This window comes from Cryobacterium glaciale (genome assembly GCF_004402535.1).
Lineage (GTDB): Bacteria > Actinomycetota > Actinomycetes > Actinomycetales > Microbacteriaceae > Cryobacterium > Cryobacterium glaciale.
Map to the genome: position 1 here is coordinate 115,344 of NZ_SOEY01000030.1, position 56,472 is coordinate 171,815.

Genomic DNA, 56,472 nt, shown 5'->3' on the forward strand with positions numbered 1-56,472 from the left:
CGCCGTCTTCTCCGGTCACAAGATGCTCGGACCGACCGGCATCGGTGCGCTCTACGGCAAGGCCGAACTGCTCGCCGGCATGCCGCCGTTCCTCACCGGCGGGTCGATGATCACGACCGTCGACATGGAGAAAGCTGAGTTCCTGGCGCCGCCGCAGCGCTTCGAGGCCGGCACCCAGCGCATCTCGCAGGCCATCGCGCTGGCCGCGGCCGTTGATTACCTGAGCGAGACCGGCATGCGGAGGGTGCACGACTGGGAAGCCCAGCTCGGCCAGCGTCTGGTCTCCGGCCTCGCCGAGATCCCCGGTGTGCGCCTGCTCGGCCCCGGCCTCGGCGTTGAACGGCTGGGACTGGCCGCCTTCGACGTCGCCGGGGTGCACGCGCACGATGTCGGCCAGTTTCTCGACGATGCCGGCATCGCCGTGCGGGTCGGCCACCACTGCGCTCAGCCGTTGCATCGCCGGCTGGGCGTGACCGCGTCGACTCGAGCGAGCACCTATCTCTACAACACGACCGACGAGGTCGACCTGTTCCTGGCCACCCTCGCCGAGGTCGCACCGTTCTTTGGAGTCACGCGATGAGCGACCTGCAGCAGCTGTACCAGACGATCATTCTCGAGCACTCCAAGGCCCGGCACGGAAGCGGCGACCTGGCGCCGCTGGCCGACGCCGTCGCGCTCGGCGCCGCGAGCTGCCTGCGCGTGGCCGAATCGCACCAGATCAACACGAGCTGCGGCGATGAGGTCACCCTGCGCGTGTCGCTGGGTTCTGATGACGAAACCGTCACCGAATTGGTCTGGACCGGCGATGGCTGTTCCATCTCGCAGGCATCCGCTTCGATTCTCACCGACACCCTGCGCGGCCTCAGCGCGACCGAAGCACGTGCCCTGCTCGACAACTTTCGGGAGATGCTGCGCTCCCGCGGAAAGATCGAGCCCGACGAAGAGATTCTCGGCGACGCCGCCGCCTTCGGGGGAGTCTCGCGCTACCCGGCCCGCGTTAAATGCGCAATGCTGCCCTGGGTCGCGTTCGAGGCAGCACTCCTCGGGGCGGAGCTGATCGAGGCTGAATCGCACTAGCCTGCTGGGAGCTGGGAGCTGGGAGCTGGGCGCTGGGCGCTGAGAGCTGAGAGCTGAGAGCTGAGAGCTGAGAGCTGGGCGCCTGAGCTCGTGCCTCACTGTGACCGGGCCCGGGCCCGGAAACCGGGCCCATGATCTAGCCTGGGCCCACTTTCCGGGCCCGGGCCCGGAAAGTGGGGGAGGCCGGAACGCGCCCCGAACGAGCTAGTTGTCGCCGGTACCGAGCTCGGCGTGCAGGGGCCAGTCCTGGTCATCGAGAATGAGCTGGGCGCAGGCGCCGGTGCGGGCGTTGACGACGATGGGGGCCATCAGATTCACGGTCGTGGTGCTCTCGCCCGGGTTGACGACGACGAGCACGAGGGCGTCGTCGGGGGTTGTCAACGACAGGGCAATGGACTGCTCGCTCGAGATCGCGGGGGTGTAGTTCGGTAGAAAGATGGCCGCGTCGAGCACGAACAAGCGCGTGGTCGGCTGAGCGGATGCCTGCAGCGAGTACAGCCCAGCCGCCCCTTCGATCTCGTTGAGCACGAAATCGGTGAGCGGCGCCAGCCCGGGCGGGGGAGAGACGAAGCTGAGGGTGGGGCTGGTGAGGGTAGTGGTCATGAGAGAAAGTCCATCAGGGTTGGTTGAAGTACACGGGCGGTAACCGCGAGGGCGGCCTGGTAGGTCACTTCCTGCAGTTTCAAATCGATGATGACCTGGCCCAGGTCGGCGTCTTCGATGCCGGACCGTTGGGCATCCAGTGTTCCGGTCTTTTCGAGCAGGGTTGACTGTGCGCGTTCCATCTGCACCTGGCGGGCGCCAATCTCACTGCGCTGGCCGGTCATGATGGCCATCCGATCGTCGAGAGCACCGAGGCGGGCGCCCACATTCACTGGTGCGGTCGATCGCAGGTCGGCCACGATGTCGTCGAGCAGTTTGAACACCGTGTCGTCGCCGGTACCGAAGATGGTGCCGCCCTCCGCATCGACTCGCACGGTGCTGGTGGCGCTGATGCGCCGTTCGACGCTGCCCGCGCCCGTCGTGTCGCCGGCGAACGCATAGGTCACCGATCCGTTCTCTGTCACGGTTTTGAACGCTGTGGTGTCGTCAGAGTTGCCGGCGAAGACGCTGCGCCCGAGAAACTTCGTGTTGGCCTGGGTCAGAAGGTCGGTCTTGAGCCCCTCGATCTCAATGGCGATGGCTTCCTTGGCCGTCGCCGAGAGGGAGCCGGAGTTCGCGCCCTGCACGGTGAGGTCGCGCACCCGGTTCATGATGTCAGACACCGAACTGAGCGACGATTCGATCGTGGTCAGCCAGTCGATGCCGTTGTCGGCGTTGGCGCTGTACTGGTCGACCGCGCGCATCTCGGCGCGCACCGACATGGCAGCGGCGGCAGCGGTGGGGTCGTCGGACGAACGATTGATGGTTTTGAGCGTGCTGGCCTGCTCCTGCAACCGCGCAAGGTGCGTCATGTTCGCCTGCAGGTTGCGCTGGGCGGAGCGCATCTGCGTCTGGGTGGTCACTCTCTCGACCATGAGCTACCTCCCGACCAATCCGGTGCGATTGATCAGAGTGTCAAGCATTTCGTCGACGGCCGTCATCATGCGGGCCGCCCCCTGGTACGCGTGCTGGAACATGAGCAGGTTCACGTTTTCTTCGTCGAGGTCGACCGAGGAGTTGGCGAGCTGCTGGTTTGCAGCGCCCGACGCGGTGGAGCTGGCCAGCGCCGCCGATTGCAGCTCGGTCTGCGTGAGCACGCCGGTCTTCGTCACGAAGTCCGACCACGTGGTGCTGGGCGACACAATCGCGCTGCCGTCTGCGTTGGCCGCGAATCCGGCGCCGAGCTGGGCGATCGCATCCGCTATCGAGCCGTCGTAAGCGCCGGCGTTTTGGGCGGCAACGGCCATATCAGCGGATGCCGTCGGCACGATACTGAGACCCTGCGCGGCGGGTGCAACCAGGGACACGGCGAAGAAGGCCTTGCCGGTCTCGCCGGATTGGGTGTAGCCGGTCGAGTAGATGGCGTTGACCTTCGTGGCCAGCTCGCTCGCAAAGGCGTTATACGAAGCGGCGGCTTCGGCCAGGGCCCCGCCGGAGCCATCGTTCGCCGGGCCAAGCAAAGACAGGGCGCCGGCGATTTCGCCGCCGTCCATCGTCACCGGGGTGCTGGCGTTGTCGGACCAGACCAGCTTCATGGGCTGGCCGTCCGGCATGACGCGCGATCCCTCGATGCCGATCTGGTGAGCGATACTGCCCGAGACGAGCGCATTTCCGCCCACCAGCACGTTTACCGTTCCGTCGGCCTGCTCCGTGACGGTCGCTCCGGTGAGGGCGGCGATCGTGGTGGTGAGGGCGCTGCGGTGGTCGAGTAATTCGTTGGCGGTGCCGCCGGTGGCCAGGGTCTGGCGGATCTGCACGTTGAGTGCGGCGACCTGGGTGGCAGCACCGTTGAGTTCGGAGACCATGTTGTTCAGGTCGCTGCGCACCGCTGACCACTCGTCGGACACCGCTTGGTAGCCCTCGGAGATCTGGGTCAGCAGTTCGCCGGCCGTGCCGAGCAGCAGTGCGGCGGGCGCGGCCGTGTCGGTGCCGTTGGCGAGGGTCTGCCAGCCGGCCCAGAATTCATCGAGCTTGGCCGAGATGCCATCTTCGCCGGGTTCGTTGAGCGAGTCTTCGACCGAGGCGAGCGAGTTGGCGCGCACCGCTGTATAGCCGGCGGTCGCGGCGGTCGCCCGCACGCGGGCATCCAGTTGGGCACTGGCGAGGCGGGCAATGCCGTCCATGGCAACGCCCTCGCCGACCCGGGCGCCCTGGGAGAAGACGCCGGTCGAGGCCGTCGCACCGATTGCCGAGGTCGATATGCGCTGGCGGGTATAGCCATCCGTGTTGGCGTTGGCAATGTTCTGGCCGACCACGTTCAGGCCCTGGCGCGCAGCAACGAGGCCGGTGTACGCGGTGTTCAAGCCACCGAATGTGCTCACCGTGTTCTCCGTTCTTCTCGTTGGTCGTGCAGGCTAGAGGTTGCGGTCGAAAATGCGTGCGGCGGTCACCGGGGTTCCGGTCACCCCGCTCGCGTCGTAGGTCTTGGGGCTGGCGCTGACCGTGGTCATCGTCTCCTGGGTGGAGCGCGCTGCCGCCCGAATGAAACGTTCGTTGGTGTCGCGCAGTTCTTTGATCTGGGTGGTGAGGTCGCCCATGGCCTTGAGGTGTGCGCTGAAGATCTCGCCCCACGGTCCTTCGGGGGCGTTGGCGGCGAGTTCGCGCAGCGTTGCGTCTTCGGCGGTTCCCCACTGGGTCGCCAGCGCGGCTACCTCGACGGAACGTCCGAGTCCGGCTTCGCGCACGTGGCCCAGAACCTGTTCGACCTCGCGAGTGGCGTGTTGCAGCCAGCGGGATTTGCCGCCCTGCAACAGCAGGTGTTCCTCTTCGAGTTTGAAGACGAGCAGCTCGAGCAGCTCCCGTTCGCGCCAGAGCAGCGCGGATAGTTCGTTGGCGCCCATGACCCCTCCGTTCACCATTCTTGTCTCGGCCGATGACACACGGGTGCGCGCACTCCAGCCGATTCGAAGCCACTATCGGCATGAATAACCGCTCGGTTAGCTAATTCCGGCCGCAATGTTGCCGCGATGAGTGCGCGTGTCCCCTAAAAATAGGACCCAAATGTTGCAAATGGGTCTTGTTTTGGTACCCATTCGCCCATGTTTGGGGGTAGCTTGTTCAGCGAGGCTGTTGTGCCTCGCGCGGGGGTGAACAGCACACTCGTCGTGAACGGGGTCAGGCAAGTGTCGGGGGTCGCAGTGAATCGAGCAGATCGCAACGCCCTGGTGGTCGAGAATCTGCCCCTCGTCGGCTACCTTGTTTCGGAGGTCTGGGCCAAGGCCCGCCACCTCTCCCGCGACGACCTCGCGTCGGCTGGCGCGGTCGCCCTCATTACTTCAGCCGATGCCTTCGACCCGGCTCTCGGGGTTCCCTTCGGAGCCTTCGCCCGCCGCCGCATCATCGGCGCCTTCGCCGACGAGATGCGGTCGAGTGACTGGGCCACCCGCTCGGCTCGCCGCCGCATCAAAGAAACGCTGGCCGTGCAGGAGACTCTCTCGGCCGCCCTCGGCCGCACGCCGAGTGTCAGTGAGATCGCCGATGCCCTCGGCGTCGACCGCGAGACCGCTGCGGCCGGCCTGGCCGACGCGGCCCGCACCCTCTCGGCCCTCGACGACACGACCGCGGAGTTTCTCGTGGCCGACACCGCCATGCCCGAAGAGTCGCTGCTCTCCACCGAGCGCCTCGTCTACCTGCGTGCGGCCATTGCTGCCCTGCCTGAAAAGATGCGCGCCATCGTCGAGCAGATCTACTTCGACGACCGCCCGGTCAAAGACATTGCGGCCGAGCTCGGCACGACCCACTCCGCCGTCTCCCAGATGCGCGCCGAGGCCATTCGGCTGCTGCGCGACGGACTCAGCACGCACTACGCCGACGAAATCGAGACTGCGGCTGCCTACCAGCCGGAGTCCCGCATTGCTCCGGCTCGCCGCAGCGCCTACCTCGCCCGCCTCGCCGACCTCGCCACCGTGGGAATGACCCGCACTGCTGCGCACCTGCAGCTCGACACGGTCGAAAGCGCAGCCTCCTGAATTTGCACCTCCCTTCGCGCTGGCCCATGGATGGGCCGGCTTCATAACACCTCACGGAAGAAACCATCATGGACATGCAGATCAACACCAACACCTCGGCATCCGACGCGTACCGCAATCTGGCCGCATCGCAGACGAGCCTCGCACAGCCGACGGTTGCCATCTCGAGCGGAATCACCTCGACCGAGCCCGCAATCACTGCCGACAGCGTCAATTTCGAGGGCAAGACCCGTGCGGTCTCGGCCGAGAACACCCTGGCCGCGGCATCGCGCCTGACCAACAACGCCATGGCCGAGCAGATGGTGGACCTCACCCGGGTGAGCATCCTCACCCAGCCGGTCACCGCCGTCTCCGCCCAGGCCAACCAGTCGAACTCCGACGTACTGCAGTTGCTGCGCCCCGCGGCGTAAGGCTGCCGCACGTTCGGGCAGCGGATGCCCAACAGCCGCCCGTACTGACCGTTGCGGAATGCGTGACTCGCCGTGAACGGCAGTCGCCCATTTCTGCAGCGGTCATTTCGGTTCGGATGACTCATTTCACGAAATCAGTTCACCCAGATTTCTAACCCGCTATCGCAATCGGTCGATAGCTCATGGTGCTGGCCCATGGATGGGCCGGCGTACTTTGACCCAATCACGGAGGATTCATCATGGGCATGCAGGTAAACACCAACGTCGCGGCAAACAACGCCTACCGCAACCTGGCAGCAACACAGAACGACCTGTCGAAGTCGCTGGAGAAGCTCTCCAGTGGCCTTCGCATCAACCGTGCAGCGGATGACGCTGCCGGACTTGCCATCTCAGAGGGCCTGAAGTCGCAGGTCGGTGGCCTCACGGTCGCCAGCCGCAACGCCCAGGACGCCATCAGCGTCATCCAGACCGCTGAAGGTTCGCTCAACGAGGTCACCTCAATCCTCCAGCGCATGCGCGACCTCGCCGTTCAGGCCGGCAACGACTCGAACAGCGTCGAATCGCGCGCCGCTATCACTACCGAAGCCACGGCGCTCACCGAAGAACTTGGCCGCATCGGATCGTCGACGAACTTCAACGGGACCGACCTACTCAAGGGCGGCTCCTTGAGCTTCCAAATCGGTGCCAACACGGCGGACCAAATTAGCGTCGACCTCGCTGACGTTACCAGTGTCGCGACAGCCCTGACCACCTCGCCCGCTGGTGCATCGTTTACCGTTGCGCCGGCCACCACTGGCGGAGCGCAGACTTTCTCGGTGACGAACGCGGACAGCTCTGTCACTACGGTGACGGCGACCCTCGCCGCATCCGGAGCGTATTCGAATGTTGATCAGGTCGCTGCTGCGTTGAACGCCAACGCTCAGTTCTCCAGCAACTTGCAGGCCACTGTCGTTGCAGGCAAGCTCGAAGTGAAGTCGACGACCGGCGGCACGGTCGGTACCGCCAATCCGAGCACAACCTTGACCGCCGGAGCGGTTGTTCCGAGTTCGAATGCACTAAATTTCACCAGCGCAGCGGGCGCAGCAGCTGCAATCACCACCATCACCAATCAAATCGACACCATTTCCAGCGCCCGCGCCGAGCTCGGTGCCTCGCAGAACCGCTTCGAGAGCGTCATCAAGAACCTGGCCGTCTCCAAGGAGAACCTCAGCGCTGCCGGATCGCGTATTCGCGACACCGACATGGCCGAGGAAATGGTCAAGTACACCCGGGCGAACATCCTGTCGCAGGCCGGTACCGCCATGCTCGCGCAAGCGAACCAGTCCAACTCGGGCGTTCTGCAGCTGCTCCAGTAATACCGGCACAACAGCACGACCAGATCGAACCTGATCTGAGCTTGGCTGCAGCCGAGGCGCGAACTCAATTTTGCGCCTCGGCTGCTGCCAGGCTTTCTGCACAGCAGCAGCAGCAGCAGCAGCATCCGCTCTGATCAGCAGTCCCCAGCTCGCCGCGCGCACGAACCAGAAGGACACGCAATGTCTCTCGCAGTCGATGGCCTGATCAGCGGCCTGGATACCACCTCGCTCATCAACTCCCTGATGACCCTCGAAGCCGGCCCGCAGAATTTGCTCAAGGCCAAGGTCACCAGCACGAACACCCTCATGACGGCGTTGCAGGGCCTGAACAGTTCCATTGCCTCGCTTGCCACCCTCGCCAACAAGAGCGTCACCGTCGACTCCCTCAACCTCTACGCGGCGAAGAGCACCTCGTCGACGGTCACGACTTCGGCGTCGACCAGCGCGACCTCGGGCTCGCTCGACCTCGTCGTGACCCAGCTCGCCCAGGCCCAGTCCGGCGTCACCGCCGCCATGACCGTGGCGTCGACCGTCGATTACACCCTCGTTGCGAGCGACGGCACCAAGACCTCAATCACGTCCGCCAGTACCTCTCTTGACGACGTGGTCAGCGCCATCAACACAGCGGATGCCGGCATCACCGCCACGAAAATCGCCTCCGGCACCGACGGCGCGGGTGTTACGCAGTACCGCCTGCAGCTCGTCGCCGGCGAAACCGGCGTGGCCGGCGCCTTCGCCCTGCATGCGGGAACTTCCGCCATGGTGACCGACGGTACTTCGACCAACCTGCTCACCGCCCCCGGTGCCGCTGTCATCCGCACCGCCCAGGACGCCTCCGTTACCCTCTGGAAGGGAACGGCCGCCGAGCAGGCGATCACCTCCTCGACGAACACCTTCGCCGATCTTCTCCCCGGCGTCGCTGTCACGGTCTCCGCAGTGTCGGCCGACCCGGTCACGGTGAGCGTCAGCCGAGACGACGCCGCGGTCAGCACCATCGCCAAGACCCTGGTCGATTCGCTCAATTCGCTCTTCGCGTTGATTTCCACGAAGTCTGCCGTGGTCAACAGCACCGACAGCACCGGCAAAGCCGTGGTCTCCGGTGGAGTCTTCAGCGGCGACAGCACCGTGCGCGACGTGAAGCAGCTCATTCTGAACGCGGCGTCGTACCCGGTAGGCGGCCGCTCGCCGAGCGAGATCGGCATCAACATCACCAAGACCGGCACCATAGAATTCGACGCCGACAAGTTCGCCGCCGCCATGAAGAGCGACCCCGAGTTCGTGAAGTCGGTACTGAGTGAGATCTCGTCGCGCGTCGCCGCCGCGGCCACGAGCGCCTCCGATAAGTACGACGGAATGATCACCGGCAAGATCACCGGCCAGGAAAGCCTGGTCAAAAGCCTCGGCACCCAGATCGACAACTGGGACCTTCGTCTCACGTCGCGCCGGGCTAGCCTGGAACGCACCTACGCCTCACTCGAGGTTCAGCTCAGCAACATGAACGCCCAGTCGGCCTGGCTCACCGCCCAGGTCGATGGCCTCAACGCCTCCAACGGAAAATGATGACTATGACTATGGGAACCAACGCCCAGCGCTCGCGCTACAACCGCGATGCCGTTCTCTCGGCCACCCCGGTTCGCCTGCTCACCATGCTCTACGACCGCCTGCTGCTCGACCTAAACCGGGCCGAAGCGGCCCAGCAGCGCCAGGACTGGCAGATGGCCTCGGACAACCTGATTCACGCCCAGGCCATCGTGTCGGAGCTGAGCACCTCGCTCAACGTCGACGCCTGGGACGGCGGCGAGGGGCTCTTCTCCCTCTATACCTACGTCTCGACCGCCATGGTCAGCGCCAACACCCACCGCGACCCGGCCCGCACCCACGAATGCATCTCGCTGCTCGAACCTCTGCGGCTCACCTGGCACGAAGCGGCCGAGATGCTTCCGGCCGCCCCGGCGCCGGTCGCACGCCTGAGCGGTGAGCTCGGTATTGGCTAGCATCACGCCAGCCGCCACAGCGGATGCCGCAGCTCGCGCACAGTGGGCGGCCGCGCTCGACGCGCTCGAACTCTCGCTCGACGACGCGGCCCGCGCCATGACGGTATCGACCAACGCCGACGGAGGAGTCATCCCGACCCTTCCGGCCTGGACGCCTCCCCTCGCGCTCGGAGCCCTGCCTGCGGAACTCGCCGTTCGCGTGCAGGATCTTCTCACCAACCAGCAGAAGCTCATCGGTGAACTCGAGCAGGCGCGAACCCTCACCCTCCGGCACCTCACGGCGGTACGGTCGGTGCCTCCGGAGCGTGACGCGCGCGCATCCGTTTATCTGGATGTGAACGGGTGACCCCCCGTCCGAGGGTAGTGAAACACTGGCATCGCGGCGTAGCGCAACAAACTTGTGGAATGTTCCTACGAACTCCTAACGCTTCTATCGGGGTGACCGATAGCAAGGAGTGAGCACGGATTGCTCACCACCGGGCCACGGATCGGCCGTCTTGTCTTTTGTCGACGAAACGGGTACTCATGCTGGATTCCGTGACCTCCCTGGCCCTCTCGAGTGCCCTGGACGGCCTCGCGCTGCGCCAGCGCACCATCGCGAACAATATCGCCAACATCAACACCCCCGACTACCACGCCAAGGTCGTCTCGTTCGAGAATGCTCTGGCCAAATCGGTGGCTGACGGTAACGGTGTTTCGGCGGCCACAACCGAGCGTTCGCTCGATCCGACCCTGCTCAACGGCAACAACGTGAACCTCGACACCGAGACCCTCGCCAACATCGACGCCCTGCTGCGCTACCAGTTCGCCGCCAAGGCCGTCGAAGGCCCGGTCTCGTCCATTCGCGCCGCGATGAAGACCGCCTGATGGTCGACGCCATCGGCATCGCCGGCAGCGGTATGACGCTGCACCGCAAGTGGCTCGACGCCATCGCCGACAACCTCGCCAACGCCAACACCGTGACCGCCACAACGGATGCTGCCTTCCAGGAGCGCTACATTCTCGCGCAGGAAGGCGCCGGCAACGTCGGCGCCAGTGCCACATCGGCTTTCGGTGGTGCCGAGGGAACCCTCGTGTACGAGCCGGAGCATCCGCTCGCCGACGCCGATGGCTACGTGCGTTACCCCGATATCGACATGGCCGAGCAGATGGGCCACCTCATCATGGCCCAGCGCGGCTACCAGGCCAATGCGGCCGTCGTCGACCGGGCTAAGACCGCCTACGAAGCAGCACTTCAGATCGGACGTGGCTGATGCCACTTGGCGCTATCAACGCAACCACCGCACTTTCGGGTGTCATGGGCAGCTCGGCCACGACAGCGACGCAGCGCACCGATGGCTCGGGCTTCGGTACCGCCCTCTCGGGCGCCGTCGACAACCTGCAGCAGCTGCAGGGCACCTCCAACACCCTCGCCATCCAGGCCGTCACCGGTGACCTGGGTGACATTCACACCGCCACCATCGCCGCGACCCGCGCCCAGGTGACCATGGAACTCGTCGCCGCCGTGCGTAACAAGGGCGTCGACGCGTTCAACGAGATCATGAGGATGCAAGCCTGATGCCCCGGCAAGTCACCAGCGTCTTCAAACGCCTCGGAAACGCGATTCGCGAGTTCACCATCGCCCAGCGCACGGTCGCCATCATCGGCGTCGCCGTGCTCGTGCTCGGCATCGCCGCGCTCAGCATGTGGGTCACCAAGCCCTCCTACACCCCCCTGTTCTCCGGCCTCAGCGGCGAAGACGCCAACAGCATCGTCGAGCAGCTGCGCGCCGACGGCGTCGACTACGAACTCGCCGACGGCGGCGCCACCATTCTGGTGCCCGAAGCCAACGTCTACGACGAACGCATCAAGGCCGCGTCGACCGGCCTGCCCACCTCGAGCACGGGGGGATACTCCCTGCTCGACACGATGGGCGTCACCTCGAGCGAGTTTCAGCAGTCGGTGACCTACAAGCGCGCGCTGGAGGGTGAACTCGCCAAGACCATCGGAGCCCTCGACGGCGTGAAAATGGCCTCCGTGCAGCTCGCCATCCCCGAGGAGAGCGTCTTCGTGTCGGAGCAGAACGACCCGACGGCATCCGTTTTCGTGGAGACCCGAAACGGGGTTTCGCTCTCCAACGACCAGGTGCAGGCCATTGTGCACCTGACCAGCGCCTCGATCGACGGCATGACCGCCGCCGACGTTGCCGTCGTCGACTCCACCGGAGCCGTTCTCTCCGCTGTCGGCGTCGGCGCCACCGGGGGCGCCGACCAGCAGGCGTCCGACTATGAAACCCGCGTGCGCACCGCCGTGCAGACCATGCTCGACCAGGTCGTCGGCGCCGGCAACGCCACCGTCGTCGTCGCCGCCGACATGAGCTACGAGTCGGCCGAACGCGTCGAAGAAACCTTCACCGCGCCCACCGACACTTTGGCCCTCAACGAATCCGTCGACACCGAGACCTACTCGGGAACGGGCGGCAGCGCCGCCGGCGTGCTCGGTTCCGACACGGCCGCCGTTGCCGACGGCGCCACCGACGGCACGTTCTCCAGCGAATCGACCACCCGCAACAACGCCGTGAACAAGGTCACCGAAAGCCGCACCATCCCGGCTGGATCCATCACCCGCCAGACGGTTTCCGTGGCCGTCGATTCCGATGCCGCCGCCAACCTCAACGTGGCCGACATCACCTCGCTCGTCGCGTCGGCCGCCGGGATCGACGCCATCCGCGGCGACGCGGTCACCGTCGAGGTCATGGCCTTCGACACCACCGGCGCCGCAGCAGCAGCCGCAGCTCTCCAGGCCGCAACGGATGCGGCCGCTGCCGATCAGTTCGCGGGGATTCTGCGGGTGTCGGTGATCACCGCCGGAATCGTGATCACCCTCGTCGTCAGCCTGATTCTCTACGCCCGCCGGTCACGCCGCCAGAGCCGGGAAGCGGTCGAAATCGGCGACCTCACCGAAATGCAGAACGCCCTGGGGGACGCCACCGTTCCGCTCGCCGTGACATCGTCGGCCGGCTCGTTGTTCCTCGACAACCCGAACAACACCCCGACCAAGGTCATTCCGACCATCAAATTCGTGCCCTCAGACACCGACATTCGCCGCGCCGAGATCGACTCACTCGCCCAGACCGACCCGCGTGCCACCGCCGAGTTCTTGCGCGGATTCATGGATGACCGGCAGCACGCATGACCGAGACACAAACCTCACTGACCGGCACCCAAAAGGTGGCCGTCGTGCTCATGAACATGGATCGCCAGCGCGCGACCGAGGTGATGAAGCAGTTCAACGATGTTGAGGCCGAGGTCATTGCCGGGGAGATCATTCAGCTGCGCAACGTCGACCCGGCACTGGCTGAGACAACGCTCAACGAGTTTCACGAGATCACCCTCAAGGGTCGCCGGCTGTCCCGCGGCGGACACGAGTTCGCTGTGGGGCTGCTCGAGGCGTCCTTCGGCGCCGAGCGTGCAGCGGGCGTCATGAACCGCGTCGCCACGTCGATGGCCGGCAAAGCGTTCGAGTTCCTGGACCCGTCGGAGCCCGGCGACGTGCTCAACCTGCTCGATGGTGAAATGCCGCAGACCATCGCCCTCGTGTTGGCGCACCTGCGGCGCGACCAGGCATCCGCTGTGCTGGCGGGAATGGAACCGGGCCTCCGCACCGACGTTGCCCAGTGCATCGCCACCATGTCGAGTGCCACCCCCGAAGCCATTCGTGTCGTCACCGACACCCTCAAACTGCGCACCGGCAAGATCGTCTCGCGCGAGAGCGTCGAGGTGGTCGGAGGGATCCAGCCGCTCGTCGACATCATCAACCGAGCGGATGCCGCCACCGAGCGGGCGCTTCTGGAAAGTCTCGAAGAGCGCGACCCCGCCCTGGCCGAAGAGATTCGATCGCGCATGCTCACCTTCGCTGACATCGTCAAGCTCGAGAGCCGTGACGTGCAGCAGGTGCTGCGCGGCATCGACACCAGCACTCTGGCCATGGCCATGAAAGGCACCTCCGACGCCGTCACCGAGGTCATTCGAGCCAACCTGTCCGAGCGCAACCGTGACGTGCTCGACGACGAAACCAAGAGCCTCGGGCCGGTGCGCATGCGCCAGGTCGAAGATGCCCGCGCCACAATCGTGCGGGCGATCCGCGACATGGAAGCCCAGGGCAGCATCACCGTGCAACGCGACGCCGACGACGAATATGTCAACTGACACCGGTTTCGGTCGCATGGCCTTTCCTCGCCTGCGCGACGAGGAGCAGGACCGCGAGGCCGAACAGAGCAGGGCCGAGGGGCATGCCGCCGGCTACACCGAGGGGTTGCGCCTCGCCGCAGCGGATGTCGAACGTCGCGCCGACGAGATCAACGCCGAGCATGCCCAAAACGAACGATACGGCGAAGCGCAGATCGACCATGCCGTGCTTTTGCTCGCCGCTGCCGCTCGCGCCCTCGACGAACGCAGCGTCCCGCTCATCCAGCAGGCCGAGGGAGCGCTCGTGAACATGTCTCTGGAGCTGGCGGAGGCCATCCTGGGCGTTGAACTCAGTCGCACCGAGCCGTCGGCTCGCCGCGCCCTCGAGCGCGCCCTGCACCAGCCCGATCAGCTGGACCGCAGCGAGGTGCACACCATTCGCATGCACCCGGATGATCTCGCAATCCTGGGCGAACAGACTCGCGCGCTGGACAGCATCCGCTTCATCGCGGATTCGCGGCTGAAGCGTGGCGACGCGATCACCGAATTCAGCGACGGCTTTCTGGACGCACGCATCGGCACGGCCTTCGCGCGCGCCACGGCCGCCCTCACTGCGGAGCAACGATGAGCACGCTGTGGCGCCCCCGCGCGCAGCAACTCGCCGAGGCTTTGCAGGCTGGCCGTCCCGAACGCGTCGGCATCGTGACGTCGATCATCGGCCTGAGCGTCGAGGTGCGGGGCCTGCGCTCGGCCATCGGCGACATCGTCACTCTCGGCGCCGAACCGGGCCGCCCCGGCATCGACGCTGAAGTGGTCGCCACGACGCAGGGTGGCGTCCGGTGCATGCCGCTTGGCCGCATCACCGGCTTGCAGGCCGGCGCGCGCGTGCGATCGGCCGGTTCCCCACTGCTCGTGCCCACCGGGCGAGGCCTCTTCGGCCGGGTCATCGACGGGCTTGGTCGACCGATCGATGGCAAGGGTCCGTTACACTCCGACGCTTTCGTCTCCCTCGAACACGACAGCCCCTCGGCGATGCACCGGGCACGCATCAGCACCCCGTTGCAGCTCGGCGTGCGGGTTCTCGACACGCTCACCACGGTCGGTCGCGGTCAGCGCCTCGGTCTGTTCGCCGGTTCGGGCGTGGGAAAGTCGTCGCTGCTGTCGATGATCGCCCGCGGAACGGATGCCCAGGTGTCGGTCATTGCGCTGGTGGGGGAGCGCGGACGTGAGGTTCGCGAGTTTCTCGAAGACGATCTCGGCGCAGAGGGACTGGCCCGTTCCATCGTCGTGGTTTCCACCTCGGACGAACCCGCGATGATGCGGCTGCGCGCGGCGTTCACCGCGACCCGCATCGCCGAATCATTTCGCGACCAGGGCGCCGACGTCATGCTCATGATGGACTCGCTCACCCGCGTGGCCATGGCCCAGCGCGAGATCGGGCTGTCGGTCGGCGAACCGCCGGCGACCCGAGGCTACCCGCCCTCGACCTTCTCCGTGCTGGCACGACTGCTCGAACGCGCCGGCACCGGCGAGACCGGCTCGATCACCGGCGTCTACACCGTGCTCGTCGACGGTGACGACCACAACGAGCCGATCGCCGACGCGGCGCGGTCCATTCTCGACGGGCACGTCGTGCTCGATCGCAAGCTCGCCATCACCGGCCATTTTCCCTCGGTCGACGTGCTCGCCTCCATTTCACGTGTTGCCTCCCGGGTGAACAGCCCCGAACGCACCGCGATCGCGACCACCCTGCGCAAGGTGATGGCGGCCAGGCAGGGCGCCCAGGACCTGCTCGACGTCGGCGCCTACCGCGCCGGCACCAATCCGCTCGTCGATGCCGCCGTCGACAACGATGTCGCAATCAAGGCCTTTCTGCAGCAACGAATGGACGACCAGACCCCCAGTGACCAGGCCTGGGCCCAGCTCAATCGGTTGACGCGCGCGTTCGGGGTTGCCGCATGAGCCGCCTCTTTCCCCTCGCCGGGCTGCTGCGGCTACGCCGGCTGCAGCAGGATCAGGCTGCGCTCGACCTCGCCGAGGCGAATGCCCGGGTCACAGCGAGTGAGGCGCGTCGCGGGCGTGCCCGCTCCGCCCTCAGCGCGATCGGCAACACTCCCCAGACCGTCGCGGCACTCAACGCCATGGCCGCCGCGCGTTCGTCGTCGCGAAGCATGCTCGCCGAGCTCGATGCCGTCGGACGCAACCACCAGGAAACCCTCGACTCGGCACAATCGGTGTTCAATGCGGCCCGAGCCGAGTCGGTCGCGCTGGAGAAGCTGCACGAACGGCATGCCGCCGCCGTGCTGGCCTCCGACCTGCACGCCGAGCAGACCGTGCTCGACGAAATCGCCGGCGCACGCTGGCACCGCAACCGCACCGCGACCGAAGACCAGGAGACGCCATGACGATGATCGCGGCCATGGGCCGAATCAGCCAGATTCAGGCGACGCTGCAGCAGCTCGCCGGCGTCTCGACCGATAAGGTCACGACGACCTCCGCGGCGGGGACCGCGGCGGCATCCGCTTCGGCCGACAGTTTTGCGGCCACCCTCACGGCGGCGCTCGGTACCACCGCGACCAGCGTGGCCGGTGCGAGCAACGGCACGACGGGCGCCGACGTCGTCGCCTCCGCCAAGAAGTACCTCGGCGTTCCTTATGTGTTCGGTGGCGAAGACTCCAGCGGCATGGACTGTTCCGGACTCGTGCAGACCGTGTATGCCGATATTGGAATAGAGCTTCCGCGTCTCGTGTCTGGCCAGATGAAAATGGGTACCGAGGTCGCTTCCCTCGCCGAAGCCCAGCCGGGCGACCTCATCGTCACCGGCGGCGGCGACCATATCCTCATCTATGCCGGCGACAACAAAGTCATTCACGCTCCGTACCCCGGACGCACGGTGTGCCTGCGGGAGGCGTACATGACGGATGCCGACATCACCACCATCCGCCGCATCATTCCGGCCAATCCCGCGGCAACGGGCACCGGCACCGGCACCGGCTCCGCCGACATGCTGAGCGCAGCGTTCGCTGCTTTTGCCCAGCAGAATTCAACCGTGACGGGAAGCACACTATGACGCTCACCCTCGGGCAGTTGCGGCCCAGCGCGTCGCCGGCCGCATCCCCGGCTCCGCGCGACCCGAGTACGTCTTCGCCGGGCGCCGACGCGTTCGGATCGATCATGCACGATACGCTCGCGGACCGTGCAGCGGTCGCGTCGGGCGCGAACTCCAGGCGCGAGCAGAGTGCCGACCGCGCCCGCGAATCTGCGACAGAGTCGGCGTCGGCTGCCGCTGACTCGACGACACCGAATTCGGGGCCATCCACCGTCACGCCGGCGGATGCCGGGGCGGCGGTCCCCGCATCATTTTCGGCTGCTCTGACCCGGGCGACCGCGGGCGGCGCTGCTGCAGCCAGCACTGCGGCGGACTCCAGCGTTGAAGCTGGGCCGGTCGGCCCTTCAGCGCTCGACAGCACCGCGCTTCTCGGCGCGGCTCTTAACGGCGCGGCCATCGACGACGACGCCCTCCTCGCTGCGTCGTCGGCAGCAAACGCCGCGGCTGTAAACGCGCAGGCCACTTCCGCTTCTTCAGGCCCCCCCGCCGCGCCCGCTACCGCGACGGCTGCCGCGTCCACCGGCACCGTAACCCCGTCCGCCACCACGTTCGCCAACCTCGTGGCCGCTGCCGCCCCGGGCGCGGCCAGCCGGGCCACGGCAGCTTCCGGCAGAACCCCCGCCGCTGGCACAGCGACTTCAGATTTCGCCGCGGCAGCCGCCGGGGCGGATGCCGCGGCGCTCCCCGTCGAAACCGCAGTGGCAACCACAGCAGCGACCCCGGTCGCAGCGGCGAATGTGAGTGCGACGGCCCCGACGGCGGCGCCGACCCTGCCCGGTGTCGCACAGAACAGTGCCGCACAGAACAGTGCCGCCCAGAACAGTGCCGCCCAGAACAGTGCCGCCCAGGCTGCCGCCGCACAGAACGTCTTCGCCCCGAACCTCACCGCGCCGGTCGTCGCGAGCACAGACGGTTCACCCAGCTCGGCGCGACTCGAATCGGTAAGGACGACGAGCACCGATGCCGGTGCACCGGCGCCAGCCGCGGCATCCGCTGTGCCGGCAGGGGGGGCAACGGCCGTGCCGGCCGCGCTGCCGATGACCGTGGCCGCCCAGGTCGCGCCGCCGGCCGCCGCCGTGCCGCTCACCACGCAGATCATGAAGCCGCTGTTCTCGCTCACCAGCGCGGCGCCCGGTGAGCACGTGCTCACCATCAGCGTGACCCCCGACAACCTGGGGCCGGTCACCGTGCGCGCACACGTGTCGGGAGAGGGCATCCGGATGGAGCTGTTCGCTCCCACCGACCTGGCCCGCGAAGCCCTGCGGGCGATTCTGCCTGACCTGCGCCGCGACCTCGCCGGCACCGGCCAGAGCGCGCAGCTGGACCTGTCCTCCGACAGCCAGGCCGGCGATCCAAGCGCCACCCGTCAGCGCCGCTCCGACGCCGACGGCCGCAATCCCAACGCTCGCAGTCCTGACGGTCGAGTGCCGGACACTCCGCTGCAGAACCGACCACCCCGATTCGGGTCCACCCACACCATTGACGTACTGGCTTAGAAGGAGAACAACGTGACAATCGACGCCCTGGCAGCCAATGCCGCCGCTCCAACCGGAATGTACACGTCTACGACCACGACGCGCACCCCCAACCAGTCGATGGACTCGGAGGTGTTCATGTCGCTGCTGGTGACGCAGCTGCAGAACCAGGACCCCAGTTCGCCGATGGACACCAACGAAATGATCGCCCAGACCACCCAGCTCGCCATGATGGAGAAACTCACCGAAATGGCTACCGCGAGCGAAGAGGGATTCTCCCTGCAGATGCGCACCTCGGCGGCCGCGTTGGTGGGGGAGACGGTCACCTACACCAACGCCGATGGCGTCGAAATCACCGGGCTCGTTTCGTCGGTGTCGTTCGCCGATGCGGTTCCCCTGGTGACCGTCGACGGGGAAGCCGTCGCCCTCGATGTCATCTCCGGCGTGACCGGTGCAGTCAGCACCGCGGAGGCGACCACCGCGGCCTGATCCGCGGCCGCCCCGCCTCCACTCTCGTACCCCATTCTTCTTTCTTGAAAGGCCTCATCCCATGCTTCGTTCCCTGTACTCCGGTATCTCCGGTCTTCGTTCACACCAGACCATGCTCGACGTGACCGGCAACAACATCGCCAACGTCAACACGACCGCGTTCAAGGCGTCCGCTGCGCAGTTTCAGGACACCCTCTCGCAGCTGACCCAGGCCGCCGGCGGGGCCACACCCACCGCCGGTGGCACCAACCCGGCCCAGGTCGGCCTCGGCGTGCAGGTCGCCGGAATCTCCACGAACTTCGCCCAGGGTTCGTCGCAGGCGACCGGCAAGTCCACCGACCTCATGATCTCCGGCGACGGCTTCTTCGTCACCGCCCTCGGCGGCGAAACGCTGTACACCCGGGCCGGCTCCTTCGAGTTCGACTCAGCTGGACGCCTGGTCACGCCCGACGGAGCCATCGTGCAGGGCTGGGGCGCCGTCGACGGCGTCGTCGCCGACGGCGGAGCGACCGGCAACATCTCGCTGCCGGTGGGCGCCATCGTTCCCGCAGAAAAATCGACCGCCGCGACTTTCAGCGGCAACCTGCCCTCGGATGCCGAGGACGGCAGCACCCTCGTGCGCACCGTCGACGTCTACGACGACCTCGGAAACTCCCGCACGGTGTCGCTGACCTTCACCCGTACGACCACGCCGGATGGCTGGACCGTTGGCCAGACAGGTGGCGCCCCGGCTGACGTCGTTCAGCTCACCGCTGAGACCGACGCAGACGGACCGACGGGCAACTTCGGGGATGTCACTGGTTTTGCGGTTGATGGAATCACAATAAACCTGAACGACCTCAAGGGCTTCTCCGGCCTCGCGACCGTGGCTGGCGCCACCGACGACGGCAACGAGGCTGGCACGCTCAACAGCTACACGCTCGGCGCCGACGGCACCCTGGTCGGCCTGTTCAGCAACGGCCAGCAGCAGGCGATCGGTCGCATCGCCCTCGCCACCTTCGTCAACCCCGGCGGGCTGGAAAAGGCCGGCTCCTCCGCGTACCGCGCCACCTTCAACTCCGGGGGAGCCGAACTCGGCACGCCGGGCGCGGCCGGTCTCGGCTCGCTCACGAGCGGTGCTCTCGAAATGTCGAACGTTGACCTCTCGCAGGAGTTCACCAACCTCATCGTCGCGCAGCGAGGCTTCCAGGCCAACGCCCGCATCATCACCACCTCCGACGAGGTCCTGCAGGAGCTGACCAACCTGAAGCGCTAATCGATCTGCTGAGCGGCTCTGGCCCCGCACCTGCCGGGTCCGGAGCCGTTCCCTGCTGTGGGCATCCTGCCGAACTAACGGGCCGGGCTACCTAACGTGAGCGGCGCGGCGGCCGACAGTACAGCATGACGCCTCCCTCGAGTCGTTCGAGACAGGATGAGCCCATGATTGTACTGACGCGGCTGAACGACAGTCACTTTGCGATCAATCCCGACCTGATCGAGCGCATCCACGCCAACCCGGACACCACCCTGGTCATGGTCGACGGCGCCAATTTCATCGTCACCGAGACCATGGAAGAAGTGATCGAGAAGATCGCGAGCTACCGAGCACACGTTATTGCTCTCGCCTACGACCCGAGCGCCGGCGACCTGCCCCGAGGCCCCAGGAAGCTCTAGTGGATCCCGCAACTCTGATCGGCCTGGTGCTCGCCTTCGGCGCGCTCCTGGCCATGATCACCCTCGAGAATTCCTCCGTCACGTCCATCCTGCTGCCGGCACCCATGATCCTGGTCTTCGGCGCGACCATTGCGGTCGGCCTCGCGGGCGGCACGATCAGGGACTTCACCTCCGCCTTCAAAGCGGTGCCCGGAGCGTTCCTCGGCAAGACCACGCCGCCGCAGGCCGTCATCGACCAGGTCGTCGGCCTGGCCGAAACAGCACGCAGCTCCGGACTCCTCGCACTCGACCAGGAGTCCGAGACGGTGACCGACCCGTTTTTGCGCGGCGCCCTGCAAAACATCGCAGACGGCACCGACGGGGATGAACTGAGGATGCTCCTCGAAGACGAGATCGCCACCACGGCCCGGTCCAATCGAAATGCCGCAAAATTCTTCACCAGTCTCGGCGGATACGCACCGACGGTCGGCATCATCGGCACGGTCGTGTCTCTGACCCACGTTCTCGAGAACCTGGATACCCCCTCGACCCTGGGACCAATGATCGCGGCCGCCTTCGTAGCCACCCTCTGGGGCCTGCTCTCGGCAAACTTCATCTGGCTGCCACTCGGCTCACGCCTGCGGCGTCTGGCCGACCTCGAAGTCGACCGCATGACCCTCGTCATGGAGGGTGCCCTGGCCGTGCAGGCCGGAAGCCAGCCACGACTACTCGGAGAGCGCCTGCTCGCCATGGTTCCCGCCGAACTGTTGCCGAAAAGCGCTGCCAGGGGCAAGGACGGCACAACGGATGCCGCCGATCTCGCACAGACAAAAACAAAGGGTAAAGGAAAGGGCAAGGCCAAGGACCTTCCCAAAGCCGCATGAGCGCGCGCGCCAAGCGCCGCGAATTCGCCGACGAGGAAGACGTTCACCCCGACGAGCGATGGATGGCGTCGTACATGGACATGGTCACCGTGTTGATGTGTATGTTCATCGTGCTCTTCGCCATGTCGACGGTCGACCAGGACAAGTACGAACAACTGGCCAACTCCCTCGCCACCGGCTTCGGAGCAGTCGACGCCGGCATGATCGATACCGCTGAGGGCGTCGTCGTTCCGGCTGATCTGGTCGACAATGAAGGGGAATCACCGACCGAGGTCACCCATTCGGCCGACGCCCTCGATCCTGTCGATGCGGCGGCGCAGGCCCTGGCGAACGCGGAGACCGCCGTCGCCGAGGTCGCGAAACTCGATCAGTTGCAAGCACAGATCACCGGCAACCTCGCCGCCGCCGGAGTCTCTGACCTGGTCGAGTTTCAGATCACCGATCGCGGGCTCACCCTCGGGCTGATCGGGAGCGAGACCTTCTTCGCGCCCGACAGTTCCGATTTGACCGCGGCAGCGGCAGCGGTGCTCGACGCGGCCGCTCCGGCCCTCGTGGCGACCGGCCAGAAGATCTCAGTGGAAGGCCACGCCGACAAACACGGGCAGTCGGCGACGTTCGCCACCGACTGGGAGCTGTCGGCCAGCCGAGCCACCCAGGTGTTGCGGCGCCTGGTCGAGCAGGGTGGTGTTGCGGGGGAGGTGATCTCGGCCGTTGCCTTCGGCTCGGCCCAGCCGGCGAGCACCGGCTCCACGCCCGCAGACATGGCCCAGAACCGCCGCGTGGACATCGTGCTGCTCTCCAACCAGCCGGACAGCGTGCGTGCGCTCATTCCGGAGGCTGCTTCGGGAAACTGACCGTGAGCATCCGTCATCTGCCGTTTCTAACCTTTTCGGTGCCGCGACCGATAGTCCCAACGTGACAGTCCACGTTCAGGCAGATATCGGTGCGCCCGCCAAATCGGCGAAAACCGTTGAGGTGTACGACTTTCGGCGCCCGACCACCCTGGCACGCGAACACGCCCGCGTACTCGAGCTCGCCTTTGAGACCTTTGCCCGCCAGTGGGGCACGCAGTTGACCGCGCGCGTGCGCGTGCTCTGCACGGTGACGTGCGAGCAAGTGCTCATGGCCACTTATGACGAATATGCCGGGTCTCTGCCCCCGAAGACCGCGATGGTACTGTGCGCGGTCGCCGGAATCGAAGCTCGCGCCGTCATTCAGTTTCCGACCACGTCGGCGCTCACCTGGGTCAACCACATGCTCGGCGGCAACAGCAGCCTGCCGGTGCTCCTGGAACGCAACTTCACCCAGATTGAACTCGCCCTCATTCGCAAGCTCATCGCCGAGAGCCTGGAAGACCTGCGCTATTCATTCGGACCGCTCATCATCGATGAGATGGGCGTTGAGGCTATTCAGTACAACTCGCAGTTTGCGCAGGCCGCCGCGACCGGCGACCTCATGGTCGTCGCCACGTTCGCCATTCGCGTGGAAAAGGTGACGGCCACGGCCACTGTCGCCATTCCGGCCGCTGCGTTGATGCCGCAGCTGGGCGAAGCGAACCCGACGAGCACGACCTCGAACGCCGCCGAGTTTCTGCAGGCGCAGATCGCCGCCGTTCCCGTGGACGTGTCGTTGCGCCTCGAGACCGCGCACGTGTTGCCGAGTCGAATTCTGTCGCTCGCCGTCGGTGACGTTCTGCACATCCCGCATCCCCAGCATCGTCCGCTCGACCTGACCGTGGACGGCCAGCCCCTGGCCCGCGCGGCAGTGGGTGCGAATGGTTCCCGTCTGGCCTGCATCGTCATTGATACCGAGGAGACTGCTCAATGATTTCTACCCGTTCCATCGCCGAGGTCGCCGTCGAAGCGCTCATTCGGGTGTTGCCGACGACCGTGCCATTGCAGGCGCTGCCGCACGCCGGAAGCGTCGAATTGTCGTCTCGGGTGCGGTCGGCCGTGGTCGCCTCGTTCGTGGGGACGACGTCGGCCGACCTCGCCGTGGTACTCAGCGACTCGGCATCGCTCGACGCCGCCGCCGGCGCGAACCCGTCCCTCATCGCCAGCCAGGACGTGCTGCGTCCGGCGTTGGAAAGCGCCTCCGGGGTGCTGGGCATCGGTGTGCTCGGAGATTCCCGAATGGAAGACGCCTCGGCGCTGTTCGCCGCCGACGACACCGCGGTGTTCGAACTCAGCGCGGGCGGAGTCGTCACCGGATGGTTCGCGATTCGCGTGCGCCAGAACGGAACCGTGGGCGGGCCGAGCTCGGCATCAGACCGCACTGCCATGGGAAACCTCGGACGCATTAGCAACGTGGAAATGTCGTTGACGGTGGAGATCGGCCGCACCCGCATGTCGGTGCGCGACGTGCTCTCACTCAAGCCCGGTGCCGTCATCGAACTGGACCGGTCCGCCGGCGCTCCAGCCGATATCTTGCTCAACGGCCGGCTCATCGCCCACGGCGAGATCGTCGTCGTCGACCAGGACTACGCCGTGCGGATCACGCAGATTCTCGATGTTGCGGAGGGGCTGTCGTAAGTGGACACCCTTATTGTCGCAGCGCGCGTCGCCCTGTCTCTGGGCGTGGTTCTCGCACTGCTCTGGTACCTGCAGCGACGCCTGTCGCGCGGGGCGCTCGGCAAGGGTGTTGCCAACCCCGTGACCGTCGTGGGTCGCCAGCCCATCGGGCAGAAGGCATCCGTTGTCGTCATTGAGGTCGACGGGGCGCGTCTCGTTCTCGGCGTGACCGAGCAGGCAGTGACCGTGCTGCACGAGAAGTCGCTCTCGCCCACGACAACGACGACCCTTGACGACGCCATCTCGCTGTTGGGGAGGCCGGCCGATTCGGCCCCGGCGATGGCGTTCGCCCGATCTCTTGAAACAGCAACAGCAACAGCGGATGATGCGGCCTCCGCCCAGCGACCGGTCGCGTCGGCTCCACTCGCCGGGTCGATTCTGTCGCCGTCGACGTGGCGCCAGACCGCCGCCCTCCTTCGGCAGAACCGGTGAATACCGCGGCCAGCCGCGCAGTGCGCCGACAGGCTTCTGCCCGTCTCGGCATTTTGATTCTGGCAATTGTCGTCATCACCGCGGCTCTGCTCTGGCTCAGCGTGAGCGTCGTGCACGCCGTGCCGGACAGCCCCGTCGACCCGACACTGCCGACCGATCCGACCGACCCGTCAGACACAGGTGGGGGCGGCCTGAGTGTCGACATCAACGGCCCGGACGGTGCGCCGTCCTCGGCGATCGTCACCCTGCTGGGCATCACCCTGCTGTCGGTCGCACCGGCGCTGCTGCTCATGATGACAAGCTTCACCAAGATTTTCGTGGTGCTCGCCATGACCCGCAACGCCCTCGCGTTGCCGTCGATCCCGCCCAACCAGGTGCTTGCCGGCCTCGCCCTGTTCCTGTCGCTCTTCATCATGGCGCCCGTGCTGACCGACATTAACAACGTGGCCCTGCAGCCCTACCTCGACGGTTCGCTCAACTTCACCGACGCGCTCGATCTGGGTTCGGAGCCGTTGCGCCAATTCATGCTCGCCAACACCCGCGGCGAAGACTTGGCGCTGATGACCAGGGCCGCCGACCAGCCCAACCCGGACAATCCAGCTGACGTGACCCTGCTCACCCTCATTCCGGCCTTCATGATCTCTGAACTGCGCGCCGCCTTCATCATCGGTTTCGTAATTTTCATCCCGTTCCTGGTCATCGACATCGTCGTCTCCGCGGCACTGATGTCGATGGGCATGATGATGCTGCCGCCCGTCATGATCTCGCTGCCCTTCAAGATTCTGTTGTTCGTACTCGTCGACGGCTGGGGGCTCATCATCACGAGTCTCATCGGCAGCTATCAGATGGCAACATGAACACCAATGCGGTGCTCGACATCGGCCTGCAGGCGCTGATTCTCGCGGCCAAGCTGTCGGCCCCGGTACTCATCACCGCCCTCGTGGTCGGGTTCGCCATCTCGCTGATGCAGTCGATCACCCAGATTCAGGAAATCACCCTGTCGTTCGTGCCCAAAGCCGTAGCCGTTTCCCTGGCACTGCTCATCTGTGGCCACTGGATGATCGCCGAATCGGTCGCATTCACCAACCAGATGTTCGAAAAGATCCCAGCGCTGCTCGGCGGAGGTTGATGTGGAGTTCAACCTCAATTTCGCCTGGATTGAAGCCGTCATGCTCGCCGGTGTCCGCATGGTCGCATTTCTGGTCATCGCGCCACCGTTCTCCTACCGTGCGTTCCCCGCACGCATCAAAGCCATGCTCGCCATCGGACTGGCCCTGGCCGTCTCGCCGCGGGTCACCGCCGACTACGTCTCCCAGGACACCGCCGGGTTCATCGGTGCCCTCATCCTGGAGATCCTGGTCGGGGCCACACTGGGATTCCTGGTTTTCCTGGTCTTCTCCGCCGTACAGTCTGCCGGTGGCCTCATTGACATGTTCAGCGGATTCCAGATGGCGCAGGGTTTCGACCCGCAGTCGATGGTCAACGGCGCCCAGTTCACCCGCCTGTTCCAGATGACCGCGCTCGCGCTGATGTTCGCCTCCGGCGCCTACCAACTCGTGCTCGGTGGCCTGTTTCGCAGCTATTCCGCCATTCCGCTCGGTTCCGGCATCGACCTGGCCGCCCCCGCGCAGGCGATCATCGCCGGCACCACGCAAATGTTCCTCGCCGCCGTGCAGATCGCCGGTCCCCTCCTCGTTGTGCTTTTTCTAGCGGATGCCGGCCTCGGCCTGCTCACCCGGGTCGCCCCCGCTCTGAATGCGTTCGCGCTCGGTTTTCCGCTGAAGATTCTCATCACGCTCAGCCTCGCCGCGACGGTCTTTGTCGCCTTGCCGCGTATCGTGTCGTCGCTCACCGGTCAGGCGCTGGATGCCCTCATGGGGGTGAAGTAGATGTCCGACGCTGATTCCGGCGAAAAGACCGAACAAGCCACCCAGAAGCGCATGAAGCGGGTGCGCGAAAAGGGTGAGCTGTCCAAATCGCAGGATGTCACCGCCTGGCTCGGCGTGGGCGCCGCCGGTCTCATGCTCCCGGCCACCATCGCGGCCGGCGCCACGGCCGGAACCGACCAGATGTACCTCATCGACACCCTCGCCGGCAATCCTGACCCGAGCGTAGCGGTGGAAGCCCTCGGCAACGGGCTGGCGTCGCTGGCCGATATCCTCACGCCGTTCTTTGTCGTCGTGCTCATTGTCGTGCTGGGCGGAGCCGCGTTGCAGGGCGGCATTCACTTTAAGAAGTTCACCGGCAAATACGAGCAATTCAATCTGGTCACGGGCCTGAAACGCGTGTTCGGCACTCAGGCGCTCTGGGAGGGCGTGAAGGTGCTCGCCAAGACCGCCGCCGTCGGGTTCGTGCTGTACCTGGTGGTTCAGGGACTGATGCCGGTGTTGCTCACTGCCGGTGGACTACCGGTGTCGGAATTGCTTGCCGCCGCTACCGGGGGAACGGGCGCGCTGCTGCAGGCGGCCGTCGCGGCCGGCCTCGTGCTCGCCGCTGCCGACATCTTCGTCATCATGAAACGCAACCGCAAGAAGACGATGATGACGAAGAAGGAGGTCATGGACGAGAACAAGGCCTCAGAGGGTGACCCGCTGATCAAATCGCAGCGCCGATCCCGCCAGCTGATGATGAGCCGCAACCGCATGATCGCCTCGGTCGCCGACGCGAACGTCGTGTTGGTCAACCCGACTCACGTGGCGGTAGCCCTCAAATATGAGCCCGGCAAATCAGCGCCGCGCGTGGTCGCCAAGGGGGTAGGCCATTTGGCCGCACGCATTCGGGTGCAGGCCGATACCGACCACGTTCCCATCGTGCAGGACGTGCCCCTCGCACGGGCCCTGCACGCGTCGTGCGAGATCGGCGACGAGATTCCGACCGAACTCTACAACGCGGTCGCCCGCGTGCTCGCCTTCGTCATGGCCCTGCAGAAGCGGGGCAGCACGGCGGGAACACACACCATGAGCGCACTCGCCGCCGCACCATCACCATCGTCATCACCGCAGACTGCCGGAGGCCGTTCGTGAATCGCAATCTCATCAAGCTCGCCGTTCCGGTCGGTGTCGTCGGCATCATATTGCTGCTGGTCGTGCCGATCCCCGCCGGCCTTCTCGACATACTGATCATTCTGAACATCATGCTCGGCCTGGTCACCCTGCTCACGACGATGTTCGTGAAGAAGCCGCTCGATTTCTCGGTCTTTCCCTCGTTGCTGCTCGTCGCGACCCTGTTTCGTCTCGGCCTCAACGTGGCATCCACTCGGCTGGTACTCGGCGAGGGCTACGCCGGCCAGGTGATCGAGGCCTTCGGACACGTCGCCGTCGGCGGCTCGATCATCATCGGCGCGGTCATCTTCTTGATTCTCGTCGTCATTCAATTCGTCGTCGTGACCAAGGGTGCCGAGCGTGTGGCCGAGGTCGGCGCCCGATTCACCCTTGACGCCATGCCCGGCAAGCAGATGGCCATCGACGCCGACCTCAACGCCGGCCTAATCACCGACGCCCAGGCCAAGGACCGCCGCGCCGAGGTGTCGGCCGAAGCCGACTTCTACGGTGCCATGGACGGTGCCTCGAAGTTCGTCAAGGGTGACGCGATCGCCGGCCTGATCATCATCATCATCAACATCATCGGCGGCATCGCCATCGGCATGCTGCAGCGCGGTTTGGAGATCGGCGAGGCCGTCAACACCTACGCCCTGCTCACCATCGGGGACGGTCTCGTCACCCAGATTCCCGCTCTGCTCATGGCCGTCTCCACCGGTATGATCGTCACCCGTTCGAACGCGGAGACCGACATCGGGTCGACGGCATCCGCCCAGCTCACCCAGTCGCGCAACGCCCTGACCATTGCCGGCGCTGCGGCCATTCTGATGGCGCTCATCCCTGGCATGCCGGTGCTGCCGTTCCTCATCGTCGGGCTGGCGCTCATTCTGATCGCCCAACGGATCAAGGCCGGTGAGGCCACCAAACAAGCGAGTATCGAGGCCACCACGGCTTCGGAGAAGAGCGCTCCCAAAACGGACACGACCGAGGACCTGATCGAGCAGATGCGCGTGCACGCGCTGGAGATCATGCTCTCGCCCGACCTCGTCGACCTCGTCTCCGGTGCCTCAGACGACCTGCTCGCCCGGGTGCGCGGCCTGCGTCGCAAAATCGCCATGGATCTGGGCGTCGTGGTGCCGCCGGTGCGCACCCGCGATAGCGTCGACCTGCCGTCATCGACCTATGTCATTCGCATCGCCGGCGTCGAATATGGGCGCGGGCTGGCACCCGCCGGCAAGGTGCTCGCACTCGGAGACGCCCTCGACACCCTGCCAGGGCAGGTCACGATCGAGCCGGTGTTCGGCCTGGCCGGCAAATGGGTACCGAGCGAGATGCGGCACAGCGCCGAGATGACCGGCGCCACAGTGATCGACCGGGTGTCGGTCGTGGTCACCCATCTCTCCTCGATCATCACCACCAATGCAGCCCGGCTGCTCACACGCGAAGACGTGCGGGTTCTCACGGATGGCGTCAAACAGGTTAATCCCTCGGCCGTCGACGATCTCATTCCGGGCCTGCTCTCCCTCGCCGAGGTGCAGCGAGTGCTGCAGGGGCTGTTGGTCGAGCAGATACCGATCAACGACCTGCCGCGCATCTACGAGGCACTGTCATTGCGTGCCAAGGCGTCGAACGATGCCGAGGGACTGGTCGAGGCCGCCCGTCAAGCCCTCGGCCCGGCCCTGACCGCGCAGTATCTCGACGGCACGCTGCTGCGCGTCATCATGATCGATCCGACCCTGGAACAAGCCATGCTCGAGGGACTTCGGCCCTCCGACCAGGGCACCCAGATTCTGATGGATCCGGTGCGACTCGAAACAGTACTCGCCTCGGTGCGCAGCTCGGTCGCCAAGGTCGAGGCGAGCGGCCAGACCGCTGTTTTGGTGTGCGCCCCGGCGCTGCGTCCGGCCATCCGCCGCCTCATCTCCACCCAGACCGGCGGCCTGCCGGTATTGTCGTACCAAGAAGTAACCTCGGCGAATGTGACCATTGAGACGGTGGGTGTGGTCCGTGGAGCCGAAACGATTTCTGCTTGAGGGTCCCACCCTGCGGGAGTTGCAGGAACGAGTAGTCGCCGAGCACGGTGCCAACGCCACTATCATCGCGGCTGAGCGGGTCACCGTCGGCGGCATCCGCGGCTTCTTCGCGCGCCAGCACTACGAGATCACTGTCGAGGTGCTGGAACCGGCCCAGCGCAAGAGGTCGGCGCACGCCGGGCTCGACATCTCGGCCCGACTGGGCATCGCCGCCCTGCTCGACGACGCCGACGAGGCCGAATCCCAGCTGTACCCGGCGCAGCCCTCGCCGCAGCTGTCGACGGCCTCCGACGGGTTCGCCAGGCTGATGGACGAACTCACCTTCGCAACCGGCCGGACCGTCATTCCGACCTCGGCTGGCGTGCCCGACGCCGAGCCAGCGCCGGTCGAGGCGCCGGCACCGGTTTCAGCATCGAAGCTGGCGCGCCCGCCCGTGCCGGCTCCCCTCACGCGACCCGGAGACCTGGTCTTGGTTGTCGGGCTCGAACAGGACCCGCTCACCATCGCCCGCCTCATGCTGCGGGTTGCCGGTGCCGGGGAGCTCCGCATCTCCGGCACCCTGCTCGAGGACCGCATCGAACGAGTCGACGACCGGCGCGGCGCCGTGCTGGCCAGGGCCAACGGCGTGGCCATCGGCCACAGCACCTTCATCGCCTACGGACTCGAACCCGCCTCCGACGCGGTCGCCCGCGCGGCGACGCTCACCGCGATCGGTGCCGACCAGGTCTGGGTGGTCGTGGATGCGAGTCGAAAAAGTGAGGACACCATCCGCTGGGTGAATATGGTCGTGACCGCCGTTCAGGTGCACGCGGTCGCCGCGCTCGGCCGCCAATTCACGACGTCACCGGCCACGGTCGACGACCTCGGGCTTCCGGTGCAATGGATGGACGGGCGGGCCGCCGCAGCCCCGACCGGACGGCGTGCGGCGCGACCCGTGCAGGGCTGACCGGTAGGCTGGAACGATGCTGGTTTTGACACGCAAACTGGGGGAGAAGATCCTCATCGGCGACGACATCGTCATCACCGTTCTCGACGCGCGAGGAGACAGTGTGCGAATCGGAATCGATGCGCCGCGCGGCGTGAAGATTCAGCGGGACGAGGTCGTGCGCGCGGTCACCGAGGCCAACATGGCCGCCAGCCAGGTCGACGACAACGCCGAAGACCGCATCAAGATGTCCCTCGGCATCCTCGCGGCGTTGCAATCGGCCCAGTCCCGCCAGTCGCAGGCCGAAGCCCGGCCCAAGCCCGCGCTGCCGACCCCGCCGCCCACGCAGCCGTAACGTTTCCGGCAACGTTTCCGGCGGTGGGCTATTCGTTGACGTGCCCGCGCAGCTCGTCGATCTCCCGGCGCTCGCGCTTCGTCGGACGCCCGGCGCCGCGGTCACGCATCGGAACCAGGGCCACCTCTTCGCGCGGCGGCGGCGGGGGAGTCTTGTCGACGTAGCATTCGGCGGCCACAACGGCTCCGACCCGTTTGACCACGAGGCGCGACACGATCAGCACCCGGTCGAAGCCGTCCGAGCGCACGCGCACCTCGTCCCCGATGTGCAGGGCCTGCGCGGCCTTGGCCTTGTCGCCGTTCACTCGCACATGCCCAGCGCGGCAGGCGGTCGTGGCCATCGAGCGGGTCTTGAACAGGCGCACGCCCCAGCTCCAGCTGTCGACGCGGGCAGACGTGAGCTCCATCCATTCACTCTAATAGCACCGGCCTAACCGATCGTTCAGGCACCCTGCCGCACCGAGAAGATCAGCAGCATGGTCACGAAAAAACCGGTGAAGAAGTTCAGCCAGAGAAAACGTTTCCAGCCCCGGTTGGCGGTGTCCGATAGTTCATCGCTGACCGACCAGAACGGCAGCGCCGCCAGAATATAGGGAACCGCCAGTACGGCGGTGAGCGGCCCGGGCCACGGTGTCGCGAGCATGAGCAGGCCGGCCAGGGCCCAGAACGTGATCGTGAGCCGCACCGTCGGCCAGGCGCCGAGCGCGGTCGCGATCGACGCGATCCCGGCGTGGCGGTCGGGTTCGACGTCCTGCACCGCTCCGAAGGCATGGCTGGCCATTCCCCACAGAAAGAACGCCCCGAGCAGTGCGAGCAACCCGCAGTCGATCGTGGCTCCCGCCACGGCGAGGCCGTAGACGGCGGGGCTGACGAAGTGGGTGCTCGAGGTGATCGAGTCCAGAATGGGCCGTTCCTTGAATCGCAGCCCGCGCACCGAGTACGCCACGACCGCGAACAGGCTCACGGCGAGTACCACCCACGACAGAGGATGTCCCACCCCCGCCAGCACGATCATCGCGCCGCCGACAATCCCCACGCTCACAACCCCGGCGGCAATCACCGTGCGGTGCAGGGCCGGATGCAGGAGGGCCCCCTCAGCGCCGCCCTTCCGCGGATTCCGCAGATCGGACTCGTAGTCGAAGACATCGTTGATGCCGTACATCAGCAGGTTGTAGGGGATGAGGAAGAACAGTGTGCCAACGACCAGCAATGCGTCGATGCGTCCGGTCGACACGAGATAGGCCGCAGCGAAGGGAAAGGCGGTGTTGATCCAACTGAGCGGCCGCGACGACAGCACGACCTGCCGGGTCTTCCATCCTGCCGTGCCGAGCTGCTCAGTCATCCGTTCGTCCTAACTTGGTACCGCCTACCAGCACCCACAGCGCGGGAAGCAGGATCGCCGCGGCCAGCGGGTAGGCAAAATCTTCGATGGGAGCGAGGCCGACGAACAGTCCCGAAATATGTTCCGCGTCGTAGCTGAACAAACCAGCCTCGATCATCAGGTTATCGAATACGGCAGTGAGCAGCAGGGTCAGTGTGAGCGCCACCGCGACCGTAGCGACGAAACGGGCCGATATCAACCGGCGCAGCACCGCGACGACGGCCACCAGGGCAGCGACTAGAAGAAAGACGCCGTTCAGCAGGAGGTAGGTCACGTCGTCCTCCGGCCCTGCACGAGCCGGGCGCCCTGCACCAGATTCATGGTGAGGTAGCAGAGAAAGGTGAGAAAGAACAGCTCCTCGATGGGCAGTTCCGGCGCCAACTGGAGACCGGTCATCAGCACCGTCTCACCCCGGTAGAAGATGCCCAGGCCGATGCCCAGCAGGTCCCAGGCGAGAAAGAACAACACCCCCACACCGAGCACGAGGGTCGCCCGCCCCGGGGAACGCCAGAAAAACAGGCGAAAGCGCCAGTCCAGCACGACCATTCCCGCGAGGGAGACCAGCAGCGTCAGCAGGTACAGAAAGCTCACGACCGCTCGTGCGCAGACTCCACGGGATTCCCGGTTGCCCTTTTCGGCCGGGCCGGCAGCGGTTCATTGAGCGGTCCGGTCGTGGTGTCGTGGCGCATCCGCTTGAGCAGAATTTCGGCGCTGATCAGGCACATCGGCAGGCCGATGCCGGGAATGGTCGTGCCGCCGGCGTAGTACAGGCCCGAGATCTTCTTCGATATGTTCGAGCCGCGCAGGAAGGCGCTCTGCCGCAGGGTGTGCGCGGGGCCGAGGGCGCCGCCCTTCCACGAGTTGAGATCCTCGGCGAAGTCGGCCGGGCCGACGGTGCGCCGCACCACGACGCGGTCGGCCAGGTCGCCGATTCCGGCCCACCGTGATACCTGCTCGATCGCCGCGTCCGCGATCAGCTCGATCGCCCGCGAACCTTCGCCGTTGATGCCGCCGTGTCCGAGGTGCACGTCGGGCGGCACCGGCACCAGCACGAACAGGTTGCTGTGACCGGTCGGCGCCACCGACTCGTCCGTGGCGCTCGGCATGCAGACGTAGAGCGATGCCGGCGAGGGAACCGAGGGGTGCTTGCCGAAGATCTGGCCGAAGTTCTTACCCCAGTCCGTGGTGAAGAACAGTGAGTGGTGCTGCAGCTGGGGGAGTTCCCCCGTCACGCCGAGCATGACCAGCACGGCCCCGGGCCCTGACACCCGCTTGTCCCACCAGCGCTGCGGATAAGTCTGCAGTGCGGCCGGGACCAGCTCGGTTTCGGTGTGGTGCAGGTCGGCGGCGGAGACGACGTTGGCGGCGTCCAGGTGCACGGTCTGGCCCGCCTCATCGAGGTAGGTCACTCCGGCGATCGTTCGATCGTCGGTCACCCGAATCGCGGTGACCCGTGCGTCGGTGACGATCCGCACGCCCTCGGCGCTGGCGATCGCGGCGATGCTGTCGAGCAGTGTTCCGAAACCGCCCTGGGGGTAGAGCACCCCGTCGGCGAGGTCAAGATGACTCATCAGGTGGTACATCGATGGCGTCAGGTTTGGTGCCGACCCCAGGAAAACGGCCGGGTAACCGAGAATCTGGCGCAGCCGCGGGTCGGTGACATAGCCGGCCACGAATTTGTTCAGCGGTTGCAGCAGCAGGCGGGCCAGTCGCCCCAGTCGTCGCAGCACGTCTGGCACCAGGAACGGCCGAAAGGATTCGTAGCTGGAATAGAGGAATCTCTTCACGGCCAGGTCGTAGGTCTCGGTGGCCGAATCGAGGTAACGGGCCAGCGCCGCCCCGGCCCCCGGTTGTATTTTCTCAAACAAGCGGATGTTGGCGGCCCGGTCGGCGAGGACATCCACCGGAGTCGGGTCGCCTTCGAATAGCACGCGGTAGCCGGGATCCAGTTTCACGAGGTCGAGTTGCTCGGCTGCAGTGGTACCGAACAGACGGTAGAAATGCTCGAAGACTTCCGGCATGAGGTACCAGGACGGCCCGGTGTCGAAGCGAAAACCGTCGGTGGCCCAGACACCGGCCCGCCCGCCGAGTTCCGCGCGGGCTTCCAGCAGGGTCACCTCGTGGCCTTCCCTGGCGAGCAGGGCAGCGCTGGCCAGGCCGGCGATGCCGCCGCCGATAACGATGGTGCGCGTCATCGCTTCCACGCGCCGCGGCCGAGGGTGGAGTTCAGGGCAATCATCAGTTTCTCTCCGTGAGGCACCCGAACGCGGGCGCGCAGTAACTGGTCGGCCGGGGTCGACCGAAGCCGGTGGGACAGCCCGGTGAACAGACCCTGGGCTGCGGCCACCGCGCGGCGGCAGCCGGGGGGCAGTAGCGGCAGCGATTCGCTGGCAAAGGCCAGGTCGGCGTCGATGTCGTCGAGGATCAGGTTTTTCTCAGCGTCGGTTAGGTTCAGCGGGTCGATCCCCGGGAAGTAATTACGGCCGAGCACCTCACGGTCGCAGGACAGGTCACGCAGAAAGTTGATCTTCTGAAAGGCGGCGCCCAGATGGCGGGCACCCTCTTCGAGCACCTCGAGTTCGGCAGCGGTGCGCGGTGAGAGCTGCACGAAACAGCGCAGGCACATGAGCCCGATCACTTCGGCTGAGCCGTAGATGTACTCGGCGACGCCCTCAGCGGTGAACGGTGCCGGGTCCAGGTCACGTCGCATCGACGCGAAGAACGGCCCGATCAGGCTGGAGTCGATGCCCGACTGCCGCGCCGTCGCGGCGAACGCGTGCACGACGAGATTGGTGCTGTAGCCGCGCACGATCGCTCGCTCGGTCTCGAGTTCGAGCTCGTCGAGCAGCTGGCGCTGCTCGTCGACCGAGACTCCGGCCTCGGTGGCGGCCCCATCGACGATCTCGTCGGCGATGCGCACCAGGGCATAGATCGTGCGCACGGGGGTGCGCACCCGGGCGTCGAGCAGCCGGGCGGCGAGTCCGAACGAGGTGGAATAGTGGCCGATGACCGTCGTCGAGCTGGCCAGCGCCGTTTTGGCGTACTTGCTCAGGTTGGTGTCGGCGCCGGCCGTCCGGGTCGGCTCCGAGCGCAGCGTCCCCACTAGCGTGCCCGGTTCACGGCGGCGTCCGCCAGCTCGGTCAGGCTCGCCCGCAGTCCAGCGGGGATGACGGCGGGGTCGAGAGCTTCGATTGCCTGCCGGGAATGATCATAGGCGAGCCCCTCAGCGGCTGCCTTCGCGCCGCAGGCCCGCAGATGCTCGCGGGCCCGTTCGGCTTCGTCATCACTCAAGTCGATCTTGCCGAGGTAGGGCGCAATCAGCGACCAGCTCTCGGTGCCACCGGCGTGGGCGATCAGGGCGGTCTGCTTGCCTTCGCGCAGGTCAGCCGTCACACTCTTGCCGGTTTTCAGGGGATCGCCGAACACGCCGAGCAGGTCGTCCGTGAGCTGAAAGGCCACGCCCACGAGGCGTCCGTAGCGCCCGAGCAGACGGATCGCCTCCGCCGATGCCCCGGCAAGTACCGCACCGGCCTGCAGCGGTGCTTCGAAGGAATACACGGCGGTCTTGTTTTCGAGGGTTCTGATGACCTCGTCCACCGTGAGCGGATGCCGCGCCGAACTGTTGGTGACGTCGGCCAGTTCCCCGGCCGCCGAGACGAACACAGCCCCATCGAGCAGGTCGAGCAGCCGTAACCGGGTGCGCACGTCGACGGGGAGTTTGGCGAGCGCACGGTGCGCTTCACTGAGCGCGAGGTCGCCGGCGAGAATGGCCGCGGCCGCCGCCCAGACCCCCGCCTGATCGGCGGCGGCGCCGTGCGCCAGGGCGCGGTCGTTGAACCGGCCGGCAATGTTGGCCACCCCACGGCGGGCCAAGTCGCGGTCGATGACGTCGTCGTGAATGAGAAACGCCGTGTGCAGCAGTTCAAAGCTCACCGCGACCGGAGCGACGAGGGCCTGGTCGCGGCCGCCGAAACCGGCGTAGGCCGCCAAAACCAGGGCGGGGCGCACGCGTTTGCCGCCACGGCTGGCCTGTTCCAACGAATCCCACAGTGCCACGTAGTGTTCGCCGTAGTCGCTCGCCCGCAGGCGCGCTGCGGCAAAAAACCGGGCCAGCTCGGTCTCCACGCCGGCCGGAACCGTGTCAAGCACGAAAACTGTCCAGCTCGTGCACCTGCAGGGCCATCCACGGGCTGAACGCCCAGGGGGCGTCCGTGACTGCACGGTAGAGGTCCGCCGGGCGAGTCCAGGCATATTCGGCCACCTCGTCGGGGTTCAAATTCGGCTCTTGGCCGGTCCTGGCCTGGTAGACCGGGCAGATCTCGTTCTCGACGATGCCGCTGCTGTCCGTGGCACGGTAGCGGAATCGGGGGAGGGCCAGGTCGATCGCTTCGATCTGCAGGCCGAGTTCGTGACTGGCTCGACGCTCGACCGCCTGAGTGAGCGGTTCGGCCGGCAGCGGATGTCCACAGAACGAGTTGGTCCACACTCCCGGCCAGGTCTTCTTGGTCAGTGCCCGGCGGGTGACGAGCACTTCGCCGAGCGGATTGAAGACGTAGCACGAGAACGCCAGGTGCAGTACAGTATCTGATCCGTGCATGCTGTACTTCGGTGCGGTGCCGATGTGACGCCCCTCGTCATCGAGAAGGATTACGTGTTCTTCAAGAGCGTTGGCGGTCTGCACGGGTGCTCCCCTTCTCGGTTCTGCCTAATCATGTTCGAGTAACTAACCAGGTTAGCGACTGCTCACGTTAGCATGGGCTTATGTCCCTCGTTGAGCGTAACCCCCCTACACAGGGGGCGTACTGGTATGACCCCAAGAAGATGGGCGTTTCGGCGGCCATGGACGTTCTGCGTGCCGTGCGCCGTTTTCGAGTGGCCGATGCCGCCATGCGTCATCGTGCCCAGGCGGAGATGCACATCAACGAAACAGACCTGATGGCCATTCGTCACCTGATCGCCTGCGAACGCCAGCACCGGGTGGCCAGCCCCAAGGACCTCAGCGAATTCCTGAACATCTCGTCGGCAGCCACCGCGAAACTCCTCTCGAGACTCACGGCCTCCGGTCATGTTCGCCGCGAGGTAAATCCTGACGACGGTCGCGCGCAACGACTATTTGCCACCCGGTCGTCGCACGAAGAATTGCGTCACGCGCTGGCGGGAACGCATGACCAGCTGATGCAGATCGCTCTCGAACTCACGGCTGACCAGCAGGTGGCCGTCGTGCATTTTCTGGACGCGATGAGCGCGATCGCACTCATGCCGCGTCCACCCGCGGAGCCCACGGAAGAAGCAGCACCGTAGCGAGGGCAGCTGTGCCGGTCAGGCAGTGGCGCCGGTTAAGATGAATCAGTGACTCATTCCCAGATCTCCTCTCCCGTGCAGCCTCCCGCGTCCGCGTCCGCGGCCCCGGCCCCGGCCGCCGCGCACGTCGAAGCCCTCCTGGCCTCGTACGCCGACTTTCCCCAGCCGGGCATCATGTTCCGCGACCTCAATCCGGTCTTCGCCGATGCCGCAGCGTTCCGCGCGATCATCGACGACCTGGCCGACCAACACCGCGGGCAGTTCGACGCCGTGGCCGGCATCGAAGCGCGCGGTTTTCTGCTGGCCGCCGCTGTCGGGTACGCCGCCAACGCGGCCGTCCTCGCCGTGCGCAAGGGCGGCAAACTGCCCGGCACGGTGCTGACCGAAGAATACAACCTCGAATACGGTTCGGCCCGGCTCGAACTCGAAGTCGGCCAGCTTCCGGCGGGAACCCGCGTGCTCATCCTCGATGATGTGCTCGCGACCGGCGGCACCATCGCGGCCACCACCCGCCTGATCGAACGCGCCGGTTACACCCTGACCGGCGTCGGCGTCGTGCTCGAACTCATCGACCTGCACGGTCGTGAGCGTCTCGGCACCGCACCGGTGCACGCGATCGTGTCGATTTAGGGCGAATGAATTCGTTTTCCCGCCCGTGACGGGCATGCTTAGTGCATGACTGAGAGTTCGGGCGCTGACCTGACCGACGCGCGTGGGTCCGCGGTCCCGCAGCCGGGACCGTACCGCGACAGCGGTGATGCGTGGGTGCACGCTCCCGACGGCCGCAAGTATTGGGGTCGATTCGGAGCGGCCGGGCTCCTCGTGCACCACCCGCGCCTCGGCGTGCTGCTGCAGCACCGGGCCGTCTGGAGCCATTTCGGCGACACCTGGGGCCTGCCCGGTGGTGCCCGCCACGAAAACGAGACCGCGATCGAGGCCGCCCTGCGTGAAGCCCGGGAGGAGGCCGGTGTACCCGCCCACTTGATGCAACTCAAATTCACCTCCCTCTTCGACCTGGGATTCTGGTCGTACACCACCGTCGTGGTGGAAGCGACGGAAGAATTCGAACCCGTCATCAGTGACCAGGAGAGCATCGCCCTCCGCTGGGTGCCGGCCGAGGCCGTGACCGCGCTCGCACTCCACCCCGGTTTCGCCTCCAGCTGGCCCGCCCTGCGCGGGCGCCTCGGCTGATCGGGGTCTCTTCTCGCTAGACTCAGGCGTGTGACAGGGGCAGCGAACGGGGTGGTCAGCGATCGGGTGCTGACCCTGCCCAACGTGCTCAGCTTTCTGCGCCTCCTGCTGGTACCGGTATTCCTCGTGCTGCTCGCCCAGGGAGCGGATGCCTGGGCCCTCGTCATTCTCAGCATCTCCAGCTTCACAGACTGGCTCGACGGCTTCCTCGCCCGCCGCTGGCACCAGATCACCCGGCTCGGCCAGCTCCTCGACCCCGCCGCGGATCGCCTCTACATCTTTGCCGCGCTGATCGGGCTCGCCTGGCGTGACCTCGTACCGTGGTGGATCGTGCTGGTCGTCGTCGGACGCGACGTCTTCCTGCTGGTCCTCGGGGTCATCCTCGCGAACTTCGGTTTCGGCCCGTTGCCGGTGCATCAACTCGGCAAGGTGGCCACCTTCTGCCTGTTCTACGCCCTGCCGATGATCATGCTCGGGCAGGCTTTTCCGCAGCTGGAATGGTGGTCGCAGCCGGTGGGGTGGGCCTTCGCCATCTGGGGTGCTTTCGTGTACTGGTGGGCGGGCATCATCTACGCCATTGAAACGATGCGTGTGATTCGACTGCCCAGGGTCTTTGAGGGTGTATCTTCCGATACGCTGGAAGGATAGGAGGTGCACGATGGTCGATCTATCCGGAAGGCATAGTTCCGAGGAACAGAACGAACCCGTGCCCACAGATCAGTCCGAGAACTCGACGACAGGCGAAGCAATGCCCAGCAAGGCGCAGTCCAACCCAGCATCCTCCGACAGCGGAACGCCCGGCGAATCGACGACGGAGCACGACATGCTCAGCACCGACACCACGATGAATTTCAGTCAGGAGTTCGCCGCCCAGATCGCGTCGATCGACTCCAACGTCACGGCAGAAGAGCAGGAGTCCATTGCGGCGCTACCCTCCGGGTCGGCCCTCATGGTCGTTCGCCGCGGACCCAACGCCGGGGCCCGGTTCCTGCTCGACGCCGATCTCACGAGCGTCGGTCGCCACCCCAACGCCGACATTTTTCTAGACGATGTCACCGTGTCGCGTCGGCACGCCGAGTTCCTGCGCAACGGCACCGCATTCACGGTGAAAGACCTCGGCTCGCTCAACGGCACCTACTTCGATGGTGAGCGCATCGAGACCGCTGCGCTGACCGACGGCGCCGAGGTGCAGGTTGGCAAATTCCGCCTCACCTTCTACGCCTCGCGACTCGACCTCGCCCGCGCGGCGAGCGAGTAGTGGCGGCACATTCCGCCCAGGCCCGGTCCGTGTCCGTGTCGGCGGCGAAAGCGCGGGTCCCGGGATCAGCGCCGCTGCTCAGCATCGGGCAGGTTCTGGCACGCCTCACCCCGGAATTCACCGATCTGACCCCATCGAAGCTGCGCTTCCTCGAGGAACAGGGGCTCGTCTCCCCGGCCCGCACGGAATCCGGTTATCGCAAGTTCTGCACCGGTGACGTCGACCGTCTGCGACTGATTCTGTCGATGCAGCGCGATCACTACCTGCCGTTGAAAGTCATCCGCTCGTATCTTGACGACCTGGATGCCGGACTGTCGCCGGTGCTGCCGGGCGGAAACACCCCGGGGCCGTCGATGCTCGCAACCGTTCGTCGCCTCACCCGCGACGAACTCCTGCGCGAGGCGGGGGCGTCCGCGACCCTGCTACACGACGCCGTCTCCGCCTCGATCATCCTGCCCGCGGAACACTACGGTGACAGCGTGCTGCACGTGCTGCGCGCCCTCGTCGAGCTGCAGCGCAGCGGCATCGAGCCCCGCCACCTCCGTGGTTTCCGCGGGGCCGCCGAACGTGAACTCGGCCTTATCGAAAGCGCCCTCGTGCCGCTCGCACGTCGCAAGGACGCGTCCAGTCGGGCCAAGGCCGCCGAAATGGCCGTCGAGATCGCCGGTCAGCTCGAGATCATCCGCGGCAGCCTGATTCGCTCCGCACTGGGCCGACTGACCAAGTAGGTCGTAGACTGGCTCAGGCGCAAAGCGACGGAGTCGTCGGTTGGAGCCAGTCGCTCACCTGCGGGTCCGCCCGCACTCGACCGACACGCCAAACCGGTCAAGCGAATGTCAGGCCCGCAAGCCCCGCACCTCGGTACCGTAGACAAAGCCGTCACAGTAGCAGCACCACCCCAACAAGTTCCACATCTCCAGCTCCACCGCACCAGTTCGATTCCGCACCACAGTGTCTGATGCTCGCCTGATCGCAGCATTCAGTCACCGCACGACGTAACCCCCGAGAGGCAACCCTATGAGTGAGCTCAAGCCTGATGCTGACGCTTCGCGTTACTCGTTAGGACTGCTGTTCACCGATGGCATGCCCGAGCTTGATGAAAACTCCGGCTACCGCGGTGCTGTCGCCGCCCGTGCCGCCGGCATCAGCTACCGCCAGCTCGACTACTGGGCCCGCACCGGCCTGGTCGAACCCACAGTGCGCGGCGCGGCCGGTTCCGGCTCCCAGCGCCTCTACGGCTTTCGCGACATTCTCGTGCTCAAGCTCGTCAAACGTCTGCTCGACACCGGCATCTCCCTGCAGCAGATTCGCACCGCCGTCAACCAGCTGCGCGAATCGGGCATCAGCGACCTCGCCCAGACCACGCTCATGAGCGACGGCGCAAGTGTCTACCTGTGCACCTCCAACGACGAGGTCATCGACCTGGTCAGCCGCGGCCAGGGCGTCTTCGGCATCGCCGTCGGCAAGGTCCTCCGCGAGGTCGAGACCAGCCTGGTCGAACTCGACATGCAGCCCGTCGACCCCACCGACGAGCTAGCCGCCCGCCGTACCACCCGCAAAATCTCCTAGCCCCACCTCGCCCCCGAGCGCCTGCCCCGCGCTGAATGCCCGCGTCGCCCCGCTCTCTCAGCAGAACGCGCGGCCGTTTACTGCACGAGCTGCGTTCAGTGGCTCGCGCTGCTGGCCTGCAGCGCGCGCAAGCCGGGTGTTCCAGCGCGTACAGCAAATGCCCGCGCTACCGCGGGGCAGTGGACGTGGCGTCGGCATCCTCTCGCGACGCTTTTGGGTGGTCCCAGGCGGATCCCGCTGCCGCGCATGCCCTCGCCTCGCCTGCCTTTCCGTCGAGCGGATGCCGCGCGCGTCCCAAAAGTGCGCGCGCGGCCCAAAGTGGCTCGCGCTGCTGGCCTGCCGCGCGCGCAAGCCGGGTGTTCCAGCGCGTACAGCAAATGCCCGCGCCGCCGAGCACCGCAGCTCCTTCCTCCCTGAGCACCGAGCGCCTCCTCCACCAGCCGCACAATTCCCTGACTGTGCGCAGAGATCACGGATGCGGCCATCCAGCTGTGCAGGCCTGTCACCGTAGAACGCATGACGCCCCTTCAGCTCGCCCAGCAATCCCTGATCTTCGCTTGTGACCTCGGCGCGTTAGGCCGCGACGACACGCGCCTCAGCCGAGCGGCCCGGCGGGGAACACTCGCTCGCGTGAAGACAGGCGTCTACCTCGACCGCCCACTCTGGGACGGCCTGCGCCGTGATGATCAGCATCGCCTCCTCGCCGTCATTGCGGAACGAGTCGCCGGTCCCGGCCTGGTCTTCTCCCACCAGACAGCAGCGGCCCTAATCGGGCTGCCGGTGCTCGGCCGCTGGCCCGACCGCGCGCACGTGCTCCGCGAGTGTGCCGACGGTGGCCGTTCGACTAACCTGCTGGTGCGTCACGCGATTGGGGTGGCCGGGGTTCCCACCGAATTGCGCGCCGGGCTTACCGTCACCGCCCCGGTTCGAACAGTGATCGATCTCGCCACGACCTTGCCCTTCGACTCTGCCGTTGTCACGACGGATGCTGCCCTATACCGTGACCGCCGCACCCATCGATTTATCACGACCATCGACGACGTGCGGGAATTGCTCGAGCGGATGGCGCCATTCCGCGGGCTCCGCCGGGTGCTCGCGGTTTTGGACGCATCCACCCCGCTCTCTGAGTCCGTCGGCGAATCGCTGTGTCGGGTTATTCTGGCTGAGCTCGGTTTCGCTGCACCCGAACTGCAGGTCGAAATCCGTGACGCGAAGGGCTTCATCGGGTTCGCCGACTTCACCTGGCGGCACGCCAAGGTAATCGCGGAGTTCGACGGATTGAGAAAATACGAAGACGACGATTTGCGGAACGGATTGTCGGCCAGCCAGGTTGTGGTTCGTGAGAAGCTCCGAGAGGACCGCTTGCGAGCTCTCGGCTATCAGGTGGTGCGGATTATCTGGAGCCATCTCGCTGATCCGGTGCAGTTATTGAAACTTCTGACCGATGTCGGCCTCATGCCCGTGCACACGACGCGTATCCTCCGTCACACCGGCCTGTAGAGCGCGACCTTCCCGCTCGTGCCGCAGGTGGATGCTGCTGGCGCGGACGCGAAGTGCTCGCCTGGCTGGCCTGCCGCTCGCAGGTGCAATGCGTGCCAGCCGCGTGCAGCAGGTGCCAGCGGCTGGAGTGCCACAATCGACGGCGCGTGCAAGAGGCGCCTGCAGCGCGGGCCCGCGTGAGCGGATGCCGGATCGAGTCTTTCTGGTCGACCCGGAGCATCCGTTCATCGGCCAGTAGCAAACGACCTTCCCGCTCGCGCTGCGAGTGGATGCTGCTCGGGCTGCCAAGTGTTGCCCGCGCGCCTGGCTTGCCGCCCGCGCGTGCCGCATGCGCCAGCGTGGGCGGATGCCAGGTGACCGATCGTGAATCGCCGCCAAAAACGTCGTGGCGCGAGTGGATCTTGCTGGCGCGCTTGCGTGGTGCTCGGGCGCCTGGCCTGCCGCCTGCGCGTACCGCGAACGCCGGCGCGTGCCGCGAACGCCTGCGCGTGCCGCGAACGCCCGCGTGTGCCGCGAACGCCCGCGTGTGCCGCGGGAGTTCTAGACCGCAGGCGCCTCGGCGTACTCGCCGATGCGCGCCGTGCGCAGTACCCGGTCGAGCAGCTGGTCGAAGTACCCCGCCATTTCGAGCGCACTGTCACCCGGCCAGATGTGCAGCGGCTTCGCGGCGCCCTGCGCCTGCTGCAGCGACGTGCGCTCCGGCAGCTGGGGGCTCAGTACGAGGGGCCCGAACATGTCGCGCAGCTCCTTGATCCGAAACTGGTGCTCGAGGGAGGCCGTGCGGGCTCGGTTCACGATGATGCCGAGGGGCTGCAGTCGTGGGCTCAGTCCACGACGAATTTCTTCGATCGCGCGCAGCGCACGGTCGGCGGCAGCGACCGAGAACAGGCCGGGCTCGGTTACGACAGCGACCCGGTCGCTCGCGGCCCACGCGGTGCGCGTGAGGGCGTTGAGGGACGGTGCACAGTCGATCAGCACGAGCTCGTAGTCCTTCTCGATCGTCGAGAGCGCTTCTTCAAGTTTCCAGATATCCCGGATGCTCGGGTGCGGTCCGTCGAAGTTGATCGCCGACGGGCTGCCGATCATGACGTCGATCGTGCCGGGACGGTTGCGGGTCCACCCACTCGAGGCGATGGCCGCACGAACGGTTTTTTCCTTGGGCGAGCCGAGCACATCGGCGACATTGAGGTGACCGGCCACCTGGATATCCATGCCGGTTGACACATCAGACTGCGGATCAAGATCCACAACGAGTGTTCGCACGCCGCGGGCGAAGGCAGCAGAAGCCAGGCCAAGGGTCACAGTGGTCTTGCCGACACCACCCTTGAGGGAACTTACGCTGAGTACGTGCATGAGTAGCAACGTTACCTTCACTAGTGTTAGAGAACCTAACCGTTAGCTGTGCGCCACGTACGCCCTCGAAAGGCCTGCATGTTTGAGAAAATCCTCGTTGCCAACCGTGGAGAGATTGCGATCCGTGCCATGCGCGCGGCTTACGAGCTCGGAGCGAAGACTGTGGCGGTGTTCCCGTTCGAGGATCGGAACTCTTTGCACCGTCTGAAAGCGGATGAGGCGTACCAGATCGGTGAGGTGGGGCATCCGGTTCGCGCGTATCTGGATGTGAGTGAAATCATCCGGGTCGCCAAGGAATGTGGCGCCGATGCCATTTATCCCGGTTACGGTTTTCTGTCGGAGAACCCGGAGCTCGCCGATGCGGCCGACGCCGCGGGCATCACCTTCATCGGCCCCGGCGCCGACGTGCTCGAAATGGCCGGCAACAAGGTCACCGCGAAGGAACACGCCATCGCGGCCGGCGTTCCCGTACTCCAGTCGACGCAGCCGTCGACCGATGTGGAATTGCTGATCAGCCAGGCCGATGAGATCGGCTTCCCCATCTTCGCCAAGGCCGTGGCCGGTGGTGGTGGGCGCGGCATGCGTCGCGTCGCGAAGAAGAGCGAGTTGCGCGGGGCCCTCGAAGAAGCCATGCGGGAGGCCAAGAGTGCCTTCGGCGATGCCACGATGTTCCTCGAAGCGGCCGTGCTCCGTCCGCGGCACATCGAGGTGCAGATTCTGGCGGATGCCTCCGGCGAGACCGTGCACCTGTTCGAGCGGGACTGCTCGGTGCAGCGTCGCCACCAGAAGGTCATCGAGATCGCGCCGGCGCCGAACCTGAGCGATGAGATTCGGGTGCAGCTCTACGCCGACGCCATCAAGTTCGCCCGGTCGATCGGCTACGTCAACGCCGGCACGGTCGAGTTCCTGCTCGACACCGTCGGGGAGCGCGCCGGGCAGCACGTGTTCATCGAGATGAACCCGCGCATTCAGGTGGAGCACACGGTGACCGAGGAAGTCACCGACGTCGACCTGGTGCAGGCACAGATCCGCATTGCCGCGGGGGAGACCCTCGAGCAGATCGGCCTGACCCAGGGGGAGATCCGACTGCGCGGCGCGGCTCTGCAGTGCCGCATCACGACCGAGGACCCCGCGGCCGGGTTCCGGCCCGACACCGGCAAGATCACCACGTATCGCTCGCCGGGCGGGGCCGGCATCCGCTTGGACGGTGGCACGGTCAACACCGGCGCACAGATCAGCCCGCACTTCGACTCGATGCTCGCCAAGCTCACCTGCCGTGGCCGTGACTATGCGGCCGCCGTGGTTCGGTCCAAGCGGGCGCTGGCCGAGTTCCGCATCCGCGGCGTCTCCACCAACATTTCCTTCCTGCAGGCCGTGCTCGACGACCCCGACTTCGCGGCCGGCGACCTCAGCACCTCGTTCATCGATGAGCGTCCGGAGCTGCTGCGGGGACGTGAGTCCAAGGACCGCGGCACCAAGATCCTCAACTGGCTGGCCGAGGTCACCGTCAACCAGCCCAACGGGGTGCCGCCGACCACGGTGCACCCGCGCGACAAGCTGCCCCAGCTCGACATCACCCAGCCAGCGCCCGACGGCTCCCGGCAGAAGCTGGCACTGCTCGGCCCGACCCGGTTCGCCGCCGATCTCCGCGCTCAGACCGCGCTGGCCGTCACCGACACGACTTTCCGCGACGCCCACCAGTCGCTGCTCGCGACCCGGGTGCGCACCAAGGACCTCGTCGCCGTGGCGCCGTACGTGGCTCGACTGACGCCGCAGCTGCTCTCGGTCGAAGCCTGGGGCGGCGCGACCTACGACGTGGCGCTGCGGTTCCTCGGTGAGGACCCGTGGGAGCGCCTCGCGAGCCTGCGCGAAGCGCTGCCGAACATCAACCTGCAGATGCTGCTGCGCGGCCGCAATACCGTCGGTTACACCCCGTATCCGACCGAGGTGACCGACGCGTTCGTGCGCGAGGCGACCGACACTGGCGTGGACATCTTTCGCATCTTCGACGCTCTCAACGACGTGTCGCAGATGCGCCCGGCCATCGACGCGGTATTGAACACCGGCACCGCCCTGGCCGAGGTCGCCGTCTGCTACACCGGCGACCTGCTCGATCCGGCCGAGAACCTCTACACCCTCGACTATTACCTGCGCCTGGCCGACCAGATCGTCGCCAGCGGCGCGCACGTCATCGGGATCAAGGACATGGCCGGGCTGCTCCGCCCGAGCGCTGCCGAGAAGCTCGTGGCCGCGTTCCGCGAACGCTTCGACCTGCCCGTGCACGTGCACACCCACGACACCCCGGGTGGCCAGCTCGCCACACTGCTCGCCGCGGCGCGCGCCGGCGCGGACGCCGTCGACGTCGCATCCGCTCCAATGGCCGGCACGACCAGCCAGCCGTCGGCATCCTCTCTCGTCGCCGCCCTCGCCCACACCGAACGTGACACCGGCATTTCGCTCAAGGCGACGACCGACCTCGAACCGTACTGGGAGGCCGTGCGCACCCTGTACAGCCCGTTCGAATCGGGCCTGTCCGCGCCGACCGGTCGGGTGTACTCGCACGAGATCCCGGGCGGGCAGCTGTCCAACCTGCGCACCCAGGCCGTCGCGCTCGGCCTCGCCGACCACTTCGAACTGATCGAAGACATGTACACCGCAGCGAACACCATCCTCGGCCGTGTCCCCAAGGTCACGCCGTCGTCGAAGGTCGTCGGCGACCTCGCCCTCTACCTCGCAGCGGTGAAAGCCGACCCGGCTGACTTCGAGGCGAACCCGGGCAACTACGACGTGCCCGACTCCGTCATCGGCTTCATGGCCGGCGAGCTCGGGGACCTGCCCGGCGGCTGGCCCGAACCCTTTCGCACCAAGGTGCTGGCCGGACGCAACGTGCGGGTCGGCGTCACCGAGATCACCGCGGGGGAGCGCACCGCGCTCGAAGCGACCAGCACCGAACGGCGCGCGATGCTCAACCAACTCCTGTTCCCCGCGCCGACTCGCCAGTTCGAACAGGTCAGGGAAACCTACGGTGACCTGTCGGTCATCGACACCGTCGACTACCTCTACGGCCTGCAGCAGGGCCAGGAACACGCCGTCGAAATTGAGAAGGGCGTGCGTCTGTACGTGGGCCTGGAAGCGATCGGTGAAGCCGACGACAAGGGCATGCGTACCGTTATGACCATCCTCAACGGCCAGTTGCGCCCCGTGTTCGTGCGCGACACCAGCATCACCGTGCAGACCAAGATCGCCGAAAAAGCGGATGCGAACCAGCCCGGCCAGATCGCAGCCCCCTTCTCCGGCGTCGTCACCCTGCAGGTCGAAGAAGGCGCGCAGGTCGAAGCCGGCCAGAGCGTCGCGTCGATCGAAGCCATGAAAATGGAAGCCGCGATCACCTCACCGATCGCCGGCGTCATCGAACGCGTCGCCATCCCGCTCACCCAGCAGGTCGATGCTGGCGATCTGCTCGTAACGGTGCGTCCACGCTAGGATTAGGGCCGTTATCGACCAGTTGAGGATGTATCGTGCCAGACAAACGTAGTGACGACCAGGGCGCGCCCGCGCGTCCCCTGTCTGCCGCCAAGCGAACCCGCGACGAGCGCGACAATGCCAACACCCAGGGTGAGGACCACCGCGGTGACGATTACCGCGGTGACGGTTACAACAGTGACAATTACCCCAGTGACAATTACCCCAGTGACAATTACCACAGTGAACTGCCACCGCACACGATCGACAACCTCGCCGCCTCACTGCCCGAAAGCCTGAGCGTGCCGATCCAGATGCCCGCCGGGCCCCGCCGGTCGGTGGCCGCACCCGGTCTCTCGAACGCCGGCACCGTCACCCCGACCGCCCGCGTTGTGTCGACCCCGGCCACCCACACCGTTGAGATCAGCACGCCGGCCCCGGCCCGCGCGGCCGGTGCAAGTTCGGCCATCGAATCGCTCTCGAGAACGGATGCCGCCGCATCCGTTCGGCGCGACCGCATCCGCTCCGAGAACAGCACAGCCCCGGAGTCGGCGGCCATGCTGACGTCGGACCGCCTGCTCGCGGTCAACCGCAAGACTCGCAAAGCGCCGCAGGGTGCCTGGCCCGAGTTCGTCTACGCGGCTACCCTGCACCTGGTCAACCTGGGCGACTCCGCCAAGGTGCAGGCGTACAAAGAGATGAGCGAGCGAATTCGCCGCCCGTTCGAGGGCGGAACCCGGTTCGTGCCGATCCTCACCCGTAAGGGAGGCGTCGGCAAGACCACCGTCACAACGCTGCTCGGCATGGCCCTGGCCGACGCCCGTGACGACCGGATCATCGCCATCGACGCCAACCCCGACCGCGGCACCCTCTCCGAACGGGTCAGCAAGCAGACCCGTTCGACCGTGCGCGATGTCGTGTCGAAGGCCGCCTCCATTGGCAACTTCACCGACTTCTCCTCGCTCGTCTCTCGCGACGAGACCCGTCTCGACATCCTCGCCTCCGACACGGACCCGCTGCTCTCCGAGGCCTTCGACGAGAACGACTACAACGTCGTCGCCGACCTCGCGGCTCGGTACTACTCGATCGCCCTCACCGACTGCGGCACCGGAATCGTGCACTCGGTCATGCGCGCCACCCTGCAACGTGCCGATTCCATCGTTATCGTCTCCGGCGGCAGTGTCGACGAGGCCCGACTGGCCTCCGAGACCCTCACCTGGCTGGAAGCGAACGGCTACGGCGACCTCGTGCGCAACGCCATCGTCGCCCTCAACACCGCCACCCAGGGCACCAACCTGGTTCGGCTCGAAGAGATCGAGTCGCACTTCCGCTCCCGTGTACGCGAAATCGTACGCATTCCCTACGACCCTCAGCTCGCCGCCGGCAGCGTCGTGTCCTACAAAGACCTCAAGCCGATCACCCGGCTCGCCGCCCGCACGCTCGCCGAGCTCGTCGTCGAGGGTCTCCCCGCCGACCGCAACCTGTAGCCGGCCGCCGGCACCACCCGCTCGCCTCACCACCCGCCCTACCGAGGAGTTTTCCCGTGCCCGAACGCCAGATCCGTCTTTTCGGAGATCCGGTCCTGAAGACCGCCTCCGACCCCATCGCGGGGATCGACGACCGGGTGCGCGGTCTCGTGCAGGACCTGGTCGACAGCGTGCGCCTGCCCGGTCGGGCCGGCGTCGCCGCCTCGCAGATCGGCGTGAACCTGCGTGCCTTCAGCTACAACGTCGACGGCGTCGTCGGCTACATCCTCAACCCCATCGTCACCGAACTCTCCGGCGAGCCTGACCTCGTCGACGAGGGGTGCCTCTCCGTGCCTGGCCTGTGGTACCCCACCAAGCGCTACCCTTTCGCCCGCGTCACCGGCATCGACCTCTCCAATACCCCCATCGAACTCTCCGGCACCGGCATCATGGCGCAGGCCCTGCAACACGAAACCGATCACCTCGACGGCTACCTCTACATTGACCGTCTGGACAAAGAGAATCGCCGAGCCGCCATGAAAGAGATCCGAGAGTCCACCTGGTTCTAGGTCCTCCAGAACCACTCACCTTCAAAGTGGCACGGGCAAAGCCTCGTGCCTCCCCTGGCTGCTCAGGCGAAGCCTCGAGTACGAGGGCTCGGGGAAAGTGTTTCGCGGAGTTGCGAGTTTTGGGGTCTTCTGGGCGGATCCGAACGCACTTCTCGGATCCGCCCAGAAGACCCCAATGTCTGAGCGGGGAGCGGAATGCTTTTTCCGGGCCCGACCCACCAAATACTGTGAGCCGGGCCGGAGCCGGGCTGGGGCCCAGGTGCCCGAACTACTCGCGCAGCGAAATCCCCTCGGTAGCCGGAGCATTCGAGTACATCGTCTCGATCTCGCCGGCGAAGTCCCGCAGAATGATGTTGCGCTTGATGCTCATTTTCGGCGTTAGGTGCCCGCTGTCCTCGGTGAATTCAACCGCGAGCAGCGAGAACTTGCGAATCGACTCCGCCCGGGACACACCCTCATTGGCATGGTCAACCGCGCGCTGAATCTCGGCGAGCACGGTCATATTGACGGATGCCTGCGCGAGCGACATGCCGGCATCCTCTTGGTGGTTGTTCAGCCAGACCGGCAGCATATCGGGGTCCAGGGTGATGAGCGCGCCGATGAACGGCTTCTGGTCGCCGACGACGACGACCTGACCGATCAGCGGATTCGCTCGGATCGGGTCTTCGAGCGCGGCCGGAGCGACATTCTTGCCGCCCGCCGTCACGATGATTTCTTTCTTGCGTCCGGTGATCGTGAGAAAGCCGTCGGCATCGAAGTCGCCGATGTCGCCGGTCTTCAACCAGCCGTCATCAAAGGTGGCAGCGGTGGCCTCCGGGTTCTTCCAATATTCCTTGAAGACGTTGACACCCTTGACCTCGATCTCGCCGTCATCCATGACACGCACCGAGACGCCGGGCAGCGGCGGGCCGACGGTGCCGATCTTGGCCCGGGTGGCCAGCCCCACGGTGGCGGGAGCGGTTGTCTCGGTCAGGCCGTAGCCCTCGAGAATGACGATGCCGAGGCTCTTGAAAAAGTGACCGAGGTGGGCGCCGAGCGGGGCGGAACCGGAGACCGCCCAGACCACTTTTCCGCCCATGGCGGCCCGCAGTTTGCTGTAGACGAGCTTGTCGAACAGGGCGAACTTGATCTTCATGCCCAGCGGAATCGACCCTCCATCCTGCACCAGCCTGGAGTGCTCAACAGCCACGTGGGCTGCCGCATCGAAGATCTTGCCCTTGCCGCCGGCGACGGCCTTCTGCTGGGCCGAGTTGTAGACCTTCTCGAATACCCGCGGGACCGCGAGCAAGAAGGTCGGTTGAAAGCTGCCGAGCGCGGCCAGCAGCGTCTTGGTGTCGGCCTGGTGTCCGACACGCACACCGGCGTGTACGCACAACACCGAGATGAATCGAGCGAAGACGTGGGCTGTCGTGATGAACAGCAGGGTCGAGGCGCCCTCGGGGTGAACCAGGACCTCCCGGAGCGCGACCGCGGCATTGCGGCTGGTTTCGAGGAAGTTCGCGTGGGTGAGCACGCAGCCCTTGGGCTTGCCGGTCGACCCGGAGGTGTAGATGAGGGTGGCCATATCGTCGCCGACGGCGAGGTTGCGGCGGCGTTCGATCTCCGCGTCCGTCACGTCGACGCCCCCGGCGACGAGTTTGTCGAGGTCGCCCAGGTCGATCTGCCACACCGAACCAATGGAGGCCAGCTCCGGGTGGACCTCGTCGAACCGGGCGAAATGATCGGCGGTTTCGACGATGACCGCCAGGGCACCCGAATCGCTGAGGTTCCACTGCACCTGACTGGGCGAGCTGGTCTCGTAGACGGGCACCAGGACCGCCCCGGCGAACCAGACGGCGAAGTCGATCAGGGTCCACTCATAGCGGGTCTTGCAGACCAGCCCGATCTTGTCGCCGGGCTCGATGCCGGCGGCGACGAGGCCCTTGGCCAGTGCCACGACCTGCGCGTGGAACTCCCGGGTGGTGACGGGCAGCCACTGGCCGGCCCTGGGAAGCGAGAACAGTACGAGATCTGGAGTCGCGGCGAGGCGGTCCATGAGCAGGTCGGTGATGTTGGCGCCAGGATCGGCGGGAACGACGGCGGGAATATCAAACTGTTTCACGGTAGCTCCTTCGGTACCGGCTGAACAATTCACTGCCCCTGCAACCAAATTTCTGCAGTGAGCGGGTGTTTCATGCAGCGGCAAACTGGTTTACTACACTCTAGATGGTGTCAGGCACCACCGCCCGGCCCTCTCAGCCCACTATCCGCTCACCCCGAACGAAAGGTGCCACCGTGCACGCCATAGGTATCGATATCGGGGGCACCAAGATTGCCGGTGCGCTCGTCGACGAGGCGGGCACCATCATCCGTTCTGATCGCCAGCCGACCACGCCCGGAAACCCGGGCGAGATCGAAGACACCGTCGTGGCCATGATTATGGACCTGTCCGAGGGCGAAGACGTCGTGGCGGCCGGGGTCGCCGCTGCCGGCTTCATCGACTCGGCTCAGTCGACCGTGTACTACGCTCCGAACATCAGCTGGCGTAACGAGCCATTCCGGGACAAACTCGAGGCCAGGATCGACCTGCCCATCATCATCGAAAACGACGCGAATGCTGCCGGCTGGGCCGAATTCCGGTTCGGCGCCGGTCGCCCGTACACCGACATGGTCACCCTCACGATCGGCACCGGCGTCGGCGGGGCGATCGTGACCAACAACGCCCTGTTTCGCGGCGGCTTCGGCGCCGGTGCCGAGCTGGGCCACCTGCGCGTGGTGCCCGACGGGCTGCCGTGCGGCTGCGGCGCTCACGGCTGCCTGGAACAGTACGGCTCCGGTCGGGCGTTGCTGCGCATCGCCAACGAATTCGCGGATGCCGGCGGCATCGGCCTCGGCCTGGCCGGCGCCCGCGAGCGGCGCGGAAAACTCACCGGGAAGGATGTCGGACGGCTGATCGAGGACGGCGATGGCGGCGCCCTCGCGGCGCTGCGCCAGCTGGGCGGCGCCCTCGGGCAGGCCTGCTCGAGCCTCGGCGCGGTGCTCGACCCGCAGGTGTTCGTGTTCGGCGGGGGGGTGGCCGCCGCCGGCGACCTGTTGCTCGAACCGATTCGGGCGGCCTACCTCGAATACCTGCCGGCCCGCGGCTACCATCCGGAAGCGGAATTCGCGATCGCCCAGCTCGTCAACGACGCGGGGGTCGTCGGCGCGGCCGACCTGGCCCGGCTGCACGCAGTGCGCTGAGCGGGCGGGGGCCGCGCGCGGCATCCGCTCTGCTGCGGCGGGCGGACTATGCTTTCGTAGTCGGATAAAGGAGTGCGAATGTTCTATTGGTTCATGAAGAACATCGTCATCGGCCCGCTTTTGCTCACGCTGTTTCGACCGTGGATCATCGGCCTGGAGAATATCCCCAAGACCGGCCCGGTCATTTTGGCCAGCAACCACCTGTCGTTCATCGACTCGGTCTTCCTGCCGCTCGTCGTGCCGCGTCGGGTGGCTTTTCTCGCCAAGAGCGACTATTTCACCGGGAAGGGCCTGAAAGGCTGGGCCACGCGGCAGTTTCTCACCGCGGCCGGGCAGCTGCCCATCGACCGGTCGGGCGGCAAAGCCTCGGAGGATTCCCTCAACACGGGCCTGCGCGTGCTCGGTGAAGGCCGCATTCTCGGAATCTATCCCGAGGGCACCCGCAGCCCGGACGCCCGGCTGTACCGCGGCCGCACCGGCGTGGCGCGCATGGTGCTGGAATCGGGTGTGACGGTCATTCCGGTGGCCATGATCGACACCGAGAAGGCCATGCCCACGGGCACGCGGATTCCGCAGGTGCGGCGCATCGGCATTGTCATCGGCAAACCACTCGACTTCACCCGGTTCGAGGGCATGGAAGGCGACCGCTTCGTGCTGCGCAGCGTCACCGACGAACTCATGTACGAGTTGCAGCGACTGAGCACCCAGGAATACGTCGACGTCTACGCCTCCTCGGTGAAAGAAAAGCGAGCCAGCCTTTCGCGCTAGGCTGAAAGAAGTGCTGTCTGCGCGTTCAGCGCGGCGCACCTCATCCATTTCGGGCCGATACACGTTGCCGGTCCAACAGAGAAAACAGGAATCATCCCGTGGTAGACCCCACCGAGCCCATCGTTGCCGCAGAAGCCTCTGTCATCACGGGTCTGGACCACTGGCGCACCCTGCCGATCAAGCAGCAGCCCACCTGGCCCGACGCGGCCAAGGTGGCTGCGGCATCCGCTGAGCTGGCGACCCAGCCGCCGCTGGTCTTCGCTGGTGAGGTCGATATTCTGCGCGACCGGCTCGCCCAGGCCGCTGGCGGGCAGGGCTTTCTGCTGCAGGGCGGCGACTGCGCCGAGACCTTCAGTGGTGCAACCGCCGATCAGATCCGCAACCGCGTGAAGACCGTGCTGCAGATGGCCGTCGTGCTCACCTACGGTGCGTCGATGCCCGTGATCAAGATGGGGCGCATGGCCGGCCAGTTCGCCAAGCCGCGCTCGAGCGACTTTGAGACGCGCGGCGACGTCACCCTTCCCGCCTACCGTGGCGACATCGTCAACGGCTACCCGTTCACCCCGGAGTCGCGCGAGGCCGACCCGGACCGGCTGGTCAAGGCGTACCACACCTCCGCTTCGACCCTCAATCTGATTCGTGCGTTCACGCAGGGTGGCTTCGCCGACCTGCGCCAGGTGCACAGCTGGAACCAGGGCTTCGCTGCCAACCCGGCCAACCAGCGCTACGAAGGCCTGGCCAGGGACATCGACCGGGCCATCAAGTTCATGATCGCCTGCGGTGCCGACTTCGAGGCCATGCGCCGCACCGAGTTCTACACCAGCCATGAAGGCCTGCTGATGGACTACGAACGCCCGATGACGCGCATCGATTCGCGCACCGGAACGCCGTACAACACCTCGGCCCACTTCATCTGGATCGGGGAACGCACCCGCGACCAGGGCGGCGCCCACGTGGACTTCCTGTCGCGGGTGCGGAACCCGATCGGCGTCAAACTCGGCCCGACCACCTCGGCCGACGACATGCTGCGCCTGGTCGACAAGCTCGACCCGAATCGCGAACCGGGCCGCCTGACCTTCATCACCCGCATGGGCGCCGGCAAGGTGCGCGACGCCCTGCCGCCGCTGCTCGAGGCCATCAAAGCCAGCGAGGCGACGCCGCTGTGGGTCACCGACCCGATGCACGGCAACGGCGTCACCACGCCGACCGGCTACAAGACCCGTCGTTTCGACGATGTCGTCGACGAGGTCAAGGGCTTCTTCGAGGCGCACCGCGCCGTGGGAACGCATCCGGGTGGAATTCACGTCGAGCTCACCGGCGACGACGTCACCGAGTGCCTCGGTGGTTCGGAACACATCGATGAGGCCGCCCTGGCGACCCGCTACGAGTCGCTCTGCGACCCGCGGCTGAATCACATGCAGTCCCTCGAGCTCGCCTTCCTGGTGGCCGAGGAGCTGGCCGCCCGCTAGCGCTGCTTCTCTTCAACCGGGCCCGGGCCCGGAAAGCGGGCCCATGATCAATCGTGGGCCCGCTTGCGTAAGGTGGGCCCGATGAGCGGATGCCGTGGTTGGTCCGTTCCGCGCGGTGCGTTTTGCGCGGTGCGTTCCCAATGCGGCCGCGTCGTTGACGGGTCATCCGCTCCCCGCTCAGACATTCGGGCCTTTCTGGGAGTCCGCGAACAACCCGCCGCCGCCGCTACCCCTGGAGCGCATCACGCGTCGAGGTGTGAGTTTTGAATGTTTCAACGCCTAAAAGGGGTCTGAAACTCACCTCTCGGCAACCAAAAGTCACGGGTCAGCGAGAGGAGGCCGGGCCGCGGACCCTGCGACCACCCGTACTCCCGACAGGGAGTCCAGAGTCTCTCTCAGGTCCGGGCCAGACGGCCGCGTACTTGGCTGCCTTTCGCCCTGGGGCTAGCCCGCCACGTGTGCTTTTCGGGCCCGGGCCCGGAAAGCGGGCCCACGATCAATCATGGGCCCGCTTTCATAAGGTGGGCCAGGGCGAGAAAGGACGCTCTGTGCTCTATTCCCGGTTCATTGCGGCGGCTCGTCGGGTCAGGTCAAGCCGAGCTAGGCGGAGAAGTTGATCTTCACAGTTGAGCCCTTCGGAACCGATTCCCCGGCCCCGGGAGTGACTTTCGTCACCGTGAACAACCCTGGAGCGGCATCCGCGAAGATGTTGTATTCGAGCTTGAGGTCGGCGGCTTCGAGGATTCCTTTTGCCTCGCCCCACGACTTGCCCACCACATCTGGCACTGTGACCGGCTCGGGGCCGCGGGAGATGACGAGGGTCAGCGTGGCGCCCTCCCGAATGGTGCCCTCGGGCACCTGCGCGGTGATGACGTCGCCCTCCGCGACCGTATCGCTGTAGGTCTGTTCACCCGAGACCACGAGCAGGTTCTTGCCGACCAGAATGTCGGTGGCCTCCGCAACGGTCTTGCCATCCACATTCGGTATGGCTCCGAGCGATACGACGAGGTTCACGGTCAGGCCCTCGAAGTAGGCGCCCCCGGCTGAGACGTCGGCGCCATCGGATTCCTTGTTGGCCGACACGACCGAGCCGTCCGGCACATCGCCGTTGAAGACGGGGTCGATACTGCCGACCACGGCTTTCAGATCGGTGATGGCAGCGGATGCCGCCTCCTGCGATAAACCAGCCAGGGTAGGCAGGGTGATGGGCTGCAGTCCCTGGGAGACGATGATCGTGACCGTGCTGTCCTGCGGTACGCGGCTGCCGGCATCCGGATCGGTGCCGATGACGAGCCCCTCGGCGATGGTGGCGCTGAAAGCGCCGCCGAGTTCAGGGACCAGACCGAGCTCGGTCAGCTGCGACGACGCGGCCTCGGGGGAGGCCGAGGCGAAGTCGGGCACGGAGACGTCGGA

General features: G+C 66.1%; 62 protein-coding genes (2 of these 62 running past the window's edge). 47 read left to right on the plus strand and 15 right to left on the minus strand.

The features are described 5' to 3' along the window. Together E3O06_RS14965 and sufU are read left to right on the plus strand one after the other, a co-directional pair. Positions 1-580 carry the 3' end of an aminotransferase class V-fold PLP-dependent enzyme gene (locus E3O06_RS14965; protein WP_134504177.1) on the plus strand. 761 nt of this gene lie to the left of the window's left edge, so 580 of the gene's 1,341 nt are visible here — the last part of the coding sequence; the start codon falls outside the window, past its left edge; it ends in the stop codon at positions 578-580. Continuing rightward, a complete protein-coding gene (sufU, locus tag E3O06_RS14970) occupies positions 577-1,077 on the plus strand; it encodes a Fe-S cluster assembly sulfur transfer protein SufU (RefSeq protein ID WP_134504178.1) in 501 nt (166 codons plus the stop codon). Before E3O06_RS14965 ends, sufU begins: the two co-directional genes overlap by 4 nt. Positions 1,078-1,281: 204 nt before the next feature. Here sufU and E3O06_RS14975 read toward each other — a convergent pair whose 3' ends face one another. From E3O06_RS14975 to E3O06_RS14990, 4 genes are read right to left on the minus strand one after another with little or no spacing between them, the layout of a single operon-like run. Further along, a complete protein-coding gene (locus E3O06_RS14975; RefSeq protein WP_134504179.1) occupies positions 1,282-1,680 on the minus strand; it encodes a flagellar assembly protein FliW in 399 nt (132 codons plus the stop codon). Further along, a complete protein-coding gene (gene flgL, locus E3O06_RS14980; protein WP_134504180.1) occupies positions 1,677-2,594 on the minus strand; it encodes a flagellar hook-associated protein FlgL in 918 nt (305 codons plus the stop codon). Before flgL ends, E3O06_RS14975 begins: the two co-directional genes overlap by 4 nt. A gap of 3 nt (positions 2,595-2,597) precedes the next feature. After that, the gene (gene flgK, locus E3O06_RS14985) at positions 2,598-4,040 is read right to left on the minus strand and encodes a flagellar hook-associated protein FlgK (protein WP_134504181.1); all 1,443 of its coding nucleotides are present in this window, start codon (positions 4,038-4,040) and stop codon (positions 2,598-2,600) included. A 33-nt stretch (positions 4,041-4,073) separates the two neighbouring features. Next, a complete protein-coding gene (locus tag E3O06_RS14990; protein ID WP_134504182.1) occupies positions 4,074-4,559 on the minus strand; it encodes a flagellar protein FlgN in 486 nt (161 codons plus the stop codon). A 297-nt stretch (positions 4,560-4,856) separates the two neighbouring features. On the opposite strand from E3O06_RS14990, the gene E3O06_RS14995 reads away from it, so the two are divergent. The 31 genes from E3O06_RS14995 to csrA all read left to right on the plus strand — a co-directional run bounded on the left by E3O06_RS14995 (position 4,857) and on the right by csrA (position 30,554). After that, entirely contained in the window at positions 4,857-5,687 is an 831-nt protein-coding gene (locus E3O06_RS14995; protein ID WP_134504183.1) for a sigma-70 family RNA polymerase sigma factor, read from the plus strand. A gap of 68 nt (positions 5,688-5,755) precedes the next feature. Continuing rightward, on the plus strand, positions 5,756-6,097 hold the full coding sequence (locus E3O06_RS15000; protein WP_134504184.1) for a hypothetical protein: 342 nt from the start codon (positions 5,756-5,758) through the stop codon (positions 6,095-6,097). Positions 6,098-6,336: 239 nt separating this feature from the next. After that, positions 6,337-7,452, plus strand: coding sequence for a flagellin N-terminal helical domain-containing protein (locus E3O06_RS15005; RefSeq protein ID WP_134504185.1), 1,116 nt, complete (start codon positions 6,337-6,339; stop codon positions 7,450-7,452). Positions 7,453-7,632: 180 nt separating this feature from the next. Continuing rightward, positions 7,633-9,012 carry a flagellar filament capping protein FliD gene (fliD, locus tag E3O06_RS15010; RefSeq protein ID WP_134504186.1) on the plus strand — a complete coding sequence of 460 codons (1,380 nt, stop codon included), beginning with the start codon at positions 7,633-7,635 and terminating at the stop codon, positions 9,010-9,012. A 5-nt stretch (positions 9,013-9,017) separates the two neighbouring features. Continuing rightward, entirely contained in the window at positions 9,018-9,446 is a 429-nt protein-coding gene (fliS, locus tag E3O06_RS15015; RefSeq protein ID WP_134504187.1) for a flagellar export chaperone FliS, read from the plus strand. Then, a complete protein-coding gene (locus E3O06_RS15020; RefSeq protein ID WP_134504188.1) occupies positions 9,439-9,792 on the plus strand; it encodes a hypothetical protein in 354 nt (117 codons plus the stop codon). The genes fliS and E3O06_RS15020 overlap by 8 nt, the downstream gene beginning before the upstream one ends. 179 nt (positions 9,793-9,971) lie before the next feature. Beyond that, positions 9,972-10,313, plus strand: coding sequence for a flagellar basal body rod protein FlgB (locus E3O06_RS15025; RefSeq protein ID WP_134504189.1), 342 nt, complete (start codon positions 9,972-9,974; stop codon positions 10,311-10,313). Next, positions 10,310-10,699: a flagellar basal body rod protein FlgC gene (locus E3O06_RS15030; protein WP_134504190.1), complete on the plus strand. Its 390-nt coding sequence runs from the start codon at positions 10,310-10,312 to the stop codon at positions 10,697-10,699. Before E3O06_RS15025 ends, E3O06_RS15030 begins: the two co-directional genes overlap by 4 nt. After that, entirely contained in the window at positions 10,699-11,004 is a 306-nt protein-coding gene (gene fliE, locus E3O06_RS15035) for a flagellar hook-basal body complex protein FliE (protein ID WP_092339713.1), read from the plus strand. Before E3O06_RS15030 ends, fliE begins: the two co-directional genes overlap by 1 nt. Beyond that, positions 11,004-12,620 carry a flagellar basal-body MS-ring/collar protein FliF gene (fliF, locus tag E3O06_RS15040; protein WP_134504191.1) on the plus strand — a complete coding sequence of 539 codons (1,617 nt, stop codon included), beginning with the start codon at positions 11,004-11,006 and terminating at the stop codon, positions 12,618-12,620. The genes fliE and fliF overlap by 1 nt, the downstream gene beginning before the upstream one ends. Further along, positions 12,617-13,633, plus strand: a complete 1,017-nt coding sequence (gene fliG, locus E3O06_RS15045) for a flagellar motor switch protein FliG (protein WP_134504192.1) — start codon at positions 12,617-12,619, stop codon at positions 13,631-13,633. Before fliF ends, fliG begins: the two co-directional genes overlap by 4 nt. Further along, positions 13,623-14,240: a FliH/SctL family protein gene (locus tag E3O06_RS15050; RefSeq protein WP_166788230.1), complete on the plus strand. Its 618-nt coding sequence runs from the start codon at positions 13,623-13,625 to the stop codon at positions 14,238-14,240. Before fliG ends, E3O06_RS15050 begins: the two co-directional genes overlap by 11 nt. Further along, positions 14,237-15,574 (plus strand): FliI/YscN family ATPase, encoded by a 1,338-nt coding sequence (locus E3O06_RS15055; RefSeq protein ID WP_134504194.1) that lies wholly within the window; start codon positions 14,237-14,239, stop codon positions 15,572-15,574. Before E3O06_RS15050 ends, E3O06_RS15055 begins: the two co-directional genes overlap by 4 nt. Further along, positions 15,571-16,017 (plus strand): flagellar FliJ family protein, encoded by a 447-nt coding sequence (locus tag E3O06_RS15060; protein ID WP_134504195.1) that lies wholly within the window; start codon positions 15,571-15,573, stop codon positions 16,015-16,017. Before E3O06_RS15055 ends, E3O06_RS15060 begins: the two co-directional genes overlap by 4 nt. Beyond that, positions 16,014-16,682, plus strand: a complete 669-nt coding sequence (locus E3O06_RS15065) for a C40 family peptidase (RefSeq protein ID WP_134504196.1) — start codon at positions 16,014-16,016, stop codon at positions 16,680-16,682. Before E3O06_RS15060 ends, E3O06_RS15065 begins: the two co-directional genes overlap by 4 nt. Next, complete coding sequence (locus E3O06_RS15070; protein WP_134504197.1) at positions 16,679-18,217, plus strand: flagellar hook-length control protein FliK; 1,539 nt, start codon at positions 16,679-16,681, stop codon at positions 18,215-18,217. Before E3O06_RS15065 ends, E3O06_RS15070 begins: the two co-directional genes overlap by 4 nt. Before the next feature lie 12 nt (positions 18,218-18,229). Next, entirely contained in the window at positions 18,230-18,685 is a 456-nt protein-coding gene (locus E3O06_RS15075) for a flagellar hook capping FlgD N-terminal domain-containing protein (RefSeq protein WP_134504198.1), read from the plus strand. 61 nt (positions 18,686-18,746) lie between these two features. Further along, positions 18,747-19,940, plus strand: coding sequence for a flagellar hook protein FlgE (locus E3O06_RS15080; RefSeq protein WP_134504199.1), 1,194 nt, complete (start codon positions 18,747-18,749; stop codon positions 19,938-19,940). Between the two features lie 164 nt (positions 19,941-20,104). After that, entirely contained in the window at positions 20,105-20,338 is a 234-nt protein-coding gene (locus tag E3O06_RS15085; RefSeq protein WP_134504200.1) for a flagellar FlbD family protein, read from the plus strand. Beyond that, the gene (locus E3O06_RS15090) at positions 20,338-21,201 is read left to right on the plus strand and encodes a motility protein A (protein WP_134504201.1); all 864 of its coding nucleotides are present in this window, start codon (positions 20,338-20,340) and stop codon (positions 21,199-21,201) included. Before E3O06_RS15085 ends, E3O06_RS15090 begins: the two co-directional genes overlap by 1 nt. Further along, positions 21,198-22,055: an OmpA/MotB family protein gene (locus tag E3O06_RS15095; protein ID WP_134504202.1), complete on the plus strand. Its 858-nt coding sequence runs from the start codon at positions 21,198-21,200 to the stop codon at positions 22,053-22,055. The genes E3O06_RS15090 and E3O06_RS15095 overlap by 4 nt, the downstream gene beginning before the upstream one ends. 61 nt (positions 22,056-22,116) lie before the next feature. Then, on the plus strand, positions 22,117-23,028 hold the full coding sequence (locus E3O06_RS15100) for a flagellar motor switch protein FliM (RefSeq protein WP_241980251.1): 912 nt from the start codon (positions 22,117-22,119) through the stop codon (positions 23,026-23,028). Continuing rightward, positions 23,025-23,732: a flagellar motor switch protein FliN gene (gene fliN, locus E3O06_RS15105; protein ID WP_134504203.1), complete on the plus strand. Its 708-nt coding sequence runs from the start codon at positions 23,025-23,027 to the stop codon at positions 23,730-23,732. The genes E3O06_RS15100 and fliN overlap by 4 nt, the downstream gene beginning before the upstream one ends. Continuing rightward, a complete protein-coding gene (locus E3O06_RS15110) occupies positions 23,733-24,203 on the plus strand; it encodes a FliO/MopB family protein (RefSeq protein ID WP_134504204.1) in 471 nt (156 codons plus the stop codon). It begins immediately after the preceding gene. Next, positions 24,200-25,060, plus strand: a complete 861-nt coding sequence (gene fliP, locus E3O06_RS15115) for a flagellar type III secretion system pore protein FliP (protein WP_420898889.1) — start codon at positions 24,200-24,202, stop codon at positions 25,058-25,060. Before E3O06_RS15110 ends, fliP begins: the two co-directional genes overlap by 4 nt. Beyond that, a complete protein-coding gene (gene fliQ / locus E3O06_RS15120) occupies positions 25,057-25,332 on the plus strand; it encodes a flagellar biosynthesis protein FliQ (protein WP_134504205.1) in 276 nt (91 codons plus the stop codon). Before fliP ends, fliQ begins: the two co-directional genes overlap by 4 nt. A gap of 1 nt (position 25,333) precedes the next feature. Beyond that, complete coding sequence (locus E3O06_RS15125) at positions 25,334-26,092, plus strand: flagellar biosynthetic protein FliR (RefSeq protein ID WP_134504206.1); 759 nt, start codon at positions 25,334-25,336, stop codon at positions 26,090-26,092. After that, positions 26,093-27,226: an EscU/YscU/HrcU family type III secretion system export apparatus switch protein gene (locus E3O06_RS15130; protein WP_134504207.1), complete on the plus strand. Its 1,134-nt coding sequence runs from the start codon at positions 26,093-26,095 to the stop codon at positions 27,224-27,226. Continuing rightward, a complete protein-coding gene (locus tag E3O06_RS15135; RefSeq protein WP_134504208.1) occupies positions 27,223-29,274 on the plus strand; it encodes a flagellar biosynthesis protein FlhA in 2,052 nt (683 codons plus the stop codon). Before E3O06_RS15130 ends, E3O06_RS15135 begins: the two co-directional genes overlap by 4 nt. Continuing rightward, positions 29,249-30,220 (plus strand): hypothetical protein, encoded by a 972-nt coding sequence (locus E3O06_RS15140; RefSeq protein ID WP_134504209.1) that lies wholly within the window; start codon positions 29,249-29,251, stop codon positions 30,218-30,220. Before E3O06_RS15135 ends, E3O06_RS15140 begins: the two co-directional genes overlap by 26 nt. A 16-nt stretch (positions 30,221-30,236) precedes the next feature. Beyond that, on the plus strand, positions 30,237-30,554 hold the full coding sequence (gene csrA / locus E3O06_RS15145) for a carbon storage regulator CsrA (RefSeq protein ID WP_134504210.1): 318 nt from the start codon (positions 30,237-30,239) through the stop codon (positions 30,552-30,554). Between the two features lie 28 nt (positions 30,555-30,582). Here the strand turns inward: csrA and E3O06_RS15150 are convergent, their stop codons facing one another. Genes E3O06_RS15150 through idi form a run of 8 tightly spaced genes read right to left on the minus strand, consistent with a single transcriptional unit; the run spans position 30,583 to position 36,615 of the window. Beyond that, positions 30,583-30,960 carry an RNA-binding S4 domain-containing protein gene (locus E3O06_RS15150; RefSeq protein ID WP_134504211.1) on the minus strand — a complete coding sequence of 126 codons (378 nt, stop codon included), beginning with the start codon at positions 30,958-30,960 and terminating at the stop codon, positions 30,583-30,585. 35 nt (positions 30,961-30,995) lie between these two features. After that, entirely contained in the window at positions 30,996-31,895 is a 900-nt protein-coding gene (locus tag E3O06_RS15155; protein ID WP_134504212.1) for a prenyltransferase, read from the minus strand. Then, positions 31,888-32,208 (minus strand): lycopene cyclase domain-containing protein, encoded by a 321-nt coding sequence (locus E3O06_RS15160; RefSeq protein WP_134504213.1) that lies wholly within the window; start codon positions 32,206-32,208, stop codon positions 31,888-31,890. The genes E3O06_RS15155 and E3O06_RS15160 overlap by 8 nt, the downstream gene beginning before the upstream one ends. After that, positions 32,205-32,525, minus strand: a complete 321-nt coding sequence (locus E3O06_RS15165) for a lycopene cyclase domain-containing protein (RefSeq protein WP_134504214.1) — start codon at positions 32,523-32,525, stop codon at positions 32,205-32,207. Before E3O06_RS15165 ends, E3O06_RS15160 begins: the two co-directional genes overlap by 4 nt. Further along, complete coding sequence (gene crtI, locus E3O06_RS15170; RefSeq protein WP_134504215.1) at positions 32,522-34,129, minus strand: phytoene desaturase family protein; 1,608 nt, start codon at positions 34,127-34,129, stop codon at positions 32,522-32,524. Before crtI ends, E3O06_RS15165 begins: the two co-directional genes overlap by 4 nt. Beyond that, entirely contained in the window at positions 34,126-35,037 is a 912-nt protein-coding gene (locus E3O06_RS15175; RefSeq protein WP_241980253.1) for a phytoene/squalene synthase family protein, read from the minus strand. Before E3O06_RS15175 ends, crtI begins: the two co-directional genes overlap by 4 nt. Beyond that, on the minus strand, positions 35,037-36,083 hold the full coding sequence (locus E3O06_RS15180; RefSeq protein ID WP_166788231.1) for a polyprenyl synthetase family protein: 1,047 nt from the start codon (positions 36,081-36,083) through the stop codon (positions 35,037-35,039). Before E3O06_RS15180 ends, E3O06_RS15175 begins: the two co-directional genes overlap by 1 nt. Further along, positions 36,076-36,615, minus strand: coding sequence for an isopentenyl-diphosphate Delta-isomerase (gene idi, locus E3O06_RS15185; protein WP_134504217.1), 540 nt, complete (start codon positions 36,613-36,615; stop codon positions 36,076-36,078). The genes E3O06_RS15180 and idi overlap by 8 nt, the downstream gene beginning before the upstream one ends. 80 nt (positions 36,616-36,695) lie before the next feature. Here idi and E3O06_RS15190 point away from each other — a divergent pair, with 80 nt between their 5' ends. From E3O06_RS15190 to E3O06_RS15225, 8 genes are all read left to right on the plus strand, one after another. Continuing rightward, positions 36,696-37,235: a MarR family winged helix-turn-helix transcriptional regulator gene (locus E3O06_RS15190; RefSeq protein WP_134504218.1), complete on the plus strand. Its 540-nt coding sequence runs from the start codon at positions 36,696-36,698 to the stop codon at positions 37,233-37,235. A 75-nt stretch (positions 37,236-37,310) separates the two neighbouring features. Continuing rightward, entirely contained in the window at positions 37,311-37,865 is a 555-nt protein-coding gene (locus E3O06_RS15195) for an adenine phosphoribosyltransferase (RefSeq protein ID WP_134504334.1), read from the plus strand. A gap of 45 nt (positions 37,866-37,910) precedes the next feature. Continuing rightward, positions 37,911-38,426, plus strand: a complete 516-nt coding sequence (locus E3O06_RS15200; protein ID WP_134504219.1) for an NUDIX domain-containing protein — start codon at positions 37,911-37,913, stop codon at positions 38,424-38,426. Between the two features lie 30 nt (positions 38,427-38,456). Beyond that, complete coding sequence (locus tag E3O06_RS15205; RefSeq protein WP_241980255.1) at positions 38,457-39,074, plus strand: CDP-alcohol phosphatidyltransferase family protein; 618 nt, start codon at positions 38,457-38,459, stop codon at positions 39,072-39,074. Positions 39,075-39,249: 175 nt separating this feature from the next. After that, positions 39,250-39,684, plus strand: a complete 435-nt coding sequence (locus E3O06_RS15210; protein ID WP_174843245.1) for an FHA domain-containing protein — start codon at positions 39,250-39,252, stop codon at positions 39,682-39,684. A gap of 29 nt (positions 39,685-39,713) precedes the next feature. Continuing rightward, positions 39,714-40,412, plus strand: coding sequence for a transcriptional regulator FtsR (gene ftsR, locus E3O06_RS15215; protein ID WP_134504221.1), 699 nt, complete (start codon positions 39,714-39,716; stop codon positions 40,410-40,412). A gap of 289 nt (positions 40,413-40,701) precedes the next feature. Further along, entirely contained in the window at positions 40,702-41,253 is a 552-nt protein-coding gene (locus E3O06_RS15220) for a MerR family transcriptional regulator (RefSeq protein WP_104191904.1), read from the plus strand. Between the two features lie 516 nt (positions 41,254-41,769). Beyond that, positions 41,770-42,753: a hypothetical protein gene (locus E3O06_RS15225; RefSeq protein ID WP_134504222.1), complete on the plus strand. Its 984-nt coding sequence runs from the start codon at positions 41,770-41,772 to the stop codon at positions 42,751-42,753. Between the two features lie 540 nt (positions 42,754-43,293). Here the strand turns inward: E3O06_RS15225 and E3O06_RS15230 are convergent. Then, positions 43,294-44,106 carry a ParA family protein gene (locus tag E3O06_RS15230; protein WP_134504336.1) on the minus strand — a complete coding sequence of 271 codons (813 nt, stop codon included), beginning with the start codon at positions 44,104-44,106 and terminating at the stop codon, positions 43,294-43,296. A 78-nt stretch (positions 44,107-44,184) separates the two neighbouring features. On the opposite strand from E3O06_RS15230, the gene E3O06_RS15235 reads away from it, so the two are divergent. Genes E3O06_RS15235 through E3O06_RS15245 form a run of 3 tightly spaced genes read left to right on the plus strand, consistent with a single transcriptional unit; the run spans position 44,185 to position 49,603 of the window. Next, positions 44,185-47,589 carry a pyruvate carboxylase gene (locus tag E3O06_RS15235; RefSeq protein ID WP_134504223.1) on the plus strand — a complete coding sequence of 1,135 codons (3,405 nt, stop codon included), beginning with the start codon at positions 44,185-44,187 and terminating at the stop codon, positions 47,587-47,589. Positions 47,590-47,624: 35 nt separating this feature from the next. Beyond that, positions 47,625-49,055: a MinD/ParA family ATP-binding protein gene (locus tag E3O06_RS18120; protein ID WP_241980257.1), complete on the plus strand. Its 1,431-nt coding sequence runs from the start codon at positions 47,625-47,627 to the stop codon at positions 49,053-49,055. A 56-nt stretch (positions 49,056-49,111) separates the two neighbouring features. Further along, on the plus strand, positions 49,112-49,603 hold the full coding sequence (locus E3O06_RS15245) for a peptide deformylase (RefSeq protein ID WP_134504224.1): 492 nt from the start codon (positions 49,112-49,114) through the stop codon (positions 49,601-49,603). A gap of 268 nt (positions 49,604-49,871) precedes the next feature. Here E3O06_RS15245 and E3O06_RS15250 read toward each other — a convergent pair whose 3' ends face one another. Next, positions 49,872-51,704, minus strand: coding sequence for an AMP-dependent synthetase/ligase (locus E3O06_RS15250; protein WP_134504225.1), 1,833 nt, complete (start codon positions 51,702-51,704; stop codon positions 49,872-49,874). A gap of 173 nt (positions 51,705-51,877) precedes the next feature. Here E3O06_RS15250 and E3O06_RS15255 point away from each other — a divergent pair, with 173 nt between their 5' ends. From E3O06_RS15255 to E3O06_RS15265, 3 genes are all read left to right on the plus strand, one after another. After that, on the plus strand, positions 51,878-52,822 hold the full coding sequence (locus E3O06_RS15255; protein WP_134504226.1) for an ROK family glucokinase: 945 nt from the start codon (positions 51,878-51,880) through the stop codon (positions 52,820-52,822). 78 nt (positions 52,823-52,900) lie between these two features. Next, entirely contained in the window at positions 52,901-53,590 is a 690-nt protein-coding gene (locus E3O06_RS15260; RefSeq protein WP_134504227.1) for a lysophospholipid acyltransferase family protein, read from the plus strand. 98 nt (positions 53,591-53,688) lie between these two features. Then, positions 53,689-55,059, plus strand: a complete 1,371-nt coding sequence (locus tag E3O06_RS15265; RefSeq protein WP_134504228.1) for a class II 3-deoxy-7-phosphoheptulonate synthase — start codon at positions 53,689-53,691, stop codon at positions 55,057-55,059. A 600-nt stretch (positions 55,060-55,659) separates the two neighbouring features. On the opposite strand, the gene pknB is transcribed toward E3O06_RS15265, so the two are convergent. Beyond that, positions 55,660-56,472, minus strand: the final stretch of a protein-coding gene (gene pknB, locus E3O06_RS15270; RefSeq protein WP_134504229.1) for a Stk1 family PASTA domain-containing Ser/Thr kinase. Its footprint extends 1,155 nt past the window's final position; 813 of the gene's 1,968 nt are visible here — the last part of the coding sequence; its start codon lies beyond the right edge, outside the window — the gene reads right to left on this strand; it ends in the stop codon at positions 55,660-55,662.

Excerpts from the sequence above, each read along its gene's own strand:
- sufU (WP_134504178.1), top strand. The coding sequence starts at position 577 with ATGAGCGACCTGCAGCAGCTGTACCAGACGATCATTCTCGAGCACTCC.
- E3O06_RS14975 (WP_134504179.1), bottom strand. The coding sequence starts at position 1,680 with ATGACCACTACCCTCACCAGCCCCACCCTCAGCTTCGTCTCTCCCCCG.
- flgL (WP_134504180.1), bottom strand. The coding sequence starts at position 2,594 with ATGGTCGAGAGAGTGACCACCCAGACGCAGATGCGCTCCGCCCAGCGC.
- E3O06_RS14990 (WP_134504182.1), bottom strand. The coding sequence starts at position 4,559 with ATGGGCGCCAACGAACTATCCGCGCTGCTCTGGCGCGAACGGGAGCTG.
- E3O06_RS15000 (WP_134504184.1), top strand. The coding sequence starts at position 5,756 with ATGGACATGCAGATCAACACCAACACCTCGGCATCCGACGCGTACCGC.
- E3O06_RS15005 (WP_134504185.1), top strand. The coding sequence starts at position 6,337 with ATGGGCATGCAGGTAAACACCAACGTCGCGGCAAACAACGCCTACCGC.
- fliD (WP_134504186.1), top strand. The coding sequence starts at position 7,633 with ATGTCTCTCGCAGTCGATGGCCTGATCAGCGGCCTGGATACCACCTCG.
- fliS (WP_134504187.1), top strand. The coding sequence starts at position 9,018 with ATGACTATGGGAACCAACGCCCAGCGCTCGCGCTACAACCGCGATGCC.
- E3O06_RS15025 (WP_134504189.1), top strand. The coding sequence starts at position 9,972 with ATGCTGGATTCCGTGACCTCCCTGGCCCTCTCGAGTGCCCTGGACGGC.
- fliE (WP_092339713.1), top strand. The coding sequence starts at position 10,699 with ATGCCACTTGGCGCTATCAACGCAACCACCGCACTTTCGGGTGTCATG.
- fliF (WP_134504191.1), top strand. The coding sequence starts at position 11,004 with ATGCCCCGGCAAGTCACCAGCGTCTTCAAACGCCTCGGAAACGCGATT.
- fliG (WP_134504192.1), top strand. The coding sequence starts at position 12,617 with ATGACCGAGACACAAACCTCACTGACCGGCACCCAAAAGGTGGCCGTC.
- E3O06_RS15050 (WP_166788230.1), top strand. The coding sequence starts at position 13,623 with ATGTCAACTGACACCGGTTTCGGTCGCATGGCCTTTCCTCGCCTGCGC.
- E3O06_RS15055 (WP_134504194.1), top strand. The coding sequence starts at position 14,237 with ATGAGCACGCTGTGGCGCCCCCGCGCGCAGCAACTCGCCGAGGCTTTG.
- E3O06_RS15060 (WP_134504195.1), top strand. The coding sequence starts at position 15,571 with ATGAGCCGCCTCTTTCCCCTCGCCGGGCTGCTGCGGCTACGCCGGCTG.
- E3O06_RS15065 (WP_134504196.1), top strand. The coding sequence starts at position 16,014 with ATGACGATGATCGCGGCCATGGGCCGAATCAGCCAGATTCAGGCGACG.
- E3O06_RS15070 (WP_134504197.1), top strand. The coding sequence starts at position 16,679 with ATGACGCTCACCCTCGGGCAGTTGCGGCCCAGCGCGTCGCCGGCCGCA.
- E3O06_RS15080 (WP_134504199.1), top strand. The coding sequence starts at position 18,747 with ATGCTTCGTTCCCTGTACTCCGGTATCTCCGGTCTTCGTTCACACCAG.
- E3O06_RS15085 (WP_134504200.1), top strand. The coding sequence starts at position 20,105 with ATGATTGTACTGACGCGGCTGAACGACAGTCACTTTGCGATCAATCCC.
- E3O06_RS15095 (WP_134504202.1), top strand. The coding sequence starts at position 21,198 with ATGAGCGCGCGCGCCAAGCGCCGCGAATTCGCCGACGAGGAAGACGTT.
- fliN (WP_134504203.1), top strand. The coding sequence starts at position 23,025 with ATGATTTCTACCCGTTCCATCGCCGAGGTCGCCGTCGAAGCGCTCATT.
- fliQ (WP_134504205.1), top strand. The coding sequence starts at position 25,057 with ATGAACACCAATGCGGTGCTCGACATCGGCCTGCAGGCGCTGATTCTC.
- E3O06_RS15130 (WP_134504207.1), top strand. The coding sequence starts at position 26,093 with ATGTCCGACGCTGATTCCGGCGAAAAGACCGAACAAGCCACCCAGAAG.
- csrA (WP_134504210.1), top strand. The coding sequence starts at position 30,237 with ATGCTGGTTTTGACACGCAAACTGGGGGAGAAGATCCTCATCGGCGAC.
- E3O06_RS15150 (WP_134504211.1), bottom strand. The coding sequence starts at position 30,960 with ATGGAGCTCACGTCTGCCCGCGTCGACAGCTGGAGCTGGGGCGTGCGC.
- E3O06_RS15155 (WP_134504212.1), bottom strand. The coding sequence starts at position 31,895 with ATGACTGAGCAGCTCGGCACGGCAGGATGGAAGACCCGGCAGGTCGTG.
- crtI (WP_134504215.1), bottom strand. The coding sequence starts at position 34,129 with ATGACGCGCACCATCGTTATCGGCGGCGGCATCGCCGGCCTGGCCAGC.
- E3O06_RS15190 (WP_134504218.1), top strand. The coding sequence starts at position 36,696 with ATGTCCCTCGTTGAGCGTAACCCCCCTACACAGGGGGCGTACTGGTAT.
- E3O06_RS15200 (WP_134504219.1), top strand. The coding sequence starts at position 37,911 with ATGACTGAGAGTTCGGGCGCTGACCTGACCGACGCGCGTGGGTCCGCG.
- E3O06_RS15210 (WP_174843245.1), top strand. The coding sequence starts at position 39,250 with ATGCTCAGCACCGACACCACGATGAATTTCAGTCAGGAGTTCGCCGCC.
- E3O06_RS15220 (WP_104191904.1), top strand. The coding sequence starts at position 40,702 with ATGAGTGAGCTCAAGCCTGATGCTGACGCTTCGCGTTACTCGTTAGGA.
- E3O06_RS15225 (WP_134504222.1), top strand. The coding sequence starts at position 41,770 with ATGACGCCCCTTCAGCTCGCCCAGCAATCCCTGATCTTCGCTTGTGAC.
- E3O06_RS15230 (WP_134504336.1), bottom strand. The coding sequence starts at position 44,106 with ATGCACGTACTCAGCGTAAGTTCCCTCAAGGGTGGTGTCGGCAAGACC.
- E3O06_RS15235 (WP_134504223.1), top strand. The coding sequence starts at position 44,185 with ATGTTTGAGAAAATCCTCGTTGCCAACCGTGGAGAGATTGCGATCCGT.
- E3O06_RS15260 (WP_134504227.1), top strand. The coding sequence starts at position 52,901 with ATGTTCTATTGGTTCATGAAGAACATCGTCATCGGCCCGCTTTTGCTC.